The sequence below is a fragment of the Vibrio sp. 3-2(1) genome, from assembly GCF_963887575.1.
GTDB lineage: Bacteria > Pseudomonadota > Gammaproteobacteria > Enterobacterales > Vibrionaceae > Vibrio > Vibrio anguillarum.
Genome location: NZ_CAWPGB010000044.1, coordinates 1 through 57,671 on the forward strand (window position 1 = coordinate 1; position 57,671 = coordinate 57,671).

General features: G+C 43.5%; 53 protein-coding genes and 1 tRNA gene (1 of these 54 running past the window's edge). 23 read left to right on the top strand and 31 right to left on the bottom strand.

Features of this window, described 5'->3' with window-relative positions; all coding sequences use genetic code 11:
- Positions 1–256 precede the first annotated feature (256 nt).
- From AACQ79_RS13100 to AACQ79_RS13140, 9 genes are all read right to left on the bottom strand, one after another.
- Positions 257–412: a YoaH family protein gene (locus AACQ79_RS13100; RefSeq protein ID WP_013867794.1), complete on the bottom strand. Its 156-nt coding sequence runs from the start codon at positions 410–412 to the stop codon at positions 257–259.
- Positions 413–457: 45 nt separating this feature from the next.
- Positions 458–1,648: a conjugal transfer protein TraF gene (locus AACQ79_RS13105; RefSeq protein ID WP_094163305.1), complete on the bottom strand. Its 1,191-nt coding sequence runs from the start codon at positions 1,646–1,648 to the stop codon at positions 458–460.
- 60 nt (positions 1,649–1,708) lie between these two features.
- On the bottom strand, positions 1,709–2,593 hold the full coding sequence (locus AACQ79_RS13110) for a DUF2861 family protein (RefSeq protein ID WP_094183049.1): 885 nt from the start codon (positions 2,591–2,593) through the stop codon (positions 1,709–1,711).
- A complete protein-coding gene (gene vxrB, locus AACQ79_RS13115) occupies positions 2,590–3,249 on the bottom strand; it encodes a response regulator transcription factor VxrB (RefSeq protein ID WP_013867797.1) in 660 nt (219 codons plus the stop codon). The genes AACQ79_RS13110 and vxrB overlap by 4 nt, the downstream gene beginning before the upstream one ends.
- Positions 3,224–4,678, bottom strand: coding sequence for a sensor histidine kinase VxrA (vxrA, locus tag AACQ79_RS13120; protein WP_096036987.1), 1,455 nt, complete (start codon positions 4,676–4,678; stop codon positions 3,224–3,226). Before vxrA ends, vxrB begins: the two co-directional genes overlap by 26 nt.
- A 151-nt stretch (positions 4,679–4,829) precedes the next feature.
- Positions 4,830–6,206 (bottom strand): Re/Si-specific NAD(P)(+) transhydrogenase subunit beta, encoded by a 1,377-nt coding sequence (gene pntB, locus AACQ79_RS13125; protein WP_017046914.1) that lies wholly within the window; start codon positions 6,204–6,206, stop codon positions 4,830–4,832.
- Between the two features lie 11 nt (positions 6,207–6,217).
- Complete coding sequence (locus tag AACQ79_RS13130; RefSeq protein ID WP_088733374.1) at positions 6,218–7,768, bottom strand: Re/Si-specific NAD(P)(+) transhydrogenase subunit alpha; 1,551 nt, start codon at positions 7,766–7,768, stop codon at positions 6,218–6,220.
- A gap of 289 nt (positions 7,769–8,057) precedes the next feature.
- Positions 8,058–8,342 (bottom strand): HlyU family transcriptional regulator, encoded by a 285-nt coding sequence (locus AACQ79_RS13135; protein WP_026027783.1) that lies wholly within the window; start codon positions 8,340–8,342, stop codon positions 8,058–8,060.
- 10 nt (positions 8,343–8,352) lie between these two features.
- Positions 8,353–8,721, bottom strand: coding sequence for a late competence development ComFB family protein (locus AACQ79_RS13140; RefSeq protein WP_013867802.1), 369 nt, complete (start codon positions 8,719–8,721; stop codon positions 8,353–8,355).
- A 114-nt stretch (positions 8,722–8,835) separates the two neighbouring features.
- On the opposite strand from AACQ79_RS13140, the gene AACQ79_RS13145 reads away from it, so the two are divergent.
- Both AACQ79_RS13145 and AACQ79_RS13150 read left to right on the top strand, forming a co-directional pair.
- Positions 8,836–10,200, top strand: coding sequence for a GGDEF domain-containing protein (locus tag AACQ79_RS13145; RefSeq protein ID WP_013867803.1), 1,365 nt, complete (start codon positions 8,836–8,838; stop codon positions 10,198–10,200).
- Positions 10,201–10,375: 175 nt separating this feature from the next.
- Positions 10,376–10,588, top strand: a complete 213-nt coding sequence (locus tag AACQ79_RS13150; protein ID WP_013867804.1) for a cold-shock protein — start codon at positions 10,376–10,378, stop codon at positions 10,586–10,588.
- A gap of 80 nt (positions 10,589–10,668) precedes the next feature.
- On the opposite strand, the gene AACQ79_RS13155 is transcribed toward AACQ79_RS13150, so the two are convergent.
- Positions 10,669–10,743: transfer RNA gene (locus AACQ79_RS13155), tRNA-Gly, on the bottom strand.
- Between the two features lie 163 nt (positions 10,744–10,906).
- Positions 10,907–12,904 (bottom strand): methyl-accepting chemotaxis protein, encoded by a 1,998-nt coding sequence (locus AACQ79_RS13160; protein WP_249339200.1) that lies wholly within the window; start codon positions 12,902–12,904, stop codon positions 10,907–10,909.
- A 247-nt stretch (positions 12,905–13,151) separates the two neighbouring features.
- Between AACQ79_RS13160 and AACQ79_RS13165 the strand changes: the two genes are divergently transcribed.
- Positions 13,152–15,503, top strand: coding sequence for a fatty acid cis/trans isomerase (locus tag AACQ79_RS13165; RefSeq protein ID WP_170899200.1), 2,352 nt, complete (start codon positions 13,152–13,154; stop codon positions 15,501–15,503).
- 35 nt (positions 15,504–15,538) lie between these two features.
- Positions 15,539–15,727 (top strand): hypothetical protein, encoded by a 189-nt coding sequence (locus AACQ79_RS13170; protein ID WP_013867807.1) that lies wholly within the window; start codon positions 15,539–15,541, stop codon positions 15,725–15,727.
- 59 nt (positions 15,728–15,786) lie between these two features.
- Here the strand turns inward: AACQ79_RS13170 and AACQ79_RS13175 are convergent, their stop codons facing one another.
- Positions 15,787–16,236, bottom strand: coding sequence for an RNA-binding S4 domain-containing protein (locus tag AACQ79_RS13175; protein ID WP_212756386.1), 450 nt, complete (start codon positions 16,234–16,236; stop codon positions 15,787–15,789).
- A 122-nt stretch (positions 16,237–16,358) separates the two neighbouring features.
- Positions 16,359–17,027: a glutathione S-transferase family protein gene (locus tag AACQ79_RS13180; RefSeq protein WP_170899201.1), complete on the bottom strand. Its 669-nt coding sequence runs from the start codon at positions 17,025–17,027 to the stop codon at positions 16,359–16,361.
- Positions 17,028–17,192: 165 nt separating this feature from the next.
- On the opposite strand from AACQ79_RS13180, the gene AACQ79_RS13185 reads away from it, so the two are divergent.
- Together AACQ79_RS13185 and AACQ79_RS13190 are read left to right on the top strand one after the other, a co-directional pair.
- On the top strand, positions 17,193–17,588 hold the full coding sequence (locus tag AACQ79_RS13185; protein ID WP_017042825.1) for a PPC domain-containing DNA-binding protein: 396 nt from the start codon (positions 17,193–17,195) through the stop codon (positions 17,586–17,588).
- 267 nt (positions 17,589–17,855) lie between these two features.
- A complete protein-coding gene (locus tag AACQ79_RS13190; RefSeq protein ID WP_013867813.1) occupies positions 17,856–19,460 on the top strand; it encodes an ABC-F family ATPase in 1,605 nt (534 codons plus the stop codon).
- A gap of 152 nt (positions 19,461–19,612) precedes the next feature.
- Here the strand turns inward: AACQ79_RS13190 and AACQ79_RS13195 are convergent, their stop codons facing one another.
- The 4 genes from AACQ79_RS13195 to AACQ79_RS13210 form a co-directional block, all read right to left on the bottom strand.
- A complete protein-coding gene (locus tag AACQ79_RS13195; protein ID WP_047691139.1) occupies positions 19,613–21,301 on the bottom strand; it encodes an SgrR family transcriptional regulator in 1,689 nt (562 codons plus the stop codon).
- A 79-nt stretch (positions 21,302–21,380) separates the two neighbouring features.
- A complete protein-coding gene (locus tag AACQ79_RS13200; RefSeq protein ID WP_164996829.1) occupies positions 21,381–21,614 on the bottom strand; it encodes a DUF3389 domain-containing protein in 234 nt (77 codons plus the stop codon).
- 1 nt (position 21,615) lies between these two features.
- Entirely contained in the window at positions 21,616–22,068 is a 453-nt protein-coding gene (locus tag AACQ79_RS13205) for a hotdog fold thioesterase (RefSeq protein ID WP_029388466.1), read from the bottom strand.
- 271 nt (positions 22,069–22,339) lie between these two features.
- A complete protein-coding gene (locus AACQ79_RS13210) occupies positions 22,340–23,368 on the bottom strand; it encodes a site-2 protease family protein (protein WP_212756391.1) in 1,029 nt (342 codons plus the stop codon).
- Between the two features lie 257 nt (positions 23,369–23,625).
- Between AACQ79_RS13210 and AACQ79_RS13215 the strand changes: the two genes are divergently transcribed.
- A complete protein-coding gene (locus tag AACQ79_RS13215; RefSeq protein ID WP_026027787.1) occupies positions 23,626–24,192 on the top strand; it encodes a PhnA domain-containing protein in 567 nt (188 codons plus the stop codon).
- Between the two features lie 150 nt (positions 24,193–24,342).
- Here AACQ79_RS13215 and AACQ79_RS13220 read toward each other — a convergent pair whose 3' ends face one another.
- From AACQ79_RS13220 to AACQ79_RS13230, 3 genes are all read right to left on the bottom strand, one after another.
- A complete protein-coding gene (locus tag AACQ79_RS13220) occupies positions 24,343–24,534 on the bottom strand; it encodes a hypothetical protein (protein WP_017042819.1) in 192 nt (63 codons plus the stop codon).
- Positions 24,535–24,857: 323 nt separating this feature from the next.
- Positions 24,858–25,808, bottom strand: a complete 951-nt coding sequence (locus tag AACQ79_RS13225) for a TerC/Alx family metal homeostasis membrane protein (RefSeq protein WP_170899202.1) — start codon at positions 25,806–25,808, stop codon at positions 24,858–24,860.
- A 498-nt stretch (positions 25,809–26,306) separates the two neighbouring features.
- Positions 26,307–28,046 (bottom strand): bifunctional metallophosphatase/5'-nucleotidase, encoded by a 1,740-nt coding sequence (locus tag AACQ79_RS13230; RefSeq protein WP_129533062.1) that lies wholly within the window; start codon positions 28,044–28,046, stop codon positions 26,307–26,309.
- Between the two features lie 259 nt (positions 28,047–28,305).
- Between AACQ79_RS13230 and AACQ79_RS13235 the strand changes: the two genes are divergently transcribed.
- Positions 28,306–29,937 (top strand): ATP-dependent endonuclease, encoded by a 1,632-nt coding sequence (locus AACQ79_RS13235; RefSeq protein WP_094127244.1) that lies wholly within the window; start codon positions 28,306–28,308, stop codon positions 29,935–29,937.
- A 162-nt stretch (positions 29,938–30,099) separates the two neighbouring features.
- Here the strand turns inward: AACQ79_RS13235 and AACQ79_RS13240 are convergent, their stop codons facing one another.
- Both AACQ79_RS13240 and AACQ79_RS13245 read right to left on the bottom strand, forming a co-directional pair.
- The gene (locus tag AACQ79_RS13240; RefSeq protein ID WP_170899203.1) at positions 30,100–30,606 is read right to left on the bottom strand and encodes a DUF1097 domain-containing protein; all 507 of its coding nucleotides are present in this window, start codon (positions 30,604–30,606) and stop codon (positions 30,100–30,102) included.
- A gap of 328 nt (positions 30,607–30,934) precedes the next feature.
- A complete protein-coding gene (locus tag AACQ79_RS13245) occupies positions 30,935–31,840 on the bottom strand; it encodes a LysR substrate-binding domain-containing protein (RefSeq protein WP_013867825.1) in 906 nt (301 codons plus the stop codon).
- 239 nt (positions 31,841–32,079) lie between these two features.
- Between AACQ79_RS13245 and focA the strand changes: the two genes are divergently transcribed.
- Positions 32,080–33,531 carry a formate transporter FocA gene (gene focA, locus AACQ79_RS13250; protein WP_094164968.1) on the top strand — a complete coding sequence of 484 codons (1,452 nt, stop codon included), beginning with the start codon at positions 32,080–32,082 and terminating at the stop codon, positions 33,529–33,531.
- 107 nt (positions 33,532–33,638) lie between these two features.
- On the opposite strand, the gene AACQ79_RS13255 is transcribed toward focA, so the two are convergent.
- Positions 33,639–34,511 carry a YdcF family protein gene (locus AACQ79_RS13255; protein WP_170899204.1) on the bottom strand — a complete coding sequence of 291 codons (873 nt, stop codon included), beginning with the start codon at positions 34,509–34,511 and terminating at the stop codon, positions 33,639–33,641.
- A 305-nt stretch (positions 34,512–34,816) separates the two neighbouring features.
- Here AACQ79_RS13255 and AACQ79_RS13260 point away from each other — a divergent pair, with 305 nt between their 5' ends.
- Positions 34,817–36,301, top strand: a complete 1,485-nt coding sequence (locus AACQ79_RS13260; protein ID WP_170899205.1) for a peptide MFS transporter — start codon at positions 34,817–34,819, stop codon at positions 36,299–36,301.
- Between the two features lie 187 nt (positions 36,302–36,488).
- Entirely contained in the window at positions 36,489–37,280 is a 792-nt protein-coding gene (locus tag AACQ79_RS13265) for a siderophore-interacting protein (RefSeq protein ID WP_170899206.1), read from the top strand.
- A 111-nt stretch (positions 37,281–37,391) separates the two neighbouring features.
- Here AACQ79_RS13265 and phnR read toward each other — a convergent pair whose 3' ends face one another.
- Entirely contained in the window at positions 37,392–38,102 is a 711-nt protein-coding gene (gene phnR, locus AACQ79_RS13270) for a phosphonate utilization transcriptional regulator PhnR (RefSeq protein ID WP_170899207.1), read from the bottom strand.
- A 173-nt stretch (positions 38,103–38,275) separates the two neighbouring features.
- Between phnR and rnk the strand changes: the two genes are divergently transcribed.
- Entirely contained in the window at positions 38,276–38,683 is a 408-nt protein-coding gene (gene rnk / locus AACQ79_RS13275; protein ID WP_026027712.1) for a nucleoside diphosphate kinase regulator, read from the top strand.
- A gap of 68 nt (positions 38,684–38,751) precedes the next feature.
- On the opposite strand, the gene yjjG is transcribed toward rnk, so the two are convergent.
- On the bottom strand, positions 38,752–39,426 hold the full coding sequence (yjjG, locus tag AACQ79_RS13280; protein ID WP_017045536.1) for a pyrimidine 5'-nucleotidase: 675 nt from the start codon (positions 39,424–39,426) through the stop codon (positions 38,752–38,754).
- 158 nt (positions 39,427–39,584) lie between these two features.
- Complete coding sequence (locus AACQ79_RS13285) at positions 39,585–41,204, bottom strand: NAD(P)/FAD-dependent oxidoreductase (RefSeq protein ID WP_010318512.1); 1,620 nt, start codon at positions 41,202–41,204, stop codon at positions 39,585–39,587.
- Between the two features lie 213 nt (positions 41,205–41,417).
- Between AACQ79_RS13285 and fdxA the strand changes: the two genes are divergently transcribed.
- Positions 41,418–41,741, top strand: coding sequence for a ferredoxin FdxA (gene fdxA / locus AACQ79_RS13290; RefSeq protein WP_010318513.1), 324 nt, complete (start codon positions 41,418–41,420; stop codon positions 41,739–41,741).
- 127 nt (positions 41,742–41,868) lie between these two features.
- Here the strand turns inward: fdxA and AACQ79_RS13295 are convergent, their stop codons facing one another.
- Complete coding sequence (locus AACQ79_RS13295; RefSeq protein ID WP_170899208.1) at positions 41,869–42,603, bottom strand: RNA methyltransferase; 735 nt, start codon at positions 42,601–42,603, stop codon at positions 41,869–41,871.
- A gap of 132 nt (positions 42,604–42,735) precedes the next feature.
- Between AACQ79_RS13295 and AACQ79_RS13300 the strand changes: the two genes are divergently transcribed.
- From AACQ79_RS13300 to msrB, 3 genes are all read left to right on the top strand, one after another.
- On the top strand, positions 42,736–42,879 hold the full coding sequence (locus AACQ79_RS13300; RefSeq protein WP_017045534.1) for a hypothetical protein: 144 nt from the start codon (positions 42,736–42,738) through the stop codon (positions 42,877–42,879).
- A gap of 118 nt (positions 42,880–42,997) precedes the next feature.
- A complete protein-coding gene (locus tag AACQ79_RS13305) occupies positions 42,998–44,746 on the top strand; it encodes a formate--tetrahydrofolate ligase (protein WP_170899209.1) in 1,749 nt (582 codons plus the stop codon).
- A gap of 145 nt (positions 44,747–44,891) precedes the next feature.
- Complete coding sequence (msrB, locus tag AACQ79_RS13310) at positions 44,892–46,025, top strand: peptide-methionine (R)-S-oxide reductase MsrB (RefSeq protein ID WP_013867837.1); 1,134 nt, start codon at positions 44,892–44,894, stop codon at positions 46,023–46,025.
- Positions 46,026–46,139: 114 nt separating this feature from the next.
- Here msrB and folE read toward each other — a convergent pair whose 3' ends face one another.
- The gene (gene folE / locus AACQ79_RS13315) at positions 46,140–46,793 is read right to left on the bottom strand and encodes a GTP cyclohydrolase I FolE (RefSeq protein ID WP_013867838.1); all 654 of its coding nucleotides are present in this window, start codon (positions 46,791–46,793) and stop codon (positions 46,140–46,142) included.
- Between the two features lie 152 nt (positions 46,794–46,945).
- Here folE and moeA point away from each other — a divergent pair, with 152 nt between their 5' ends.
- Genes moeA through AACQ79_RS13330 form a run of 3 tightly spaced genes read left to right on the top strand, consistent with a single transcriptional unit; the run spans position 46,946 to position 49,859 of the window.
- Entirely contained in the window at positions 46,946–48,181 is a 1,236-nt protein-coding gene (moeA, locus tag AACQ79_RS13320; RefSeq protein WP_017046934.1) for a molybdopterin molybdotransferase MoeA, read from the top strand.
- Positions 48,182–48,189: 8 nt separating this feature from the next.
- Complete coding sequence (gene moeB, locus AACQ79_RS13325) at positions 48,190–48,939, top strand: molybdopterin-synthase adenylyltransferase MoeB (protein WP_096037093.1); 750 nt, start codon at positions 48,190–48,192, stop codon at positions 48,937–48,939.
- Between the two features lie 35 nt (positions 48,940–48,974).
- Positions 48,975–49,859, top strand: a complete 885-nt coding sequence (locus AACQ79_RS13330; RefSeq protein ID WP_170899210.1) for a sulfurtransferase — start codon at positions 48,975–48,977, stop codon at positions 49,857–49,859.
- 55 nt (positions 49,860–49,914) lie between these two features.
- Here AACQ79_RS13330 and AACQ79_RS13335 read toward each other — a convergent pair whose 3' ends face one another.
- Positions 49,915–51,195: a glycoside hydrolase family 18 protein gene (locus AACQ79_RS13335; RefSeq protein ID WP_441351189.1), complete on the bottom strand. Its 1,281-nt coding sequence runs from the start codon at positions 51,193–51,195 to the stop codon at positions 49,915–49,917.
- Positions 51,196–51,357: 162 nt separating this feature from the next.
- A complete protein-coding gene (locus AACQ79_RS13340; RefSeq protein ID WP_013867843.1) occupies positions 51,358–52,350 on the bottom strand; it encodes a sugar-binding transcriptional regulator in 993 nt (330 codons plus the stop codon).
- Between the two features lie 455 nt (positions 52,351–52,805).
- On the opposite strand from AACQ79_RS13340, the gene tal reads away from it, so the two are divergent.
- Both tal and tkt read left to right on the top strand, forming a co-directional pair.
- Complete coding sequence (tal, locus tag AACQ79_RS13345) at positions 52,806–53,756, top strand: transaldolase (protein ID WP_026027792.1); 951 nt, start codon at positions 52,806–52,808, stop codon at positions 53,754–53,756.
- Positions 53,757–53,831: 75 nt separating this feature from the next.
- The gene (gene tkt / locus AACQ79_RS13350; protein WP_170899281.1) at positions 53,832–55,826 is read left to right on the top strand and encodes a transketolase; all 1,995 of its coding nucleotides are present in this window, start codon (positions 53,832–53,834) and stop codon (positions 55,824–55,826) included.
- 113 nt (positions 55,827–55,939) lie between these two features.
- Here the strand turns inward: tkt and AACQ79_RS13355 are convergent, their stop codons facing one another.
- A complete protein-coding gene (locus AACQ79_RS13355) occupies positions 55,940–56,557 on the bottom strand; it encodes an OmpA family protein (RefSeq protein ID WP_170899211.1) in 618 nt (205 codons plus the stop codon).
- Between the two features lie 154 nt (positions 56,558–56,711).
- Here AACQ79_RS13355 and AACQ79_RS13360 point away from each other — a divergent pair, with 154 nt between their 5' ends.
- Together AACQ79_RS13360 and AACQ79_RS13365 are read left to right on the top strand one after the other, a co-directional pair.
- A complete protein-coding gene (locus AACQ79_RS13360; RefSeq protein WP_105976952.1) occupies positions 56,712–57,338 on the top strand; it encodes a thiol:disulfide interchange protein DsbA/DsbL in 627 nt (208 codons plus the stop codon).
- A gap of 19 nt (positions 57,339–57,357) precedes the next feature.
- Positions 57,358–57,671 carry the 5' portion of an FKBP-type peptidyl-prolyl cis-trans isomerase gene (locus AACQ79_RS13365; protein WP_064626184.1) on the top strand. Its footprint extends 160 nt past the window's final position, so 314 of the gene's 474 nt are visible here — the first part of the coding sequence; it begins with the start codon at positions 57,358–57,360; its stop codon lies beyond the right edge, outside the window.

Consider the following 57,671-nt stretch of genomic DNA (forward strand, 5'->3'; position numbering starts at 1 on the left):
GCTACATTATCGGATATTACTGCCAACTCAGGCCACATCAGTATAACGGTGGTCTAACTCCCAATGAATCAGAACGATTATATTGGGAAAACTCTAAAACCGTGGCCAATTTTAGTTGACCACTACAGGGTTATATAACTGACTTATAGCTGTAAGCTTTACGGAACCCTCAGCCTAGCTGGGGGTTTTCTCGATACAAAAAAGCGTCCACTAATGAGTGAACGCTCTTATGCAATGGAAATAGTTAGGTTGAGAATTAATTCGTTTTATCTGCAGATTTTTCTGCTCTAATTTGGGATGCAACGATTTTTATGGCTTCTGCGGTACTGATACCTTGAGCCATTAGTTGTTGAATTTTCTCAACAGCTTCTTGCTGTTCTTGGTGAGATAAAGTTGGAATATCATCAAACATTTAAAAAGGCTCCGGTTGATTAGGAGCCTGACTATAGAGATCGAGCTAATAACTAGCAAGGAAATTTATGTAAGCTCCCATCGCATTATCGTTTGTATAGCTAGCTCCAATGTCCAGTTGGAAGAGATTGAGAGGTGAGATCCCTACCCCTGCTGTGATTGTTCCATCAACATTATCGTATGCTAAGTTCTTCTTATATCCTGCTCTTAATTTTAACTGACGCATTATATCGATTTCACCACCTACTCGAATCATCTGTGTATTGTCATTAAAATTAGTGTAGCGCTCTTCTTCATTAAGATCATAATCCACGCTTAATGTGGCATAGTCTGCAACAATGCCTACGCCTACTGTATAAAGTGGCCTCATTTGGTATGCGTAGCCAATATTGATGTCTCGTGTTTTACCGAATTGGCTCTTAAGACTCTTAGTGTAAGATTGAGTTTGAATGTCTCTCTTGACTAAATTGGTTGCGGAAAATCCAACTCTTAAAGGCCCATAAAACCACAATGCGCCGGCATCAAGGTTGAACATGGTTTCACCTTGGCCATTATCTCGTGCATCTTTGATATCGTAATCGGTTACGCTTGCTGAATATACATAGGTGTAGATGCGTTGAAGTTTAGGTGTTACACCAAAGGCAATATGTTGGCCTAAAAATGTTTGGTACTTGGCTAGCGAGAAACCCACTTCTGTTACCCCAACGGAAACAGCGTTCACTGCGCTGAGCTCTGCGTTTTCGACAGTTTGTAGCTCAGGAGTTAATGACGCAGTATTTTCGCCGCTATAAATATCAGGAGTGACAAATGTTTCGGTATAGGCTTTGGCGAATAAATTAGCCGCTATAAATTGGTTAGGAATGGCAAAGGCGACAACACCGCCAATTTCGGCTTTTAGTTTATCATTTTGTAAATTATCTAAACTTTTCTGCAGCTGTTCAGTATTTGTGTAATCTTTTTTTTCTATGAAGCTTGAAATGCTGTCTAAATCATCGACCATGTGGTCTTCATCATTATAAGAAATCCCGAAACTGGGAACGATCATACCTAGGTCATCGTTACGACGATAAATAGCCACAAGTGCAGGGTTATAAAATGGAGCAGTGAGAAAGTTCGCAGATACAACCCCTACACCACCCATCGCATCCCCTCGCGCCTCTATTGCATAATTGGCTGCGAAGCTGAAAGAGGGTGTAAGTACGACTGCAAGTGGGAGTATTTTAATGAAATTTTTCATAATGTTATAAACGTGTCGTTTCCTTTGTGTCTATAACGGCACATTGTCTATTATCTTTAATTATTCATCTACTGAAACATCGTAGGTTTTACTGATTACTTGAGATTGCTCAATGATAATCGGCCCTTGCCAACGTTGTTGAGTCATTGATACCGCTAGTACATAACGGTCTGCAGCTAAATTAGTGATTTCAAGTTCATTAGGATACTCAGACTCGTAGCGTTGACTCCATATTTCAGAGTATTTTCCATCGATATAATCATACAGCGATACATTGAGTTCAGGTAAAGGACAATATGGATTAAGTAGCGCTTTTTTTTCAATTTGCCATTGATCTTTTGAAGCCCAACGTACAATTTGCTTTGCTTTGGGTTCACCAAGCACAATCCATGCGCTCCAAGATTGCTGATCTTTGGCTGTTATATCAAGACGGTATAAACCCATTGTAACTTTACTATTGAGATTATAACGCTTTAAGTAATGTGCCTTTCCAGTGACGCTGTCACTCGAAGTGGTCGTTAACAAGCTATCGGTTGATAAACTTTTATCAACCCACTGCGCCAGCCTGATATCAGCAAGTGGTTTTTCAGCGTCCACTTCTATATCAACATGAAATGCATCTCTTCCTGGGCTCTGGATCTCTTGCCTATTAATGGTGATTGATTTAAGCCATTCAGGGAGTGGTTTTTTGTCTAAACTTTTACCGCAATCAACGGTTAATGATTGTAATAATAATTCATTGAGATGGCTCTGAATGTTTTTGTTATGTTCAAGCTGCCACACTTCGACAAGTGAGTTAAACATTGCTTCTAAATTATTATTTAAAAGATTCTGATGCGCTTGGGTAAGCGGTGTGATTTGATCAAACCACTCAACATTTTGTGCTTTGGTAGGAATAGTCACAAATGCTATGCCTACCAATAGTAAACGAGATTTCTGCATCACGCTTTCATCTTGTATCCAACACCGCGTAAGGTTTCAATCTCTAAGCCTGGAAGTTTTTGGCGCAATTGCAACACGTGGGTATCTACGGTTCTTGTCGTTGGAAAGTGGTTATAACCCCATACATGATCAAGCAATTCGTCACGCGTAAACACTCTCCCGAGATTGCTTGCTAAAAATAAGAGTAAGTCAAATTCAGTACGCGTTAAGGTAATTGAATCTTCTTTAAAAAAAACTTCTCTTGTGGCTTTATCAATAACAAGATTGGGTGTAACCACTTTCGTGTCATCCTGCCCTTCTGATTCTGGTGAACGAAGTTGGGCTCGAATTCGTGCAAATAATTCAGCCTCGGCAAAAGGCTTGGTTAAGTAATCATTTGCCCCCGCGTCCAATCCGGCCACTTTGTCTTTGACCGTAACAAGTGCGGTTAAAAGAATTACTGGCAACTCTTTTATTTTACGCCATTCTGGCAAATGCTGAACAGAATCGCCATCGGGTAATTGGCGATCGAGGATGACTAAGTCTGCACTGTCCCAATGCTGTTTAACATCTGCAATAGTTTCTGCATGTAAACAGTCATACCCTGCTTGTTCAAGGCTTACTAATAAGCCATCGGCAAGGTTTTTATCATCTTCAACGAGAAGCAATGTCTGTTTCACAGGGGATCTCCAATATAAATGTGGTTGGCGGTCCTGCGAGTGTCATCTTACCACCCATCCGACCTACCATTGATTCTACAATAGTCAAACCTAAACCTAAGCCACTTTTGCTGACAAAAGGTTTACGTAAATTTCTCCAATCTCGATGATTTAACAGACCTTGATCTGTAACTTTGATCGTGATTGAATTTTGTTTAGTTGTTACCTCTAACGTAACTGGAGCAACACCGTATTTTACTGCGTTTCTAATTAAGTTATCGATGCATGTCCCAAGCCAATAAACATTCAGTTTAGCTGCAATATCTTTGTTTATAACAAGATCTATGCTTTCACGAAACTCTTCTTCCACTTTGTATTGTAACCATTCTTCAACGGAAGGTACCCAGTCTGTTGCAAGCGGCCTGCTCTCTGACTGTAAATAATCCTTACTGGCTTCGGCCAGTTGCCGTAAACGTCTGGAATCTTCGCATAGCCGTCTAAACTCATCGTAAACAGTTGATGGTAACCTTTCAAATTCGCGCCTAAATCCTTCAACGGTTAGCGATAGACTTGCAATGGGTGTTCTGAGCTCGTGAGTAAGAATCTGCAGCACCAACATACGACTTTTCATTTCCTGTCGTTTTGAATTCCAACGATAAAGGGACCAGCCTAATACAAGTATTATGTTAGCTAGGACAAGAATTACCATACTTATCCGTAACACGTTGGAATGATCTTCAACATTCCAACAAATGTTGCCTCTTTGAATAAAACAGGTCGAATTTTCCGAGGCAATGCTATAGCTGAGTCCTGCTTTACTCGCGTTGTCTAACCATACGTCTTCGTTAAAAACGTAATACATATCCCCTTTTCTCAGCCAAAGATCGCTGTTCTCTACAAACATGGTTGCACCTGATATGAGTGCTAAGATCGTATCTTCATTCATGTTTTGGATGCGGCCAAGCAAAGAATCCACACTTGCTTTGGTGCGCTCTCGTATGTGCATATATTGTTGCAACTCTACAAATTTCTCAGGGTATTTTTTCACATAACGAGCCGCATATGTCCCACCTCCTGGGTGAATCAAAGCGCTTCTCGCAAACCATTTCGACGGTAATTGAGATCCTTTACAGATAGCTCTCGTGAAGACTAATGGCTCTGTTATGAGTGGGCTCAGCGGCAACTTACCTGTACAGCTTTGAGATAATTTGTATAACAACTGTAGATCTTTTAAAGGGTATTCAGCCGTTTGCGGTAACATTGATTCGGGAGTCAATAAGCGAGTTGGATAATCAACCTGCAAAGTACGGATATCATAACTTACATCAGCGGTACTATAATCAAAAAGCGACGCAAAAAGGTCGATGCGTTCTGGCAACGAATCGGCATAGGTTTGAATAGGTATTAAAACTAAAATAGCCCAAAAGTAGGTCTTAATCGCTTTAAACAAGTTTTATTTTCATTAATGGTTTAGATTAAAAACTATATAACATTATTAACTAATAATACATTGCACGTGTTATATCCATGTCAATAATGATTGCTCAAAAACAGAAGAAGCCAGCATTTTGCTGGCTTCTTCATTATCCTAATCGTAGATGCTATAACGCTTTTGAGATGGCGTCTACACTCTCTTTTGCATCACCAAAAAGCATATAGGTATTATCTTTAAAGAAAAGAGGGTTTTGTACACCTGCGTAGCCAGTATTCATTGAACGCTTGAATACAATGACATTTTGCGCTTTCCATACTTCCAACACTGGCATTCCGGCGATCGGACTGTTCGGATCTTCTAATGCTGCTGGGTTTACTGTGTCATTTGCACCGATCACCAAAACCGTATCCGTTTCAGTAAAATCATCGTTTATTTCGTCCATTTCTAACACAATGTCATAAGGCACTTTTGCTTCAGCAAGCAGTACGTTCATATGGCCAGGCAAACGTCCCGCTACTGGGTGAATACCAAAGCGAACTTTAATGCCTTGTGCACGTAACTTCTCCGTGATTTCGTGAACAGGATACTGTGCTTGAGCTACTGCCATGCCATACCCTGGAGTGATGATCACTGACTTAGAGTTTTTCAGCATTTCGGCTACTTCTTCAGCGTTTATTTCACGGTGTTCACCGTACTCAACGTCTGCGCTGATAGCCACATCTTGACCAAAGCCCCCGGCAATCACACTAACAAAAGAGCGGTTCATCGCTTTACACATAATGTAAGAAAGAATGGCACCTGAAGAACCAACCAGTGCTCCGGTTACGATCAGCAAATCATTCGCTAACATAAAGCCAGCCGCTGCCGCTGCCCAACCTGAATAGGAGTTAAGCATCGATACCACAACGGGCATGTCTGCACCACCAATCGAAGCCACCAAATGGTAGCCAAACGCGAACGCTATCAGAGTCATAATAATCAATGCAAACATGCTGCCACCATTATTAACAAAGTAAATCATTAATAATGTGGAGACAACAATGGCCGCGAGGTTGAGCTTATGCTTATGAGGGAGATTGAGCGACGACGACGAAATGATTCCACGCAGTTTACCAAAGGCGACGATAGATCCTGTAAAGGTGACGGCACCAATAAATACCCCAATGAACACTTCAACCAAATGAATCACGTGTTCAGCGTGATCGAGTACAATTGGCGCATCGATATAGCTGTTATAACCCACTAATACCGCAGCCATGCCCACAAAACTGTGGAGAATAGCCACAAGTTCGGGCATTTCGGTCATTTCTACTTTTTTAGCATAATGAATACCGATACCGCCCCCAATTACCATCGCCAGCAATACCCAAGCTAAGCCCTGCGCATCTGGACGAAAAATAGTGGCGATGAGTGCAATAGCCATACCCGCTATACCATAGTAGTTACCAGCTCTTGCTGATTCCTGCTTTGATAATCCAGCAAGGCTCATGATGAAGAAGATAGCAGCAATAATATATGCGGCTTGTACTAATCCTGCAGACATATATTACTCCCTTAGTCTTTACGGAACATTTCAAGCATACGTTTGGTGACTGTAAAACCACCAAAGATGTTAATGCTTGCAATTAAAACAGCGATAAACGCGAGGAAAGTGACCACACCACTCCCTTGACCTATCTGCAATAAAGCTCCGACCACAATAATGCCGGAAATTGCATTGGTAACGGACATCAAAGGAGTATGTAAAGCATGAGTAACATTCCAAACGACGTAGTAACCCACAACACACGCTAAAACAAAAACGGTGAAATGGCTTAAGAAAGCCGCAGGTGCGACCGATGCGATCCAAGCAAAAGCGCCAACGGCAGCAACTAAGCCAGTAATTTTTTTCGTCGCAGAAACGGGTTCTTGTTTTTTGGGTTCAGGTCTAGTTGGTGCGGTCTTGACTTGCGGTTGAGCAGAGACTTGGATCGGTGGTGCTGGCCACGTTATTTCGCCTTCTTTCACGACCGTCACACCACGTAAAACAACGTCTTCAAAGTCAATATTGATGGACCCATTTTTTTCCTTGCATAACAATTTCAGCAAGTTAACGATGTTTGTTGAATATAATTGAGAGGATTGTGTTGGTAAGCGGCCAACCATATCAGTATAACCGACCACTTTCACACCATTGGCGGTTGTAATCACCTGATCGGCAACCGTGTATTCACAGTTCCCCCCGTTTGCAGCTGCAAGATCGACGATCACGCTACCAGCGCTCATACTGTCGACCATCTCTTTGGTGATCAGCTTAGGGGCTGGACGTCCAGGGATCAAAGCCGTCGTGATAATGATGTCGACATCTTTAGCTTGCGCTGCATACAGTTCAGCGGCCTTTTTATTAAAGTCGTCAGACATCTCTTTGGCGTAACCATCGCCTGAACCAGCCGTTTCTTGGAAATCGACTTCCAAAAACTCTGCACCCATTGATTGAACTTGTTCTTTTACTTCTGGGCGAACATCAAAAGCTCGTACAATTGCCCCCAAACTTCCTGCGGCACCGATAGCAGCGAGGCCAGCAACGCCAGCTCCAGCAACCAGTACTTTTGCCGGCGGGACTTTGCCCGCTGCGGTAATTTGCCCTGTAAAGAAGCGGCCAAATTCATGTGCAGCTTCAACAACAGCGCGGTAGCCAGCAATGTTAGCCATTGATGACAAAGCGTCTAAAGCTTGTGCTCTGGATATTCTCGGCACTGAGTCCATCGCCAGCACGTTGATTTTTTTACTTGATAACTGTTCCATCAATTCTGGGTTTTGTGCAGGCCAGATAAAACTGATTAGGCTTGCCCCTTCTTTGATCAAAGCAACCTCATCAATCGATTGTTTTTCATCAACAATCGGCGCATTGACCTTCAAGATAATGTCTGAATTCCAAACATCTTGTGTCGAAACAATCGTGGCACCAGCCGCCTCAAAAGCCGCATCATCAAAACTGGCTAAAACCCCAGCTTGAGTTTCAATGGAGACGTCGAAGCCTAGTTTGATTAATTGCGCTACCGAACTCGGTGAAGCTGCAACCCGTGTTTCACCCGTAAGGGTCTCTTTTGGTACACCAATTTGCATAGTTATTCCTTGACTATTGGCACAATGATTATTCTGTTTTTATCTAACCACCAGCATAACTGCAAGCAGTTTGTAATAAAAATACAAAATGCTATTACATATAAGGTTAAGTAATGAGTGATTGTCATAGGTGAAAGACAAAAACACAACGACATCCAAACAAAGCAGAGGTCGAACCACTTATCACAAAGCTCTATAAAAACAGGATATTAGCCATGTATTTTACTCAATGAATAAGGGTATCGACTAATGAGGATATTCATTATGATTTTTATCAAGTTGGACGATGTTAGGAAAAGATTTTCTCGCCCATCTGATCGATGAGCATTTTTGCTTTTTTAAGCATAAGCTCATCAGCGTCGCTTTTACTAGCTACGACATCGGAGCGGATAAAACGGTGAGTACATATTTCACCATTAACATCTTTACTAATTTTACCAGCGACACGATATTGCCCTGATTCAGACATTGCATCTTGGTAAATTAAAAAACCTTTATATTCAATGGGATCTAAAAGCTTCATTTTTGAGTCATTGCCTGACCCTTGATTAAATAAACGAGAAAAAAATCCCACAAGAACTCCTTTAAGACTTGTTTGTTTCAATAATCGGCTTCTCGAACCACTCTAGTTCTAAGTTATCGTCAAAGCGCAATTGGCCTAGAATGATAGGAATATCATCTTCTCTGTGTCTACGTCGATCATTAACGATCATGCTTTCCGCCGATTCAACGGCAACTTGTGCATTCTCTTTAAGTATGACCAATTTTTCTTCAGGTAGCGCAGAGAGAAAATCTATGTCGTATCGAATATAGATCGGTCTCAATTGAGCAAGGGATAAGCAAGCAAGATCGGCAAGCTGCTCATTATCATAGTGATTTACATACTTATCTTCAGCCAATACGCGTCCGACAAGTGTTTCCATGTAATTATGTACATCAACACTGATTTGCATCCTTACACTCCTTCCTCTTCGTACTAATCAAAATATTTAGATAGAACTTAGCAGTAACAACTTAGCGTACCTTGGTGATTTTATACAACTTTTAGATGCGTTGTCGTCTAAACTTTGTTCAAGTGCTCGCTTTCATTTAGTAAGTCTAGCAAAAAGCTTGGCAATCTATTAAATAAAAGTATGCTATGGGCCTTATTATCAATTTTAATTTTAAATGCCACAAAGGTCATATTTGTATTATTAATGCCGACAAGTTTTGTATCATCTCATTGGTTTCGATTCTTATTCCCAATAGGGTTGCTAATAGCCATTATGTTGGGGATGGAAAACGTCATTCTGATCACTAGCGCCAATATTGGCTTCGCTAGTAACCTGCCTTATATTCTTTTCACGGTAGCAATCGCATTAGGACACATTTTTAAGCAAGGGCGTTTGGCTATGATCTCGACAGCGATGATGGTGGCCTACGCAATCATCCAGTGGCGCTTACAGATGCCCCTTTCTACGGGAACAACCTTGCTAGAGCTTTCGTTATTAAGTTTGTTATTACCCGTTTTGTGTTTAGTACCTTATGCATTAGGAAGTAATGCTACTGTATTGAGTAAAACTTATGGCTTATACATCGCTATTTTGCTGCTGTTAATGTTTTGGGCCGTTGTTACTTTGATGTACGTCAGTGATGGCGGATTTGAGAATTTTAGCCAGGTTTTGTTAGTAACTATACCGAAAATATCGAAATTGCCATTTTTGTTGGTGATGTACCTCTTGGCATTAATTGGGGTCTCCGCAATATTTGTGCTCACGCGAAACCAGATCTTAGACACCAGCATTTACGCCAGTATTTTACTCTCCTCCGTCACCTTTATTTTTTTCCACGTGAGTTATATCTCAAGCACACTTTTCTCTCTAGCCGGGGTTTTATTGATCTTATATCTAATTTCGGCGGGCCATAAAATGGCGTTTATTGATCGCTTAACGGGTATCCCAGGTCGCCACGCCTTAGATCTTGACATCAAATACTTAGGCAAAAAATATGCGATAGCGATGCTAGATATAGACCATTTTAAGCAGTTCAATGATCGCTATGGTCATGACACTGGTGATGATGTGCTTAAGTTGATTGCTAGCCGTTTATTGCTGACTCAAGGAAACGCACGTGTTTATCGCTACGGTGGTGAAGAGTTTACCATCCTATTTAAAGGAAAAAATGCACAGCAAGCTGCAATCTACTTAGATTTGCTTCGCAAAGATATTGAACAGTACCAAATGGTCATTAGGAACGCAGAAGACAGACCAAAAGACGATAAGCTCGGTTCCAAGAAGCGTGAGCAGAAAACACCATCAAATCTTGTCTCTATTACGGTTAGTATTGGCGTTGCTGATAGCTACGCCTCAGAAAAACCTGAAGCAGTGTTAAAAATTGCGGATCAAGCGCTCTATAAAGCTAAACAAAATGGCAGAAATAGAGTTGAAGTATGAACAGTTACCTTGATTTAATGCATCACATTTTGGTATAGAAATCGCAAAATTTGATATTCAACAAAGCGTACATCACATTCACAGAAACTTCATTAGATTGTGCAAAATACTTTGGTTAAGTTATTCATGTTGCAACTGTTTCGCAACGTCAAAACAACATAGCAAGAGTAAGATTATGAGTGAAAAAGTAAACGGAATTGTAAAGTGGTTCAACCAAGATAAAGGTTTTGGCTTTATTACCCCAGATAATGGCAGCAAAGATGTATTTGTACATTTTTCCGCTATTACAGGTGAAGGGCGCCGCAACTTAGTCGATGGACAAAAGGTGAGTTTTGTAATCACTGATGGTCAAAAAGGGCCACAAGCAGAGAGCGTCAGTCCCGTTTAAATTTTTAAAAAGAACGACTCTAATCCACTCTTTCTAGGGTGGATTTTTTGTTTCTAGTAGACTGGATAAATACGAGAATATGGAGCGGGCAGCGGGAATCGAACCCGCATCATCAGCTTGGAAGGCTGAGGTAATAGCCATTATACGATGCCCGCGCACCGAATTGACGCTGTCACTATGCCACAGTTAGCAAAAAAGAAAACCCATTTTTTATCAAAACCCGTTCAAGCGAACAGTAAATAAACAAAGTAAATTCAATTGGTTGAGATTTGTGTGCTTTTGGTTATTTTTAACTCAATTGAATATCTACTCTTGCGTTTAAATTTTGAACTTTTCCATTTCTTGATTGAGTACAGTGACATTATCTTTTACTTGCGCTGACGTTTGGTTTGAGATTTGGCTAATACTTGCCACACTTTCCACCGAATTGACAACTTCTTGCATGAATTGAGTCATTTGGTGTGTTGATTGTTGTTGCAGATCGGCCGCCGAGGATAACTGGTGCATTTCCTTATCTAACGCCGTTATTTTTCCTTGTACGTCCATCATTTTGTTGAAGGCGTGGATGGTCTGCGCCGCACCTTCATTGGCAAGGTTCTGACTCATGTTAATTTCATTGACCACAGCCGCAGTCGCTGACTGTATGGCGTTTATAATAGTGTTAATTTCTGTGGTTGATTGAGTGGTTCGAGTCGCCAGCAGCCTAACTTCATCCGCTACCACAGCAAAGCCTCGTCCATATTCTCCGGCTCTTGCGGCCTCAATCGCCGCATTTAAGGCCAGAAGGTTAGTTTGTTCCGCTAATCCCTCTATTACTTCGGTCACACGCCCAATCGATTCGCTTTCTCGACTAAGATCGAGCACCAATTGCGTTGCCTTTTGTATGGTTTGATCAAGCTTATCAATACTTTTTCTATTTTGTTCTAGCGCCGAGGCTCCCTCTTTGAGCTCATTTTGTGATAACAAAAGAGATTGCGTAGATTGTTCAGCTTTTTCTGCGGTCGCCATAGAATACTGCGCCACATCGCTCAAACGTACTGTAACCTGCTCAATACTTGCTCGCTGCTGCTGTACTTGCTGCCGAGTGTTTGAGTTATAGTTCAGAAGCTCATCCATGTTTTGACTGACCTGTTGCGCTTTGGTACTGACTCCCTGAACGATCGTTCGCAGTGAGTTGTTCATATTGTTTATCGCGGCGGTAAGCTGAGATAGCTCGTCGCTACCTTCACACAAAAGTGCTGGTTGAGAGACATCTCCTGCCGCAATGATTTCGGCTCTCTTTCCGATTCGACTCACTCTGCGGCCGATATTCTTACCTAAGTAATTGGAAAGCAAAACAGCAACTGAAACAGTCACGGCAATCATGATAAATAACACGTTAATCACATTACTAATGCTACGACTCATCCTTTCGCCACTTTGCTCTGCTTTTGATTGTTGAGTGGCGATAACATCTTCAAGACGGCTAGTCATTTTATCTACGGCAGGCATAAGTTGTGTGGCCATTTTTTGGTTGACGCCGTTCCATTGCTCCGATTGGCGTATTGCAATCACCTGCTGTGCGAGTGGGAAATAAAGCTGCTGCATCTCATTAAATAATGACCACAGACTCTGTTCATCATCCGATAGCAAAGAGGACTTTTCCACAATTTCAGCAACAGATTGGTTGTGAGAGTTAATCAGGTCTTGATATTTTTCGAGATGTTCAGGCTTCGCATACAGTAAGAAATCTCGCAACGATGCCAGTGCATTAGCTAACGAATTATAGCTGTCAGCATACAATTTAAAGAGACGTTTCCGCTCCCCTCCTTCTTTGTTAGTCGACTCGTCGTTAATCAGCCCTTGTAACTGGTCAAGGGCAACTTCTGCTATGGGGGCGGCCTCGTTAATGAATAATGTGTGGGCAGGTAAATTATCCTCACTTTGGCTCAGTAATACGATGCCTTGGATATGCGCTTTGATTGCAGCCCATTCGCTTATGATCGCGGTGTATTGCTCATTGAGAATCAGCGTTTCTAACACCGGTACCGTTTTATCCATCTGTCCAATGATAGTTTCAAGTTTTGTCAGTTGCGTTGCACCCACTGCACTTTGAGAACCCACCAATAAATAGGCGCGTAATGTTGAAATAACCTCTTGCATCGACTGCTGAATATTTCGGCTAGTATTCACGGTTGGCAGATCCGTTTGTAGCAATGAATTGGTGTGAGTTTCGACTTGCGTAATACTGCGATAGGTAAAAAAGGTCGAAATGATAAGAAGCACCACCAGCAATAAAAAACTTAATTGCAACTTCCCTGATATCGAGAGTTTCATCCTTTGACTCCTCAAAATTTTCTTCGTTTAACTATAGCGGGTTCAATGGGTTTATTAAATGCGTATAGCCAATGCGAGTCTACCGTATACTCGTCTTATAACCCTAAATTGAGCATTGTGCGTTCAGTTGTGGCGTTTATTCCACTCGGGCGATTTATCATCCCTAATGCGCTATTTTCATCGTTTTGTGGTGCATTTTGTTAATCTTTGCTTTAATTGGGACAAATATTCCTAAATTTCTCATGTTATGTCTTTTCATCGACTTATTATTCTTAGCACCGTGTTTTTTTCAGGATGTGCAATGTATGCGGGCTTGAACTATGACCAACTGTTTGGTGAAGCAAGCGTTCAGTCAAGACAATCGCCAGTAGATTCAAAAGAAGCCTCTTTCTTTTTAAATGATGTTAAACCCATCATCGATCAGCGCTGCGTGGTCTGTCACGCCTGTTATGATGCGCCCTGCCAGCTAAAAATGTCTTCAGTTGAAGGGATTGATCGTGGAGCCAGTAAAGCGTTGGTTTATCATGGTACGCGCCTGACGGCGTCGGCTCCTACCCGTTTGTTTGAAGATGCACAATACACAGAGCAGTGGCGAGATTTTGGTTTTCATCCTGTGCTGAACGAGAGATCTCAAACGCCAACCGCGAATCTAGAAGCAGGATTAGTCGCGAAATTATTAATGCAAAAAGAGGAACATCCGTTACCAGAACAAGATCAGCTAAAAGGTTTTGATTTTTCGATAGATCGCGAACAAGTTTGTCCAACAATTGAAGAGTACGGACAGTACAAACAAGATCACCCAACGTGGGGAATGCCTTATGGCATGCCAAATCTTAGCCCTCTTGAATACAATACGCTACTCACGTGGCTCAGAGATGGCGCAATCATGAATGGCCATATTCCGCTCACTTCTGATCAGGAGAAATCGGTTGCGCAATACGAAAACTTTTTAAATAAAGATACAGCAAAGAATCAGTTAATGGCTCGTTATATCTACGAGCATCTTTTTCTTTCTCACCTTTATTTTTCTGAACTTGCTGGTCAGCCTAGATTTTTCACTTTGATACGTTCGACAACGCCCCCGGGCGAGCCTGTTAACCGAATTGCGACAAGGCGTCCTTACGATAATCCTGGTGTAGAACGCGTCTACTACCGTTTGATCCCTGAGCAAGGCAGTATCGTAGATAAAACTCATTTACCCTATGCGTTGAATAAAAAACGTCTTGATGATTGGCAGGCATGGTTCATTCAACCTAATTATCAAGTCTCGGTTTTGCCTAGCTATGATATTGAAGTTGCCGCCAATCCGATGACGGCATTTGATGCCCTTCCGGTTAAAGCACGCTTTCGATTTATGTTAGACAATGCTCAAAACACCATCATGGCTTTCATCAAAGGGCCAGTGTGTCGTGGTCAGCTAGCCCTGAATGTTATTAACGACCATTTTTGGGTGTTCTTTCTAGACCCAGAGAAAGCTGATTTACCCGAAGTGAATCAATTTTATCGCTCGCAAACCGCGAATCTAAAACTGCCAAGCGAGTTGGAAAGTAACACGTTGCCTATTACTCATTGGGTCCGTTATGCGCATCAGCAAGCACGTTATTTGAAGGCAAAGTCTGAATTTACTAATCAGTGGTTCAAAAATGGCGAGAACTTAACCACGGATGTACTGTGGATGGGTGATGGCTATAACCCGAATGCGGCACTGACTATTTTTAGGCATTTCGATAGTGCATCGGTAGTGCAAGGTTTAGTGGGAGAAAAACCCAAAACAGCATGGGTGTTAGACTATGCCCTACTAGAAAGAATCCATTATTTACTGGTGGCGGGTTTTGATGTTTACGGCAATTTCGGCCACCAGCTCATTACTCGCATGTTTATGGATTTTCTGCGTCTTGAAGGTGAAAGTAATTTTGTCTCTCTGCTGCCTAAAGAGATAAGGCACCAAGAGCAGTCAAGTTGGTATCAAAATCAAAGCACTCAACTTAGTGACTTTTTGCAACGTAACGTTGCCCCTTTTGATCAACCGACCAGTATTGTTTACCACACGCAAGATCCAAAATCTGAGTTGTTTGATCTTTTGAAGTCTGAGCTTCAACCTGTGTTATCAAATCGTTATTCGATAATTGACACTGGTTTTTCAAAGCGCAGTGAACAGATGTTAAATAGCATTAATAAGATCAAAGGCGAAGGGTTGCTGGCTGTGCCACAAATTATGATGTTGATGATCACGGCTGAAAACGGAGAGGATCAACTGTTTACTTTGTTACACAATAACGCCCATCTCAATATTTCAAGTCTATTTGATGAACAAAGCAACCGTGACCCAGCGAATGATGATTTGACTCTAGTGAGAGGTGTCATTGGCAGTTACCCTTCTGCTTATTTGTCACTGCATGAACACGAGATCGCAGAATTGGTGATGCTATTGAGTAAAATGCAAAATGAGCAGGACTACGTTAAGTTGCTCGATAGGTTCGCCATTCGCCGCAGTTCTTCGAAGTTTTGGCCGTTCAGCGATAAAGTTCATGCATGGTATCGAAAAAATCAACCTGTCGAATCTGGTTTACTTGACTACAATAGATTTGAAAACAGATAAAAGTCACCTTTAATGGGTGAGATGAGAGGTGCCAAATGACCATACGCGACAGCATTGAAGCACTAGAACAACAAATTTATGTAGCCTGTTCTGAAGGTGACTATGAGACAGTCAATCAGTTAGAACATCAGTTGGAAGTGTTACTGTATAAGGCACAACACCCTTTTGATGATGATCCTAATGGGTTAAATAGCGGTTCGACGACAAATGACGAATGGCGCTGAATAAAAGACGGGAGCCATATCGCTCCCGTCTATTTATCAGATCATTAAAAAACAGAAAATTAGAAAAAATCTATTGAGTTACGGCCACTTTCAGCATCTTTGCTTTTAGGTGCATCGGAGTTCTCTTTCTTTGTGGTCGTCGGCTTATTTCTAGCCGGTTTGGTTTTTGACGCCTTTTGCTTCGGCTTAGGCATATTTGTTGCTGTCACTACCGACGTCACATCAGTTTCAGGTACTTCAGTCACGGGTTGATCACACAATACAACGTAGTACTCCTGGTTAAATTCAAGAAAATCCCCATTGTACATTTTACGTCGTTTTCGAGTTTCAAGTTCTCCATTGACTGCCACGTAACCATCGCTAATCAGGAATTTTGCTTGCCCGCCACCATCCACTAGGTTAGCAATCTTTAGCACCTTATAAAGCTCAATAGGTTGCGATGAAACTTCAATACCAATCGCCTCTATTTCAATTTCTTCGTTTTCTAATGTGTCTTTATCGTTAATCATTACGTTTTTCTTATCACGAATTTTCACGCAGTGTAATGCTAAATGCACAAATTAGGAACCACAGTTAAATACTTCAACTGAACTGATAAGCCCACCGTTTTGTCATACACACATCACTCAGGTTACCTTGTCACCATTTTCTGAATGCGTTCCGCTCGCTGTTCATCGCTTTCTTGACTTGGTGGTGGCACGGTAAGCCCCTTAATCACTGCAGGGCGTTGCGCGATTTCCGCCAACCAACGTTGTAGGTGCTCGAGCCCGTCAATATTAATGCCACTCCATTCGTAAATTCTCACCCATGGCCATGTTGCGATATCGGCGATGGTGTATTCATCACCCGCAAGATAACGGTGATGCTCTAATTGGCTATCCATGACTTCAAATAGACGTCGCCCTTCTTTTTGGTAACGATCAATGGCAGGTTGTATTTTTTCTGGAAAGTAACGAAAGAAGACATTAGCTTGTCCCATCATCGGCCCTACGCCTCCCATTTGAAACATTAACCATTGGATCACTTGAGAGCGGGCTTTCGGATCTACGGGCAGAAATTTTCCCGTTTTTTCTGCCAAGTAAAGCAAAATTGCCCCAGATTCAAATACTGGAAAATCATCGTTATCTTTATCTACAATTGCGGGAATACGTCCATTCGGATTGATGGCCGTAAACTCAGGCTCTTTTTGCTGATTGGTTGAAAGATCAAAAGCGTTGACCTTGTATGGCAACCCCATTTCTTCTAATGCAATGGAGATTTTCTGACCATTCGGCGTTACGGCGGTATACAGTTCAATCATTCTTAGGCTCCTCGGTGAAATGATGGACGTTGCTCAACGGATTTAAGCAAATAGCAAAATTGCCACTTTGTGTATCAACAAGGATATATAAGCAGTAATCTCTTTAGACGTAAACTCTCATGTACGATAAACTAAACATAACCATAATTTTATAACGAATTCTCTATGATAAAAGTGACAGTGTCTCGCTTAATAAAAGGCCACGACTTAAAGCAATCCATTGCCGCGTTGATAAAGCAAGAGAACATACAAGCGGGTAACATCGCTTCTTGTGTCGGGTGCCTATCTGAAGTGCGCATCCGCCTCGCTGATGGCTCTTCAGAGCTACACCTTGTTGATGCATTTGAAATTGTCTCTTTGATAGGCACGCTAACCGCATCTCATCAACACTTGCACATTGCGGTTGCAGATAAAACAGGCAAAGTGATCGGTGGTCATCTTTTAGATGGTTGTCTTGTCAATACTACCGCAGAGCTGATTTTACATTCCTATCCTGACTTAGTGTTTGAGCGAGAATTTGATAATCAAACGGGCTACAGTGAGCTGGTGGCACCTTGTTAAAATCCCTTTAATAATAAAAGTGAATGTGCATATACTAGTCTGCATTCTGTAAAATGTGGTGAAGCGTGTTTTTTATTCACCCATTTCTCCCCAATAACGATAGGCAATTCGACGTTGAGCAATTTCCGTCTGTGAGCTATCTCTCACATCTGTTCTTTTTGTAATAACTCTGTATAATTCGCCGCCTATTTAACCATTGTTTATGTTCTGTTGATTTGGCGTCTGCACATCACTGATTCGCTAAACTGAATACCTAGGAAAACTCTCTTGATCTCTACCGCAAATATCACCATGCAATTTGGCGCTGAGCCTTTATTTGAAAACATTTCTGCAAAATTCGGTAACGGCAATCGCTACGGTTTGATTGGCGCTAACGGCTGTGGTAAATCGACGTTCATGAAGATCTTGAGTGGCGCGTTAACTCCCAGCTCAGGCAACGTCTCCATTACACCAGGGCTAAAATTGGGTGTGCTGAGCCAAGATCAGTTTGCGTTCGAACAATACACGGTAATTGATGCCGTGATTATGGGTGACCGTAAACTATGGGAGATCAAGCAAGAGCGTGACCGCATTTATTCATTAGCCGAGATGAGCGAAGCCGACGGCATGAAAGTCGCCGAGCTTGAGAGCGAATACGCTGAAATGGATGGTTACACCGCCGAAAGTCGCGCGGGTGATATTTTGTTAAAAGCGGGAATTGAGGAATCGTTTCATTTTGGCTTGATGCAACAAGTGGCTCCTGGTTGGAAACTGCGCGTTTTGTTGGCGCAAGCCTTGTTTGCTAACCCAGATATTTTGCTGCTCGATGAGCCAACCAACAACTTAGACATCCACACCATTGGTTGGTTGGCTGAAGAACTTAATCAGCGTAAATGCACCATGATTATTATTTCCCATGACCGTCACTTTTTGAACTCAGTGTGTACCCATATGGCTGATATTGATTACGGTGAACTGCGTATTTATCCGGGTAATTATGAGTATTTTCTTGAAGCGTCAAGCTTGATTCGAGAGCAGTTACTCTCTGGCAACGCGAAAAAAGCGGCCGAGATCAACGAACTGCAAGACTTCGTTAACCGCTTTGGTGCCAATGCTTCAAAAGCAAAACAGGCTAGCTCACGCGCAAAAAAAATGGACAAGATCAAGCTTGATGAAGTGAAATCCTCAAGCCGCATCAGTCCTTCGATTGATTTTGGTGAAGGAAAGAAACTGCATCGTCTTGCACTTGAACTACAAAATCTCGGCCACGCTTTTGACGATGAACAGCTCTTCAACGGTGGTAATCTGCTGCTTGAGGCGGGCTCACGTTTGGCGGTAATTGGTGAAAACGGCGTCGGTAAAACAACCTTTCTACGCTGCTTAGTCAAAGAGCTTCAGGCCAACCAAGGTGTGGTGAAGTGGTCTGAGAATGCCTCAATTGGCTATTGCCCTCAAGACAGTACTGTCGATTTTGATAACGATCTGACTATCTTTGATTGGATCTCGCAGTGGCGCACCGTAAAACATGATGATTTGATGGTGCGTGCCATTCTTGGCCGACTACTCTTTACAGCCGATGATGTGAATAAGAAAGCAAGAAACTGCTCGGGTGGTGAGAAGAACCGTCTGCTATTTGGCAAACTAATGATGCAAGATATCAACGTGCTGATCATGGACGAGCCAACCAACCACATGGATATGGAAGCGATTGAGGCGCTCAATAACGCGCTAAAGTCCTACACGGGGACACTGATTTTTGTTAGCCACGATCGCGAGTTTGTCTCTTCGCTGGCCACTTCGATCATTGATGTGAAAAACAAACAGTTGGTCTACTTCCAAGGAACGTACGATGAATACTTGGCTCATCAACAGAAGTTGTTAGCTGCGGCGTAATCAAACCAACGTCATAATTCTTGATACTTGTTGCCGCCAGAAATGACGGCAACAACGGATAATTTAGATTCTGCTGTTTACTCTTAGCTTATTTTATCGACCACAAGCCGCCTACTTGTAACTCCAAGTTGTTTGGGTATCACTGTAATTTGTTATAACTCTGGTTTAACCCAAACATTGCTAAAATCAAACCAGCCTAACGCGTTGCATTTCGCGTTTTGTAATGCACCACATTGATCTTTGCTTATCCCTAACCAACAGTGGAACATCGGGATAACTTGCTGTTTTTCTATCAAAGATTTGCCAATCTCTTTGGCCGGAAATATGGCATTTGGATCGGCGCGCCATTCATCCACTAACTGGCACCAATACGAAAAATCTTCAGCGCGGCTTAAATGCTCGATATCACTGTAATCAAGTAACCATCCTGCTAACGCATCTTCTCTATGGTTGGCAATTCCCATCGGTTTGACCCAAACATCGACAGCATCGGTGTCTTCAACCGTCAAATCATATTTAACAAGCTCCACCGAAATCCCATCTTCTTTTAACAGCTGTTGTATTGTTTTCACTAAGCTTGGAAACATGGGGTGCTGAGCATGATATGCAATGGTGATCAAACGCTCGCCCGGCGGTGTAGCGGCAACATCTCCCGATGACTGATGATACCAGCCCGGTTTCAGGCCATAAGCAGGTAACACCCCCAACTCGACCACTTTGTCTTCTGGTAATTGACGAAATAGGTTGAGAGTACTGAGCTTATTGGTAAGGTAGCTAGCCCAATTGACATCTGCGGCGACGCCATTTTTTCGATTGAGTAACAAGTAAGTACAGCCGGGATCAAGATCCACGTCTTCTGTAAATGAACCTCGCTTTGTTTTTATCGGATGCGATAAGCTAGGAAAAACCATCGAAGAATGTACTTCGTCAATCACCCACACTTCGACCCGGTCTAACAAAGGCCTAAATCCAAAATATCCATCAAACGCTTGCAAAACTAAGCGTTTTTCATCATTTAAAATGACTTTGTAAGGGCCAGTACCAATCGGCATTAAATCAAAATTATCACTACGATTGGACTCTGGTAGTAAAATCTTGGCACATGACTCAGATAAAAGAAGCGGTAAGCGACTATCCGCTTTTTGTAAAAAGATATCGATAACCCAATTGGAGGGCGAGCTGATCCTATCAAGATGAGAGAATAAATTCAGAAATCGCAATTCCCACAAACTTTGGATAACACCGTCGGTGGTAAGCAAATCACCATTGTGGAAACGAACCCCTGGGCGAAGATAAAAACGCCAATGTGTTGCTGTCACCGATTCCCATGTATGTGCGAGATCTGGCTGCAGCTGTTCATACTCATCTAGCCGCGTTAATCCACTAAAAATTTGCATTACGATATGTTGCTCAGATCGACGCATGGATTTTAGCGGGTTTAGCATTGAAAGCGGGCGATAATAAGGCAACCGTATGACTTGCAGACCTTCTTGATGCTGAACACCAAGATAGCTTTGGATCACTTGCGTCAGTTTCGCAGCATCTTGATCCAGTACCGAAAATGCATGGCCAATTTTACCTTCATCTAAGTATCGACGCGCAAGGTTTTCACTGACATCACTGCGACTACGTTTAAAAATGAGATCGGATAATTTTCCACGCCCCGCCGCAGGACGCCATTCTATCCAGCCTTCATCCTCCATTTTATTTAGAACAATACGCGCATTACGGCGTGTGCAGAAAAGGATCTCGGTGATCTCTTCTAGCTGGACACCAACATCTTGGCCGTTAAAGTGCTCAAATAAGGATTCAAATTGAACGCGAAGTCGTGGGCTACTCATAAAGAGGAAATCTCAGTTTATAAAAAACAGAGATAGTTTCCTCATTTTATATTGGTTATGCAATAGTCTTAATCACTGTTTAAAGAATATTACAGCCGAGTTGTTGAGAAAGTTGCTGAATTTGCTCTTCGCTGTCTAACTTAATCGACCATTTACTTTCTGAGCAATTTACAGAGATGACATTCGCCCCTCTCCCAATGAGCTGAACAGCATCGGCTTGGGCTTGTAGCGTGATGGCCAGATCACCCAATACTCGTACCACTAATTCATGGGGTGTTACGATGATTTTTCCACCTGAAAATTCAATCACCATTTTATAAATCAACCTTGATAGCTTGAGAACGGTTACGAATTTTTTGTACTGCGACCGTCAAACGGCTGGTGCACACCAAACGTTCGCGCTCATCAGTGATATTGATTTGCCATACTTGCGTTGAAATACCAAGATGGATAGGTGTCGCTGTTCCTATAACTATCCCCTCTCGCATGGCGCGAACATGATTAGCATTAATGTCTAACCCTACACAATAGTGTTCTTGATCCACACTGAAATTCGCGGCAACTGAACCTAGGGTTTCCGCAAGTACCACCGAGGCGCCACCATGCAGCATACCAAGCGGCTGATGGGTAAAGTGACAAACAGGCATGGTCGCAGACAAAGAGTGATCAGTATAATCGGTATAAATAATATTGAGATGCTCTATCAAGGTGTTTTTGGAGGTGGCGTTTAACGTTATTAAATCGATAGGCTTCTTCCAAATATCCATGCTTTTTTGTCTCATTCATCGTAAAAGAGATTCATTCTATACTTAAACAGTAGCAACTTGCAGCGAGTAATCAGTCAGTTCCAGCGATTGAGATCCTGCCAACTACACATTTTCGAGACAGATCCGATCGCTCATAAATATTAACTGCAGTGTTGTCATTAGCAGTTTATCGGCGCTAGGAAGCCTCTTCATACAAAGATGTCATTTAAGCGCTTAAAGATGAGCACAAAAAGTGCTCTGATACATGGCTTACAAGTGCCAACGTACCGACTCAAGTACCTAAAATGCGTAATGGCAGTTGTAGCAGCTCATCCCCTGCCGTTGCAAAACCCCAAATAATAGCGATAAGCGCAGCCACTAAACTGACATACCAAAGTGAAGCTACAATTTGTCCATATCGATTCAGAGGTAGCAAATGACTTTGATGACGCTGCTTCCATTCCATTACAATTTCAATGCTGCCCATAATCAATAAAAAGCCGAACAGGGTTAATCCAAGCCAATAGCTCAAAATGACACCAGCGATCGCCGCAAGAGCACACAACGCAATCCCCAAAGTGCTGTTCATAGAAAAGCTGATGCTTTTTAACACGTGACCACCATCAAGCGGCAATATAGGCAATAGATTGAAGAGATTGAGAAAGGCATTAAAAACAGCAAGGCCGGCAAAAAATATCTCTCCTGTGATCCAGTACACGACAACCAGCACAACCGAGAGCAGCAAACCAAAAAATGGCCCCATAATTGAGATCACTACATCTTGCCAACGTGTATTGATTTTTTCATCACTTAATGCCAAGCCACCAAGAAATGGAATGAGATAAATGCCTTTAGTCTTCATACCAAAATACTTCATCGCTTTGATATGGCCAAATTCATGGAACACCAAACAGGCAATAAGCGCCATAGCAAACTGGAAGGAAAATAACCACGAATAAGCTGCAATACTTGCTGACGCCAGAACAACTTTAATCAGCTTGGCACTTTTCAGTGCTTTCATGCCAAGCGAGACTAGACCAATAAGGCTAAAACGTCGCTCCGGCTTTGGCGGGCTATATGGTGTTTGTTTTTCAATGTCTTTTTCTGAACGCTCACCTTGCGTGACAATGTCACCATTAACTAATGCTTGATAACTCAGTTTAAAAGGTTGCCAACTCAGCTCGACATTTAGTTCACATTGGATCGGCGTTTCACCACTTAACAACTGAAATCTATGGGTCGTTGTCGCCTCGATATTCCCTGTCGCATCGCATTGCGCGACCAGTTGATTATCCCAATAGAGTTGCTGCCAGCCTGACATTGAACCTTCGAGACGAAGTGATTTTCCTAAAAATGGAGCGGAAAGGATTTCCACAGTGATACCTACATACAAACATAAAAACGGCGTTCATTATGCCTTTGAGCAATAACAGCGTAAAGCACGATGCCCATTTTCTTACTATTGAAGATGACTTAGTTCAATTCCCTCACGAATACCAAGCTTTTTGCCATCTCCCCTTTTAATTCCAGTCGTAACGTGGATAATACGCGCTTACATATTTTTACAAGGTGGGTACTATGTCTACTGAAGCAACTTTACTTGAACGCAGCCAATCAAAATGTGAGCTTTGTTCATCAGAATCTCCATTAGCTCCATTTGTGGTAGCGCCACACACTATGGTTACTGTTGACCATGCCGTTATGTTGTGTGATGTCTGCAAAGGCCAAATTGAGAACCCAGAAACAGTAGATGTGAACCATTGGCGTTGTTTGAACGACAGCATGTGGAGCCAAGAACAACCCGTTCAAGTTCTGGCGTGGCGTCAACTTAAGCGCCTTGCGGCCACTGAGGGTTGGGCTCAAGACCTACTTGATATGATGTATCTTGAAGAAGAAGCTGCAAAATGGGCTGAAATTGGTATGGATGATGATGCAGAAAAGCCTCGTGATGTGAATGGCGTAGAACTGAAAAAAGGCGACGACGTAACCATCATTAAAGATCTCCCTATCAAAGGCTCAAGCCAAGTCATTAAACAGGGTACTGTGGTTCGCGGTATCAGTTTAAGCGACGATCCTAAGTTGATCTCTGGTAAAGCTAATGGCCAATCTATGTATATCATTGCTGAATACTGTCGCAAAAAATAATAGCCATTGACGAATAAAACAAAGGCGCAACTTAGTTTGCGCCTTTGTTTTTCGGAAACCGTTGTTTTCATGAGCAGTGAAACTAGTAAATTTTAAATACAAAAAAGCCGACTATTTAATCCGTCGGCTTTTACATCTCTACACATTGAATTAACGGTATAAACCGATATCTTTCTGCATGTGACCAGACAAATTATTCGCGTAGTAGCTGCGAGGTTCGCTGTGGTCGACAAACAGAATATCAACTAAATGTGCAATCAATCCTTTGAAGTTAACCGCGTAGGTTTTTTTATCCATAGAGGTAGGTGCTGTAATCGTACCCATATTCATTGCTTGTGCCATGATAGCCTCTCTGTTAATTCGGTAACTTACTTTGTTGAAATGAATTCTAGGTGATATTTTTTTGGTTAAAAAATGACAAATTTTCCACATTCAAATTAGTTATTCTAATGAAACAACCCCATAACAATGCATGCCTTTATTATCCACGATAATCGACTACTTATTCACATTAAGTTTGATTTGGTGAATTTAAATCGCAATGAAAAACAAAAACACCGGTTATTTACAAAATTTTCACATTAATATTTTTATCGTCGGTTAGATAAAGGATAAATAAAAGAGAGAGGTAAGTATTGTCAAACACTTACCTCCGTTTACTTATATTATGACTTATGAGTAGCAGGTAATGGACTTCTCTGCTTATAGACAGAAGCCAACACCGCAATAATCATAGTGACTAACAGTACACCCAGTGAGACTGGTGTCGGAATTTCCCACGCAGAACCGACTAGCATCATCTTAATACCAATGAAGATCATGATGAAGGAAAGCGCTGGTTTTAGATAAATAAACTTATCCATCATCCCTTGCAACACAAAGTACAAAGACCGCAAACCAAGTAACGCAAACACGTTCGCTGCTAACACTAAAAAGGGTTCGCGGGTCACGGCAAAAATAGCCGGAATTGAATCTAATGCGAACATGACATCCATAAAAGCAATCACGCCAATCACAATCATCATTGGAGTCACAAACCATTGCTTATTGCGGCTCACAACCAAAGCATTCCCTTCGTAATGATCCGTCACATTGAACCAACGTCGAATCAGTTTCTCCGGCATTGGGTTTAGCTGTTCATCGCCTTTCTCACGCGCAAGTTGAATACCGGTCCACATAAGAAATAATGCAAACACATAAAGTAACCAATGATATTGTTCAAGCAGCTGCGCACCAATCACAATCATCACCGCTCGTAAACACAAAGCGCCGATCACTCCCCACAATAGAGCCCGCGGGCGTAAATGCTCTGGGACGGCGTATTGATGAAAAATAATCGCAAAGACGAATAAGTTATCAACACTTAACGATTTTTCTAACAAGTAACCAGTAATAAACGAGATCGTCGCCTTTTCGGCACTGTATGAACTGGTTGGTGCGTAACTATCCCAAAAAAAATAGATACTCGCGGCGAATGCAAACGCCAGCATAAACCAAATCACGCTCCAAACGGCCGCTTTAGTGATCGTGACTTTACCACCACGGGTTTGCCAAATATCGATAACAACAAGAAATAGAGCCAGAATTGCAAAGCTGAGATAGGTTGTTGGGGTCATATATCCTCCAAAGGCGGAAGGATAAGATGGGATTAACCGATCGAAACCTTCCGCAAACAAAAACCGCTGTTCATAATGAACAGAGCTGAATGCGTTGGTCTCGTCGAAATAAGCATTCCGTTTTTAACAGAAGGCTATTTATACTTACCGGATAAGCATGCGCTTAACGAGCTGACGATAAGTAAACAAAGGCGACTACTCCCCAATCAGCGCGGATTTTATGCCTATTGGATGCAAAGGTCCATAGCCGTGATCAAAAAAAGGAGCCATTTATGCTCCTTTTTAGCTTAGATTTTTATACGCCTGCCAATGGTAATAAATACACCAATACAGACCATGCACTGACCCAAGCAACGACGACAGCAGCATCTAACCAATCTCTAATCCACATTATACTTTCCCCTTTCACATCTTCATGCACCTTCATCGGGTTGAAGATGCGTTAAGACTGAAAGTTAAAAAGCAAAGTCTATGCCAGTAAATTTATGTCAAACCGAGTTACTGATAATGATGTTGGGGTTGAGTTCCTGCGTGGTTAAGTATTTCAGGTTTTTCCGTCAGCAGTTCAATAAACGCATCGGCCATTGACACATTCGAAACAAAACCTTCTCCCTTCATTTTCAGTATCGCATCATACCCCTCTTTGCCTTTCATGGTATAGGCCGAAGAGGTCCCACAATAATAACGATTAAGATCAATTGGTTGCCAACCTTTTTGCTCATCAAATAACAACACATTTGTGATGCGTTGTCCTACAGGCCGATCGGCGGCATAAGTAAACGAGAGATTGTGGGTGTAAGGATAACTGCCAGAACCTGTGCCGTCGACCCCATTGCCCAGCGCATTATTAATCGCCCCTTCAAGCATCTCAATTAAGGTTTCTCCCTGCACTCGGTAGACACCAATAGGAACGGCAAATGGCAATAAATTTCCGGCAATGTCTGCCACCGAAACTTGTCCGGCGTTGAGCGAGTTTCTGACTCCACCAGCGTTATGTATTGCAAACTGCACGGGGTGCCCTCTTTGCCGCATGGCATAGACGAATGATTGAGCCACCAAAGGAGCCAACTCACTCGGCCCAGTTTCATCAGGAATTCTGACGTGTCTTAAGAAACGATCAGCATGTGCGATAATATTTTGTTGCAGCTGACGTACTCGCGGCATGTATTTATCGATCAATATTCCTTGGACCTGCGGATCTTTCTTACACACCACCACATTAGGGTGCTGGCTTAAAAATTCGCACGCCGCTAAATGGGTGTTATCGGTGCCCGCTTCGCTCATGCTGGCATCAAGAAACAGTCGACGGCCCAGTAACAGTTCATTACGACCCTGAAATTTGTCCACTTTGCCATCGGCTGAAAAGTCGATATAACAATGACCTAAGCTCAAAGAATGATAACCGGATTGGACGACATAAGTGTCATTAATTCTTAAACCATACTCATCATCTTTCATCAGCCCTAGTGCACTAAAATCACCTTGTAATCGGTGGCTATGCCCGCCGACGACAACACTAATACCTTCCACTTGCTGTGCGAGCTCAATGTCCGCTTCATAACCTAAATGGCTAAGTAGAATAATTTTGTTGATCCCTTTAGCGCGAATTTCAGCAACCGTATTTTTCGCCGTCTGGATAGCGTTAATAAATGGAGTATCGAGATCTGGGTTGGCAATATCAGCCATTTTATCGAGTGACAAGCCGAAAATTGCAATCGTTTCATCACCAGCCTGTTTTTCTATCCAGCGAGCGTATTTACCTTGAGGTTGATAACTTATCACTTGCGGGCTACCGGCTATTGGAAAAGGCTTATTCGATCTTTCATTGGAAAGATCCCAATTGCCAGCTAGCAATGGAAATTGAATACGTTTAACAAAATGGGCAACGGGTTCATTACCCATATCCAGTTCGTGATTGCCTAATGCCATCGCATCAAGATTCAATGCGTTGAGCATGTCCGCATTGGCTTTACCTTTAAATAGCGAGAAATAGAGCGTGCCTTGGAAACAATCCCCAGCGTGTAAAAATACAAAGGCTCGCTTCATACGCACCGCATCTTCTTTCAATTGCTGAACTCGTGTTGCAATTCGTGCAAAGCCGCCAGCGCTTACATACGGTGTTAAAGTCTGCTGTTGGATGTGGAGAGTCAATTGCAGCGATGTCGGTTCAAAATATGAGTGAGTGTCATTAATGTGTGCCAGCATAATTGATGCTGGTCTATTCTTTTTATGCATCATTTATCTTTCTCTTCTTTTTCCACTCTATCCTAGCTGAAGAATCATGACAGAATCGTGACTTTTATGAAACGAGTTTGAAAATATAATTACGCTAAGTCAACCTCATCACGCTTTGTAGCCTTTGTCTCATTCGGCTGCCCCTACATAAACACTTGATATGTGAGCCAGCAGCCTACTTATCTGCATAATTTCCATTATGCTTAAAGAAAAACAGACTCAGCGAGAAGCTAACTTGTTGAGTTATAAAAGGAGTCTGCCTATGCATCTAGAGCGAATTGAAATTTCCGGATTCAGAGGAATCAAACGTTTATCGCTCGCTTTTGATGAACTCACCACATTGATCGGTGAAAATACTTGGGGTAAGTCCTCATTGTTGGACGCCTTATCAGTAGTGCTACCAGCCAACGGTGTACCTTATCAATTTGAAATGCAAGATTTCCACGTCGATTACTCTATCGCTCATCCTCAAACTCAGCATTTACAAATTGTCTTAAGCTTTGTTTCTACAGACAAAAATGAATCTCGATCCGGCCGTTATCGTAAGCTGAGGCCGATTTGGGTTGAAGATGAAACGGGTACGAAACGGATATTCTATCGCATCAGTGCCACTCGTGAGCGATATGATATTACCACTCGCTACCTGTTTTTAGACCTCGAAGGCAATCCACTACCGCTGCATCATTCCGAAAAATTAGCGCAAGAGCTGATGAGCTTACACCCAGTGATCCGTTTGAAAGATTCACGGCGTTTCGAGCGACCTTTCGTCAATGGTAACGGTAAAAATTCTCGCGCCGAAAAACGCATTGATAATACCTGTCGTCGTTTACTGGCCATTCCTGGACATGTCAACAAAGGCGAGATGAGAAGTAGCCTTAACTCAATGAATGTATTAGTTGATCACTATTTTTCATTCAAAAGTCAGACACGTAAAAACCCAAGACAGCAACGTGACAGCTTAGTCTATTCCAGCCCAACCGCCGATAAAAACATAAGCCAATTTGTTGAAGAGACTAAAAATAAGCAAACTCGTTTGCTGTTGATGGGCTTACTCAATGCTTATCTGCAAGCCAAAGGCCCAACAGACCTACGACGTTGCGCTAGGCCGCTGCTGATTATCGAAGATCCCGAAGGTCGATTGCACCCTACTCATCTGGCGCGCGCTTGGAGTTTACTTCAACTATTACCCATGCAAAAAATTCTCACAACGAACAGTGGTGATCTGCTTGGCTCTGTTCCCCTTCATTCGATTCGGCGTTTGGTGCGTACTTCTGACCGTACCATTGCAAATTCGATGGTCTCCCGTGGATTGAGTAAGGACGAACTACGACGTATCGGTTTTCATATCCGTTTTCATCGCTCAGGAGTGCTTTTTGCTCGCTGCTGGTTGTTGGTTGAAGGAGAAACTGAGGTGTGGCTGTTTAGTGAGCTGGCTCGCCAGTGTGGCTATAATCTAGCCGCCGAAGGAGTACAAATTGTCGAATTTGCTCAGTCTGGTCTGAAGTCCTTAATTAAAGTGGCGAAAGCGTTTGGCATTGATTGGCATGTCGTGACTGATGGCGATCCCGCTGGCAAAAAATATTCGTCAACGGTACGCGGTATGCTAACAGGTGATCAAGAACGGCATCGCCTGACCGAACTTCCCGATCGAGATATCGAACATTTTCTGTACTCTCATGGCTTTGAACATTTCTTCAAAGATTTGATTAAAATACCTTACGATCATCCAATCCCTGCGAAAAAAGTGGTCACACGTGTGCTGAAAAAACACGCGAAACCTGATTTGGCGCTTGCCATCGTTTCCCATTGTGAACAACAAGGTGTGGACTTTATTCCTGTACTGCTGCGCTGGACACTAAAACGCGTGATTACGATGGCCAATGGCCACACGTAAAAAAGGCACACATGATTGTGTGCCTCGTATCATTTCCATTTCGCTATATGTGACTAATCTTATATTGAATGGGTATATCAACAATTTTGATGAATCGATACGGATCAATTGGGGGTAACCTTTACCAATGCAGATTTCACCAGCATTAGTCTTAAACATAAATTAACAAGTTGAGGATTTAGAATGCGTTTCAACAGTTGCGCTGTCGCTCAGCGCTGGCTGGTTAGATCGTTGATGCAACCACATACCACTTGTTTTCATCGCAAAGCCAAAAATGCCACCTAATAGAAGTGATGGAACAACCAGTTGCCAATCACCACCAGCAGCAAAAGTGGCACAAGCGCCAATAAAGGTTCCAGGGATATAACCAAGCCACGCTTTCGACGCTTGAATGCACATTAAAAATGCCACTACCGCAGTGACAACGTAACCCAAAATATCCAAGCTCACCAAGCTGGATGAATGAATAATGACCATTGACCAAAAAACGCCACTGATATTAGTTATCAAACTTTCTGCAAGACCTTTAATACCCTCGGTTGGAGAGGCAAAATAACTCGTACATCCTAAAAAGCCAGCCCATGATAGTAAGCCTAACGAAACGGCTATCCAGCCCCAAACACCAGAAAGAATGCCTGTCGTTAGTGAAATTGCAAATAGTGTGCTCATAGCGCCCTCATTTAGCCGCTATCTGCCTGTCATTTAACAAGCCGTTGCTATAGCGACATCAATAAATCAAGTGCCGATATTAAAAGCTTCAACCACAGATAACTAGTGACCTAAGTCATGAAATAAATGCAATGACTGCACTTATTTCATTGAAATGTTGACGCAAACGATAAATCAACATATTTGAAGTGCTTTTTAATCGAGCATGAGCGTTAGATTGGGTGATGAGGGTGTGTGGCATGATGCTAAATGCGAACACTCAACAGCTTCACTTATCACACCCCATATTGAGAAGTAACAAAGTAAATCATAACCAAGATTAACAAGCTTAAAGTACGCTTGGTCGTCCTTTCATCATGCGCAGTCCTTCACGCTTAATGCACTCGACCAACGGGTTTTCAGCCATATCTGCTCGCCAAATAAACGACAAGGTTCTTTCCATATTCAGATCAGGCACATTGAGCGCTACCAGTTGGCCATTCTCAATAAAGCGTTCTACATCGAGGTAAGGTAAACAAGTTAAGTACGGACCATTCGCAACCATACTGCGTAGCACAGGAACATGTTCGTACTCTCGCCACACATCTAAATCGGAAATAAGATGGTGAATCGAGCTATCAAAAATATTGCGAGTGCCAGAACCGTGCTCTCTTAACACCCATTTGGCTTGTTCAAGCTGTGCAAGACTCACCGTTTTACATTTGGCAAAAGGATGATGAGCCGAAGCTATCACTGTTAGGTGATCTCGACACCACACTTCTTGGGAAATACGGTTATCATCGCATCGACCTTCAATGATACCAAGATCATATTTGTAGTCGAGGATGCCATCGATCACCCCTTTGGTGCTTTTCACACCAAGCTCAATACGCATCTCTGGGAAATCGTTATCAAGAATGCTGATAAGGTCTGGAACGAGGTGCTCGGCAGGGGTCTGGCTGGCCCCCATACTGATTTCACCGCTAAGCAAGTGCTGATCATAAAAGCCCATTTCGATCTGCTGAGCATCTTGTAATAAACGCTTCGCTTTCGGCCTAAGCCACATTCCCCAATGAGTCAATGCCATCTGCTTTCCTTGTCTTTCGAACAAAGGGCGACCTAACATTTTTTCCAATTGTGCTAGCGACATACTGGTCGCGGACTGAGTTAACGCTAATTTATCCGCAGCTTGACTGACGCTGCCACTATCGGCAACAGCATCGAAAACTGCTAATTGTTTGAGTGAATACCGCACTGCTTTTCCTATTTAGCTTTCATCTACTGCGCGCCACACCTTTAATTTCAAGGGAGTTAATATGCGCAAACGGTTTCATTCTACTCTTTCATTTATTCATATCAATTCATTTGATGAGTAATCTAAAAATTATCAATTTTACTACTTCATGACCCGTTCGTTAGTCTGTATGGGAAGCAAGGCATGACGCTTTGTTTGAACTTGGGAGGTAATTATGAAATTGAGCTTTGGGAGCGTGTATGTCTGCAGCCTACTCTGAAAATAAACAGCTGTTCTCACCGATTGAGATGATGGCAGAAGCCGAGAAATTTGCATTAAGCAAAGCCAAGAAAAGTAGCGGTATGACACTGAGCCTTGCCATTATGGCTGGTGCTTTTATCGGCTTAGCATTTTTGTTCTACATCACTGTCACGACAGGCAGTGCTAACGCAGGTTGGGGGCTCAGTCGGTTAGCGGGTGGTTTAGCCTTTAGCATGGGGCTGATTTTAATCGTGATTTGTGGCGGTGAACTGTTCACCAGTTCCGTATTGTCGAGCATTTCTTGGGCCAATAAACAAATCAGCTTTAGCAAAATGTTATCCATTTGGGGCAAGGTTTATATCGGTAACTTCATTGGTGCCATGTTCTTACTGCTTTTGGTTACTGGGGCTGGTCTCTATCAGTTGGATGATGGTCAATGGGGGTTGAATGCGCTGAACATCGCGCAGCACAAACTGCACCATACACCTGTTCAAGCATTTTCTCTTGGGGTGCTATGTAACTTACTGGTTTGTCTTGCTATTTGGTTAACGTTTAGCTCTGCCAATGCAATGACCAAAGCCGCAATGACAATTTTGCCTGTGGCGATGTTCGTCTCTAGCGGCTTTGAGCACTGCGTAGCCAACATGTTTATGGTCCCTTTAGGCATTGTGATTCAAAACTTTGCACCAGAGAGCTTCTGGCAGCAGATCGGTATCAGTGCCACTCATTACGCAGATTTGAATATTCATCAATTTGTGGTGGCAAACCTTATCCCAGTGACTTTGGGCAATATTGTCGGCGGTGCTGTGTTGGTTGGTCTCGCCAACTGGTCTATTTTCCGCCGTCCACAACTTAAAGCCGCAAACATTAGCACTATTACGGAAACAGCAACAATTACGTCAGTGAAGGAAACGAAAATGAATAAAGCAATTACAGTTAAAGACATTATGAACACCCAACCTGTAACTCTAGGCGTGGAAATGCCAACCGCAGTAGCGATTGATATGTTGCTGGATAACCAGCTCGATAGTGCACCTGTGGTTGATGTGGCTGGTCGTTTGGTCGGGTTTTTCTCAGCTCACGATGTCATGGTGGATTTATGGTGCCAAGACTACCTCCCTACCGAAGGGCAAAAAGTGGTGGATCTTATGAGCCGCGATGTTATCGCCATCGATGCATCTGACCGTCTGATTGATATCGCCGAATTTTTATGTATCGATAAAGAACAGTTATACCCTACCACTAGCATGGGTATTGCTACTCGTTTTAGCTCACTCTCTTTAGAAGAGCGCGCAAAAAGCATGAAAGTGAACAAACCACAAAATCTACCCGTCCTTGAAGATGGCAAGTTTGTCGGTATGCTAACTCGTAACCATGTACTGGCAGCGTTGCGCCCGATTTATGGCGAGCGTTTAAGCGTGGTCAAAGAGCGTACGTTAGAAACTGCTTAATACGTTGTTTTGTTCAAAACGGTTTTTGGTCAGGAAATAAGTCGCTTGACTAAAAAGCAAAGACCCCGCATTGCGGGGTCTCTTTGATTCATCTATTTCGCTTGTTACTATCCCTGACGCCACCATCGTCCGACGCACGGGTTTTCAGGATCAAGATATCGATTCAATAACGTTAAGTTGCTGTCGAACAAAATGAGATAAGGTTGAATCTCACTAACACTTAACGCCCCCTTTGTGGCATTAATACACTGCATCAATAAATCCGTAAGACAGCGAACAAAAACCCACTTTGGGTTGTCTGCGATTTTATGGTTGATCGCTAAAATAGCCTCACATGCTATTTGGTAAGGAATGGCTCTCACTTGCGTAAGATCGCGTAAAAATGAGCCCGCCACGACACCTTCAAGATAGACACGGTAAGTTGTTAGTTGATCGACCAATAGAAACAGTTCCGCGGCTAAATGCGTATAAGGGTATTTCACCGCTAGGTGATCGTGCAGATCCGGTGAAATAGCCAGCGTGATCTCCATCATTTCACAGCGTTGTTTAAGCACTCGCAGTAACCCTTGCTCATCCATTAATTGCTGAATTTCAAAAATACGCTGCAAGTGATAGTCGTTAGAAATGAAAGTGACTGGTAGTATTTTTTGCGTGTCAATGTCACCGTTTTTTTGCAGCTCTAACGCGACGTTTTCGATATTTTCCACTGTGCTGGTCGAGTGTTCTTCCAGCAAAATGCGGTTATTCAAAAGTGACACATTGAGCCGAGTAAGCTCCGATTGAAGGTAATGATACATAGCCTTCGCTTCAGAAATCTGTTGCCCTAGCGTGAGCCCACCACATAAGGCAATGACACTATGATCGATGTCATGACGTTGTAACGCCTTAACAAGGCCATCAACACGGCTACGCCCTTCTAATGTTAATTGCTGATCAACAAGTCGTTTACCTAATACGATATAAAGATGCTCGGCTACCATCGTTATTTTTCTCTCTCCATTCCAGCCACCATAAAACTTGTGTCATAGCAATCGACATCAAGAAAGCAGCAGTATTAAAACGTATGGTTTGGTAACACGTAAATACTCCTACATGTGCATAGTGCTTGAGTCAAAAAATAAAATAAACAATCACTTTTTAAACATTACTCAAACGATAGCCACGCATTAGAAATGCTCGTGTATAAAGTAAGGTTTCTGCGATAATTGTTTCAATTTATTTATAACTACCGATGATAAAATCCACAGGAATAAACTCTAAAAATCCACTACATGGAGAGATTAATATGTGGAATAAACTCAATAAATCAATGATGTTCTGCCAAATGATGTTTGGCTTATCATTTTACGGGGTAATGGTTATCCTAACCCGTTTTTTTCTAGAAGATTTGGATTATAACGAAGCTGATACCATGATGGTGGTAGGAGCATTTTCATCCATTGGCCCCCTTTTTGCGATCGCTGGTGGTTTTATTGCCGATAAGTTCCTTGGCGCTTATCGTTCATTAACCATTGCCTACGGCGCTTTTGCTCTTGGTTACACACTACTGGTGCTGGGTGCCTCAACAACCAACGTCGCGATGGCATTAGCAGGCATCGCTTTAGCGAGCTACGCACGCGGATTAATGTCTCCTTCTTACCCCAGTTTATATAAACGCACTTTTAGCTCTCAAGAACATTTTGAAAACTGTTACCCTGTCAATTATTCGGTAAACAATGTGGGAGCACTACTTGGCCAATATTTATTCCCGATGTTTGTTTTAGTGATCGGTTTTCACGGTAGCTTTATGCTCTCAGCCATTTTGGCAGCGTTCGCCTTTGCCACTTTAATTGTGTTTAATAAATCATTAGTGAATGCTGCAGCTGAGATTGATCAAGCTCCCGTAAGCGTGAAAAACTGGCTCGCCTTTTGTGCAGTATCGTGCGCGATGGTTGGGCTAGTTTTCTTCATGTTTTCTAATATGGACATCGGTCAAAACATCGTTTATGCCATTGGTGCGGCTGCCATTTTTTACTTCATCTTTTTGATGTTTAAAGCGAATCGATCCGATACCTTGAAAATGGGCACTATTCTTATCATGACGGTGCTCACCACCTGTTTCTTTGTCTATTACGGGCAAATGATGACCTCCATGACCATGGTAACCATTAATACGATGCGTGGTGACTTATTTGGATTAATTCCAATCGCTCCTGAAGCATCAATGGCGATGAACCCACTGTGGTGCATTGTTGCTGGGCCAGTCATTGCTATGACTTTCTCTTCACTGGAAAAGCGAGGCATTAATTTTTCAACAGCCACTAAAATTGGCTTTGCATTCATCTTTACCGCCATTGCATTTGGCATTTTAACCATGGCAGTCATGAATATTGGTGTTGATGTTGTCATCAGACCAGAAGTCTTTTTGATGATCCACTTCTTCCAAGCTTTTGCGGAAGTCATTGTTGGTAGTTTAGTAGTGGCCTTCATTTTGTCAGTGGCTCCCAAGCACATCGAAAACTTTTCGGTTAGCCTCTTTTCAGTCGCCATCGCCTTAAGCGGCATTGTGGGTGCGGTGTTCTCAACCTCCATCGCATTAGAAAAAGGTCAAGTGATCAGTCAGCATATCGTCCAAAGCGTTTATGGCGACTACTTTAAAATGCTCACGATCTTAGCCGTAGTGATGGTAGCAGTGGCCATCGTCGCTTCATTGGTTGTTCGAAAAATGCTTGAAGCATCAAAAATGAACGAACGGGATGAACTTGCAGAAGTTGCACCTAACGAAGTTTAAACATCAGCAAAATGTGAGCATTATTAAGCCTCATACCATTATGCGTATGGGGCTTTTTATCTGCAAAGTTACATATTCCCATCTCTTCAAAGTAAAATAACGTAAATGATAGTTATTATCATTGAATCAATTGAGCACTCAGTTTAAGGTTATACCTACAAAAGACAAAACGGTAATCTAGAGAATAATGAAAAAAGAAACAGAACCTAAACGCTCTTTCTATCCACTCACGGTTGTGGGTAGTCAGCAGATTTCGCCTTCCCTGCAACGCGTTACGTTACAGGGTGACTCAATTGAGCATTTTACACTTGAAAACGAAGGCGATTATATCAAGCTGCTGTTTAGTGAAGATGGTGGCACTGATTTGTCACGGTTAACCCCTGATCAGCGCCCAATAATGCGCACTTATACCATTCGAAGCTTTGATGCGACCAGCAACCGCATTGAAATCGATTTTGTACGGCATGAGGCGGAAGATAAGCAGTGTGGATTTGCAGTCAGATGGGCGATGCATACGGCCATTGGCGATACGATTTCAATCGCTGGCCCAGGTAAAGCTCAAGGGTTGAATCCCAATGGGAAATGGTTTTTCTTAGCCGCTGACATGACCGCGATCCCTGCCCTTGCAGCTCAATTAAAACGCTTACCGTGTGATGCAAAAGGTTATGCAGTAATTGAAATTGAGCATGTGGATGACAAACAGGCACTACAGGCTCCGGAGAACATAGAGATCTCTTGGGTCGTGAAAGACAGCAGCACCAATTTGGCGGCTTCGGTTATCGAGAAAAATTGGCTGGGTGAGAATGGCTCGGTATGGTGTGCGTGTGAATTTGATACCATGCGCGCGCTAAGAGAGTATTTTCGCAATGAAAAAGAGATAGCCAAAGACTATATTTATATCAGCAGCTACTGGAAACGTGGCGTCAGTGAAGATGGGCATAAACAGCTCAAACAAACGGATGCACAAACTCAGTCATAAACAGCAATAACACAGTAAAAAGGTGACTTAATAGAGGTCGCCTTTTTCATTGAATGCGCTCAATTTTCAACGAACATAGCTTTAACAAACCTAGCTTTAACGGACATAGCCTCAGCGGGCCACAGTGAGCTTGGCTAACGACTCAATACAAATCGCGTCATGTCGCCAGTATTCGATACCACAATCGATCAGTTCACCCTGTTGATTATAATTAATGCGCTCAACGACCATCGCCGGAGTGCCTGATGTAGCGCGTAGCGCTTGCGCCATATGACCAAGCAAAGAGCTAGTGGTAATTCGATAACGGACTGTTTGATACTCCATGGCAAAATGGTCGCGATAAATATCCGTCAGTGATTGAGACAAATCGAAAGTCAGCAAGTTGGGAAACAATTCAGGGCGCACGTAATTCGTCACATAGACCACGGGGCGATCTTCTAAATAACGCACACGATCAATTTGGTAAACATCCGAAAACGGCTTCAATCCCAATAAGAGCGATGCTTGTTTATTGGCTAATAGCGCTTTTGCCATCATCAGTTCCGTTTTTGGTACTCGGTTTTGTGCTAAAGCCATGTTGGTGAAATTCAGAGTTTGGGTTGGGTCGTAACGTATCGGCTCGGGAGAAATAAACCAACCTCGCCGATCTTCTCGGTAGATCTTGCCATCCGCTTCCAACAGAGACAAAGCCTCACGCAGGGTAACGCGTGTGGTATTAAACGACTCTGCAAGTTTTCGTTCAGAAGGTAATTTTTGACGAGGGGCAAGCATGCCAGCATCGATTTGTTCAACAATCACATCTTTAATTTTTACGTACTGCACAACATCCACTCCCAGCCTAAATACGTGCATGCCAAATTCATAACAAACTGATACCGTATTATTTGCATTCTATGTCGAACAAGATTAATGTCATAGCCTGAATCGCAATAACATTGACGTTAATTTTTATACCGCCTAGCTTTTGGGCGGTATTTCTTTTTGGAGTATTAAAAATGTCAAACTTAGCACCTGTCTTAGTTTCAAGCCTTGATATGGACAGAATATCCGCATTACTGGATGGCATGCCTAAACTAACGCCAGAGTTAGAAAAGCTCGAGGCTGAGTTGGATAGAGCCACCATTGTCGCCCCACAAGAGATGCCAAATAATGTGGTGAGCATGAATTCGACCGTACGCTTCAAGTTTATCGACAGTGATGAAGTGATAGAAAAAAATCTTGTGTATCCGCATGAAGTGAAAAGCAGTCAAGATATCTCTGTTTTTGCCCCAGTAGGCAGTGCATTGTTGGGCCTAGCTGTTGGTCAACAGCTAAGTTGGCCAATGCCAGGTGGTAGAGAAAGAGTGATTGAGATTCTTGATGTAGTTTATCAACCTGAGCGTGACGGTGAATTCAACCGCTAACGAATCGCTTTGTTGGTGTGGAGGTCGATATCATCACTCCACACCCCAAGCCACATCATTGTAAATAATTATGCGACCAAAATATCTTTAAGCTCGTGCAATGAACGCACATGATAGTGTGGCTCAATACCCTCAACAGCACTTGCGCCAGTAGAGTTTAGCCAACAGGTCTCAATACCAAAATTCAAGCCACCTAGAATATCGGAATGCGGGTTATCTCCTACCATCAATACACGATTTTTAGCAGGGTTTCCCATTTTGTCTAACGCGTAGGCAAAAATCCCGTGATCGGGTTTCGCTACACCAACCTCTTCTGAAATAATCACGTGGTCAAAGTATTCACTCATCCCCGTTCTTTGCAAACGAATCGCTTGAAGTTCGGTAAAACCATTAGTAATGATGCCAAGTTTCGCTCGACCTGTAAGGGCATCCAATAACTCTTTTGCTCCTGGTAGTGGAGTGCAGATATCAGCCATGGCTTCAAGAAATGCGCTGTTTAATTCCGTGGTTGTCGTCGCGAGCTTTTCTGCCCACTCTGCAAAACGAGTATGCTTCAACTGCGCCGCCGTGATATCACCATTTTGGTAATCGACCCACAGTGGTTTATTAACTTCTTGGTACTGCGCAAAATCTTGTTCAGTAAACAACACTCCTTTGCGCTCAAACATCAGCTGCATACCTTTGAAAGCATCAAAATGAAACAAGGTCTCGTCAGCGTCAAATAAAATCCAGTCGTACTTCATGATCTCTCCTCATAATGTTCGGGCTAGTTTAGATTGTTTTTAGTTAAATGATAATCTCTATCAGAAGAAACTTTTAAAATTCAATGTGATAACGAATCTAATCGTCCCTGTAATAAAAAAGGCTCCAATGAGCCTTTTCTTATGCTTAATATTGCAAATTATGATGCTTTTTCAGCTTCGTTAACCATAGAAAGCGCCAATGCTTCAGCCGCTTTAATACCATCAATGCCTGCTGATAAAATCCCGCCCGCATAACCTGCACCTTCACCTGCCGGATAAAAGCCTTTCAGGTTGATGCTTTGGAAATCTTTACCCCGTTTAATGCAAATAGGTGATGACGTGCGAGTTTCTACTCCAGTTAACAAACCATCATCAGAGGCAAATCCTTTGATCTGCTTATCAAACGCTGGGATCGCTTCACGAATGGCTTCAATGGCAAAATCAGGCAACGCTTTTGAAATATCTGTCAACTTGATGCCGGGTGTAAAAGAGGGTTCGACATCGCCTAACGCACTCGGATCACGACCTTGTAAAAAGTCACCAATTTTTTGTGCTGGCGCATCGTAGTTTTCGCCGCCAAGTTGATAAGCTCGTGATTCAAGTTCACGTTGGAAGCGCACGCCCGCCAGCGGATCACCGGGATAATCACGTTCAGGATCAATACCCACCACAATCGCACTGTTAGCATTACGTTCTGCGCGAGAATATTGGCTCATGCCATTGGTCACAACGCGCCCCTCTTCAGAAGTAGCCGCCACTACCGTGCCACCGGGGCACATGCAGAAGCTATAAACAGTGCGGCCATTCTTACAGTGGTGAACCAATTTGTAGTCCGCCGCGCCAAGAATGGGGTTACCCGCATTCGAACCAAAACGCGCTTCATCAATCATTGATTGTTTATGTTCAATACGGAACCCTACTGAAAAGGGTTTGGCTTCCATATAAACGCCACGTTCATGCAACATTTCAAAGGTATCACGTGCGCTATGACCGACCGCAAGGACAACATGACGCGTTTTAATTTCTTCACCATTTGACAGCGTAAGCCCGGTAATTTGCCCTTCTTCGATGTGAATGTCATCAACACGAGTACTAAAACGAATTTCACCGCCTAATTCGATGATTTTGGCACGCATTTTTTCAATCATGGTCACCAATTTGAACGTGCCAATGTGCGGTTTGCTCACGTACATGATTTCAGCAGGTGCGCCCGCAGCGACAAATTCTGTAGTGACCTTACGACCATAGAAGTTAGGATCTTTCACTTGGCTATAGAGTTTTCCATCAGAAAAAGTTCCTGCTCCACCTTCGCCAAACTGCACGTTAGATTCAGTATTCAATGTACGTTTACGCCAAAAACCAAAGGTATCTTTGGTGCGTTCGCGCACTTCTTTACCACGCTCGACAATGATTGGGTTAAACCCCATTTGAGCAAGAATCAGTCCTGCGAATAGACCACAAGGGCCAAAGCCTATCACCACTGGGCGCTCAGTAAGATTCGCTGGCGCTTGAGCAACGAATTTGTACTCCATATCCGGCGTCACTTTCACATGCGGATCATCAGCAAACTGAGCAAGCAACTCTGTTTCATTCTCCACGCTCACATCTAGCGTGTAAATCAGCATGATTTTCGTTTTCTTACGAGCATCGTAGCCACGTTTAAACATATTGAATGAAAGAACTTGTTCATCAGCAATACCAAGTTTTTCAGTAATAGCAGCAAAAATTGCCCCTTCCTCGTGGTCCAAAGGAAGTTTAATTTCGGTTAAACGTATCATGTCGGTGTCTCGTTTTAGTCGGTGTCTTAGCCAAAGCCGCAAGCGGCCCGCTCACAATGGCGCGCATTTTACGGGAAATAGCGTTATCTGTCATACTAAATCCCGAATTCATCACACGTTACGCTAGATATTCATAGCGTTGGATGTTGAAATTTAACTTGGGATGCGTATTATCCCCATTCTTCATTTTTGACTAACTAAGAGCTGATCATCATGGCGTTTGTCGTAACGGATAATTGCATCCAATGTAAATTTACTGACTGTGTCGCGGTATGCCCTGCAGATGCCTTTCACGAAGGCCCCAATTTTATGGTGATCAACCCCATTGAATGCATTGATTGCGGTTTATGTGTTCCTGAATGTGCAGCTCAAGCTATCTTTCAAGAAGATGAACTCCCAGAAGATCAGAAGATTTACATCGAACTCAATGCTGAGCTTGCCGATATATGGCCGGTGCAAACCGAAGTCAAACCAGCCATGGATGATGCTGAAAAATGGAATGGCGTGCCAAACAAACTGGGGATGTTAGAGAAGTAGTCTTTTCTTTTTATAACTAGCGTTATAAAAAAAGCGCAAACACGGCATCCGTTATCACGCTTTTTGACGACAATCCAAAGCAACAACTTTTAAGCTTTACTTATTGACCGAGTGATCTTGGTTTGATCTAGTGATGTTGGCGGCGCAGGTTATCCAAAATAATACCCGTAGCCATTGCTACGTTAAGTGACTCTGCTCCCCCGAAGGCGGGAATGGTGATTTTGTCGGTGACATATTGAGCCGCTTCGGCACGAATACCATGCGATTCACTGCCCATCAATAAAATCCCTTCTGCTGCAAATTTCGTATGATGTACGCTCTCACCTTCTAAAAAAGCCCCATAAACAGGTAGATTTGAACTCTGTAAATAAGCACTCAAATCCACTTGGCTCACCGTAACACGCCCAAAGCTACCCATGGTGGCACTGATGGTCTTGGGATTGTATGGATCGGCGCAATCGTGGCTAGCGACAATGTGTTTAATGCCATACCAATCAGCAACACGGATAATCGTCCCTAAATTACCGGGGTCAGAAACACCATCGAGAGCGATCATCAATCCTTTTGCTTCAGGCACCGTCACTTCGGGGATCTCAACGACGGCGATTGCCGCATTATTGCTCACCAAAGTGCTGGCTTTGGTTAAGTCATCTAATGTGGCCTCAATGCATTCAAAAACACTAAGCTCAACGCGGTTTTGTGCGATAAACTCCGCAGTGGCAAAAACCTGCTTTACCGTCAGTTGGCTGTTAATCAATTCCAACACGTTCTTTTCGCCTTGCACTAAAAACAGGCCATGAACCTTGCGCTGTTTCTTTTGGCCTAAAGCACGAAGTAGTTTCAGTTGGTTTTTTGAAATCATAAAATATCCGCAGTGAGGTAAGGTTGGCCTAGTAAAAACGCCGCATTATAGAGTAAAGGCCGTCAGAGCTAAAGCAGTGTAAGTCGAGTTTCAATACCATATGTTCAGTTACTAACAAACAAGGAAATCCATATGAAACGTTTTCTTCCCTCTTCCGTTATGTTAACCCCCTTTGTCGTCAAGCATTATGATCAACAAGATAGTGATCAACTTGAAGATGAGCATCATAAAGAGCCCAACGACAATGACACAAAAGAGAACGAAGAATCGAGCTAAAAGCTCAGGCATTAGTTTATAATCCACTCATTAAATAACTTTACAACCCATTTTTTGACGTTATTATCGCGACGCAAACGTTTTCCCAACCCGTACAATACTAAATAATGAGGGTTTTATGCTGCCTGATATTGAAATTTGCCGCGCCACTTCATTAACCTCCATAGAGGCTATCGCTAACAAAGCAGGATTCACCGCCAGCGAATTCCACAGCCAAGGCCGCTTTAAGGCGAAAATTTCATTAAGTTGCCTTGAACGTTTGCAAACACAAACGGTTGGGAAGTTAATCCTTGTGACTGCTATTACCCCAACGCCATTAGGGGAAGGAAAAACCGTCACGACCATCGGCCTATCACAAGGAATGGCAAAATTGGGTCATTCGGTGATGGCATGTATTCGTCAACCCTCAATGGGACCAATCTTTGGTGTTAAGGGCGGAGCCGCTGGCGGCGGTTATTCACAAGTGGCACCAATGGAAGAGCTCAATTTGCATCTCACTGGCGATATCCACGCCGTCACAGCCGCGCATAACCTAGCGGCAGCGGCGATAGATGCCCGGATCTATCACGAACAGCGCCTTGGTTATGACGATTTCGAGCAACGCACCGCAATGAAAGCACTGCGTATCGACTCGAATAATGTGGTTTGGAAGCGAGTGATGGATCACAACGATCGCGCACTGCGCATGGTTACCGTTGGCCGAAATGAAACGGATAAATCAATCAATGGCTTCGAACGTGAAGACGGTTTTGATATTTCAGCGGCTTCTGAGCTGATGGCGATTCTTGCCTTAGCCAAAAACTTAAACGATCTGCGCCAGCGGATTGGGCGGATTGTCGTCGCCTATAGCCACCATGGTACACCGATTACCACCGAAGATTTACAAGTCGCTGGGGCGATGGCTGTCAGTATGAAAGAGGCGATTGAACCTACATTAATGCAAACGTTAGAAGGCGTACCGACACTGATTCACGCCGGGCCTTTTGCCAATATCGCGCACGGTAACTCTTCTATTATCGCTGATGACATCGCCACAAGGTTAGCCGAATTTACTGTAACAGAAGGCGGCTTTGGCTCTGATATGGGATTTGAAAAGGCGTGCAATATTAAAGCAGCGACATCTGGGAAAGCGCCAGATTGCGCCGTTATCGTCACCACACTTCGCGGCTTAAAAGCGAACTCTGGTCTGTATGAATTGCGTCCCGGCCAGCCAGTTCCCGACACTCTATTTCAGCCAGACCATGCCGCGTTGGTGTCCGGTTTTGAAAATCTCAAATGGCATATTGAAAATGTGAGTAAGTATGGAATACCCGCCGTGGTTGCCATTAACCGCTTTCCACAAGACAGACAAGAAGAGCTTGAGCAGCTCGCAATGATGATTCACGCACTACCCTACCAGGTAGAGGTTGCACTGAGTGAAGGTTTTGCTCTTGGAGGCGAAGGGACGACTGAGCTTGCTTCCAAAGTCATTAAGCAGTGTCAAAAAGTGAGTACGTTCACACCGTTATACCAAGCACAGCAGACGATCGAAGATAAGATCAACGCCGTGGCGAAAAAGGGCTATGGCGCGGCAAGCGTCACTTTTAGTGATAAAGCACGACGTCAAATGCACAACATGCAAGAGCAAGGTTACGGGAAGCTTGCTGTCTGTTTGGCGAAGACGCCACTTTCAATTTCAACCAACGCTGCGATTAAAGGCGCACCAAAAGGTTTTGATGTACCGATCCGCGAATTAAAGCTCTGTGCGGGTGCTGGCTTTATCTATGCGCTATGCGGCAACGTGATGACCATGCCGGGCCTTCCTGAAAAACCCGCCTTCATGTATTTAGACATTGATTCTAAAGGAAATATCATCGGCCTAACCTGATATTATTGTTCGAAATTAACCTTTCTGAGCGCAAATCTTCGGGCTCAGAAAGGCTTTCTTCACGCTATTTGTTTTCTTTCTCTGTAATTTTTTGCGCTTTTCACCGTTCTTTACCAGTATCAATAAAAAATAAGTAAGGTCGGTTATGAAACGTTTTACTCCCTTTATATTCTCAATAGCGCTTATTGTGCCTATTCTGTTTTCGCTATTTAGCCAAGCAGAAACTCAGCCTAAAACCATGCCCAGCATTGGTAATCAGCAAATCGCGACATTAGCTGGGGGCTGTTTTTGGTGTACAGAATCTGATCTTGAAAAACTCAACGGTGTCATTAGCGTTGTCTCTGGTTATGCGGGTGGCAGCCTTGAAAATCCAACCTATAAACAAGTCTCATCAGGAAAATCGGGCCACATTGAAGTGATTCAAGTGACCTTTGATCCGCAAGTTGTCAGCTACGAAAATGTATTGGATCATTTTTTCCGCCACATTGATCCGACGGATGATCAAGGTTCGTTTGTTGATAGAGGCCCACAGTATCGGCCTGCCATTTTTTATCACAACAGTGAACAAAAGCAGACCGCGCAGCGTTTTATGCAAGAAATCGATGCGCTAGGGATCTTCAAAAAGCCGCTCAAAACAGAGCTGATTCAATATAGCCAATTTTGGCCTGCTGAAGAGTACCACCAAGACTTTTATAAAAAGAGCAAAGTACGTTACACCTACTACCGTCATGCTTCCGGACGTGACCAATATCTTGATACCATCTTCGGTAAAGATCGTAATGAGCATCCAAAAACCTTACGTCAATTGATCGAAGCGCAAAAAATGCAAAATAACGTTAAGGTATACACCAAACCTTCTAATGAAAAGATACGCGCCAAATTGACTGATTTGCAATATTACGTGACGCAAGAAGAAGGTACTGAACGCGCATTTAACAATGAGTATTGGGATAACAAAGCCGATGGTATTTATGTCGATGTAGTCAGCGGAGAGCCATTATTCTCTTCTACCGACAAATACCGTTCTGGTACAGGCTGGCCCAGTTTTACTCGGCCAATTAATGAAGCGTATATTGCGACCAAAAGCGATTCTCGGCTTTTTTATACCAGAACCGAAGTGCGCAGCCGTTTTGCAGATTCTCACCTAGGTCATGTCTTTGAGGATGGACCAGCACCAACTGGCTTACGCTACTGCATGAACTCTGCCGCGATGCGATTTGTACCAAAAGAGGCGATGCAAGCTGAAGGCTATGGCGAGTACTTGGTTCTGTTTAAATAAAATTTGGTTCTGTTTCAATAAGGCGTGCGTGGTAAAACGAAAAAGCCCTCGGCTTCACTTGCGAGGGCTTTTTTAGTTGATCAACGTTAATCGATGGACTCAACTGAGATTCGATTAATGTAAACCATGGAAAAATTCGGCGCGGGTGGCAGGGTTAGATTTAAAAATACCGCCTAATGCTGTGGTGGTCGTTTCACTGGTCGCATCCATAACACCACGTGACTTAACGCAGTAATGAGTGGCATCAATAGTGACTGCGACATCGTCTGAACCGAGTAAGGTTTGCAAAGCCACCAGAATCTGCTGTGTCATTCGCTCTTGAACTTGGGGGCGCTGAGCAAAAAAACGTACAATACGGTTAATCTTAGAAAGACCAATTATCTTGCCTCTTGGGATATACGCCACCGCGGCTTTACCATCGATAGTCACTAGGTGATGCTCACAGGTACTGGTTACGGTAATCTCTTTTACGCGCACCATTTCACTGACGTTCATCTTGTTTTCGATCACAGTAATTTTGGGGAAGTTTTGATAATCAAGGCCAGAAAACACTTCATCCACATACATTTTCGCAATTCGATGGGGCGTCTCTTCTAAACTGTCGTCGGTCAGGTCAAGACCGAGTAGTGTGAGGATCTCACGCATATGGTGTTCGATTTTTTCTTTCTTTTCTTCACGAGTAACCTCATTTGGACGCATAGGCGTTTCCAAACCTCGGCTCTCTAGCGCATCTTTGACCAACTTTGCTGATTCGCTAAGACCTAGCATTCCGATTCCTCTTACTTTTTACCCCTTTCGGATGGCAGACAAGGATACTCGGAATTTTGAATAATTACATCCATATTTTAAGGATGGTCATTATTGCCCGTAAGCAATGTATGATAAAGTCCTCGCAAAGAAAAAAGCTATAGGAACCGACCATGGGCTGTTGTGATTCACCGGGCTTAATGCCTATCGAACAAGCGTTAGAGACAATGCTAGCGAATATCAAACCCATCCAAACGACGCTGAAACTACCGCTAGCCGACGCGTTAGGCTATGTGTTGGCTGAAGAGTTACTCTCACCCATTTTTGTGCCGCCTTTCGATAACTCAGCGATGGATGGATACGCTATTCGATTAGCTGATCTGCAACAGTCAACCACCCTGCCGCTGGCTGGCAAATCTTTTGCCGGTCTTCCATTTGAAGGGCCGTGGCCAGCCAACAGTTGCGTGAGAATTATGACTGGCGCGAAAATTCCAGCTGGTTGCGACGCGGTGATCATGCAAGAGCAAACGACCGAAAACGAAAATGGTATCTGCTTTCTACAGCCGAATGCAAAGCCTCAGCAAAATATTCGCCCCACTGGTGATGACATCAAACAAGGCGATGTAGTGCTACATAAAGGGGCTCGCTTGACTTCGCGTGATATCCCAATGATTGCCACACTCGGCATCAGCCATGTGACCGTTTTTCGTAAACCCAAAGTGGCCTTTTTCTCAACTGGAGATGAGCTAAAACCACTCGGTGAACCTCTTGCTGAGGGGCAAATCTATGACAGCAATCGTTATGGCATTAAACCATTAATTGAGAATTTTGGTTGTGAAGCGATTGATCTTGGGATCATTGCTGATTGCCCTGCCACTTTAAAAGCTACCTTTGATAAAGCTCAACATTTGGCCGATGTGGTTATTACTTCTGGCGGCGTAAGTGTAGGCGAAGCTGACTATACCAAAGATATTTTGCAAGAACTCGGAGAAATCGGTTTTTGGAAACTGGCAATAAAACCGGGCAAACCGTTTGCATTTGGAACATTAGATCATGCTTGGTTCTGTGGCTTACCTGGCAACCCCGTTTCAGCCGTATTAACCCTATACGTCTTGGTGCAACCTATGCTGGCTAAATTGGCTGGACACACTCAGTGGAAAGCACCGGAGTCCATTCCAGCCATCACTAAAAATGCCTTTAAAAAATCACCGGGTCGTACTGACTACCAACGCGGTATTTACACAATTGAAAATGGCCAGTTTGTTGTTGAAACTACCGGAAACCAAAGTTCGGGGGCATTTCGTTCGATGAGCCTCGCCAACTGTTTTGTGGTGTTAGAGCAAGATCGTGGCCGAGTGGAGGTGGGCGAAACCGTCAATATCCAACTTTTTAATCCCAGCTTGTACTAAGGATCACTATGGAGATCCTATCTGATCAAGAGCTACTGCGCTACAACCGACAAATCATTCTCAAACAGTTTGATTTTGAAGGACAAGAAGCACTTAAACAAAGCTCTATTTTAATTCTTGGCGCAGGAGGATTGGGCTGCGCTGCAAGCCAATACCTTGCCACGGCAGGTGTTGGTTCACTCACGCTCATCGATGATGATGTGGTTGAGCTCTCTAATTTACAGCGCCAAGTGCTGCACAGCGATGCCGATATTGGACGTAAAAAAGTGGACTCAGCGGCAGAGTCACTGCGTATGCTTAACCCGTATTTAACGGTAAATACCGTTGATCAACGCCTTGAAGATGCACAATTGAAAGCATTAATTGAACAGCATTCTTTGGTGCTGGATGCATCAGATAACCTTGATACTCGTAACCAATTGAATAAACTCTGCTTTCAAACTAAAACACCACTGGTATCTGGTGCTGCGATTCGTATGGAAGGGCAAGTCAGCGTGTTTATGTATCAACACCCAGACGAGCCCTGTTACCAATGTTTAAGCGCTCTTTTTGGTAGTAACGTACTCACTTGCGTCGAAGCGGGCGTAATGGCTCCTGTCGTCGGGATTGTTGGCGCGGTACAAGCGATGGAAGCGATCAAAGTGATCGCTCAATATGGGCAGGTAAAACAAGGCAAAATTTTGATGTTGGACGCTCTTACAATGACGTGGAGAGAAATGAACTTGATCAAACTCGCTCACTGCCAGACTTGCCAGTAAATAGTAAATAGTAAATAAAAGACAAAGACTCAATAATGTCTTTCTCGTTCGTCCACCGCATCAGCCCACACAATAGGAGAGTTAAACTCATGTCACCACTCGTCTCCCCCCAATGGCTAGCACAAAAGTTAGGCGACCCGCGCACCGTTGTTCTTGATTGCAGTATTGAATTCCAAATTCCCAGTAAAACTGAGAAAGATACTCTGCATAACATTCCCGGCGCTCGCCGCTTTGATTATGATGGTGAATTTTGTGACCAACAATCGCCACTACCTCATATGATGCCTAGTGAAGAGCGCTTTAATCAATTAGCACAATCGATCGGTTTAAACCACGATTCGATCGTCGTTGTCTATGACAATAGCGGGACGTTTGCATCACCGAGGGCATGGTGGATGCTCAAAGCGATGGGACATGCGTCGGTATACGTTCTTGATGGTGGATTAACCGAATGGAAACGCCAAGGTTTACCCGTTGTAAAAGAGTACACACACGCCTTTAAACACGGAAACTTCCGTGGCACGCTCGATCCTCGCTATTTTGTGAACGCAGACTATGTGCTTGCACAAATAGAGAACCCAGAGAGCTTAACTGTTGATGCACGTTCACAAGCCCGTTTTTTGGGTCAAGTGAAAGAACCAAGAGAAGGCGTACGTAGCGGCCATATTCCTCACTCTATTTGCTTACCTTTTACAGAGTTGATGAATGGGCATAAGCTTAAATCACCGCAAGATCTACAACCTATTATTCAAGCAACGCTGACTGCTGGAAAAGAGCAATACATTTTCAGTTGTGGCTCAGGCGTAACCGCCTGCATTGTGCTGCTGGCTGCGCAAATTTGCGGCTACGAAAAACTGTGCGTTTACGATGGTTCGTGGACAGAATGGGGGCAGCGCACTGAGCTGCCTATTGAGCTTTAGTCTCTGAATCAAATCCCCACCATTGTGGGGATTTGATCATGTTTTACAAAGCGTGCTATTTCAACTCATCAGCCATTGCTTTGATCAATTCACCTGAAGGATCACCTGAAAGTTCCCATGTAAAAATTCCCCCTAGCTTCGCTGATTTTGCCCATTTGGCTTTGGCGCGCACTGAACGTTCATCTTCATACGAGATAAATACTTTCTTTTCTGCATTCCATAAATATGGTGCTTGCGATTCTTGATCGTAACCATATTGATACCCTTGTGCCGCGCGATAATTTTTCATCAAATCCCAGAACATGAAATAGCCATTTTCACCGGTCCCAAACGGCGCTCCCTGCTCAGACACAAGATCAGCCGTAGGCAAACCACCCTCATAATCTTGAGTGCCTTGCCAACCACGTCCATAAAACGCCGCGCCAATAACCAATTTCTCGCTTGGTATACCCAATTCGATCATTTGATTGATAAACACATCGGCTCCCATTCCCCACCAACTGCGATCCGTCGCATGTAAATTGGTTAAATGGCCCGTTTGCGTTCCCCAACCACCCAGAAAATCATAAGTCATCGCAAACATATTGGTTAAATAAGGGGATACGGCGGGCCAATCTATCTGAGCCGCTTTCGCTCCAACACCAACAGCAGTAGAAAGTTCATAGTGGCGAGCCGTCTTTTTACTCAACGCATCCAAATCAGCACGTAATGTTTTCATCAGCTCGGTATAGGCCTGTTTTTCTGCTTCTTTTTGTTCGTCGGTTAATTTCGTATCCGGATTCCAAGGCGAAGTAGTTAAACCGCCACCACCCGGATATTCCCAATCGATATCGATACCGTCAAAAAAGGCGTACTGCTCTATAAGTTCAACCGCTGTTTTGGAAAAATGCTTGATCGTAGCAGGATCTTTTATCATTGCGTGGAACGGTTCAGACATTGTCCAGCCGCCAAATGAAGGCAGAATCTTAAGCGTCGGATAGTCTTTCTTCATTTGTGCAAGTTGAGCGAAGTGACCTTTGTAAGGAACTGGTACATTGACTGCGCCAAACTCTTTTTCTAGTGCGGATTTAGTATCAACAACAATCGCACTAAATGGTGCTTTTCCTTCACATTGCTTAGCGATTTGCTTTTGTACGGTTTCACTGGCTCCAGAATGGGGGCCACACATACTCAAAAAGGCGTAAATAACATGAGTCAAGTTCTCTGCTGGAATATCTTTAACTGTGTAGGGGTTTTGCTCATTTTCATATTGCCAATCAGCAAAGTAGCCCGCCACGACGGGTTTGGTTGTCTCTGCGGTGGCGTTAAATGACGCAACAACGAGAAGGGCGATCATCAACTTGTTCATAAGTTTCTCCTTGGGTTTGCGTCAATACAGCAGAGAAATATATTTTAAGTTTCAAAATAATCAGCCAATGCGAGCCAAACTCAGATCTTAAAATCACGTTACAGTTATTGCAGATTAATTTATGAGCCTAAATTCACTAACCTGAATCCACTAACCAATGACGGTTTGTATCTGCTCATCTAAATTCAATACCGTTAACGCGTTGCTTACGCTGGTGGCAATCACATCAATTGCGCCGGTGCGTAGCGCCCCAAGCAGCGCTAAAGGTTTGCTGTTTTCAGCCGCGATAGCGATCACCTCAGCAATCGGTCGAAATTCGTCAATCCCTAAGCCAATCACACGATCGCTCATCACCGTATTGGCAGCTTTACCGTGGATATCAAAAAAATCATAACCAGCGAAATCCCCTACCACACCTTGCTGTAAACGCGACTGCACCACTTCATCGGCGGTAAACCAACCGAGGTCGACCATGTAGCTGTTTTCACTCATATCCCCAATACCCACTAACGCAATGTCTGCCTTACGTGCTAAATCTAAGGTTTGTTTGACGGTTGCATTTTGCATAAACGCTAATTTTTGTTCGCGATTTTCAGCATAGGCAGGCGCATAAAGCGTTTCAGAGCTTCCACCGTATTTTTTGGCCAGTTGCCGACAGATATGATCCGCATTAAACATCCCACCTCTTGGGTGAATGCCACCAATACTACAGACAAACTTACACTCTCGCGGTGTGATCACGCCAATATGATGCGCCACGGCCGATACATTTCGGCCTTGACCAACGGTCACAACCATGCCGTTTTTTAGCGTACTGGTCAGGTAATTGGAAACCAACCCCGCCACTTGTTGGCGCTGCAACTCTTCGCTAGGTTGGTCAAGTGCAACCAGCGCACGTTTTACGCCAAAGCGTTCAATCAGTCGCTGCTCAATTTTGGCGCTAAAAACAGGGTGATATTTCACCGTAATTTCGACAATCCCTTCATCGCGTGCCTGTTTAAGCATTCGCCCTACTTTGGCTCGTGAAAGAGAAAACTTTTTCGAGATCTCTTCTTGAGTTGCACCATCTTGGTAATAAGCCACTGAAATTTCAGTTAATAAGTCAGTATTTTCGATAGAAATGTCTTGATTGGGAGTGGTCATACGGGATCTCATGGTCAATATTGTGCGCAGAATAACGACAATTGAGCATTTGCTCATTGACCTAGCATAGGTTAAGCCCCATTTACTTTGCAACATTTGCTCACGGAAATTACATTTTCTCACTCTAATCAATGCGCAGTAACGTTCGCTTTCAACCCTTGATAAATCTAAGCAAACGATTATTTACCAGCACTCAGATTAATTCACAAAAAAATAGTTGATTGATATCACTATAACCCCAGAACGGCGATTGACTTTCCCAGTGGATAAGATAAATATGGCTACATCATTTACTCAACGATCGAGCAAATGTTCAGAGCAAATGTTCGGTCGCTGAAAATAATTGAGTTAGCTTCTCTGGCATGTGTAAGACATGGCTATGTGATTGCTAACCCGCTTGCAAATGCCCAGTAAACTCAAAATCTGGCTTGGCCCAAAGAAATAGGATGATCGATATGAGCAATAAATTAGAGCAACTTCGTAAAATGACGACTGTTGTTGCTGACACTGGTGAAATTGACGCAATCAAAAAATACCAACCAGAAGATGCGACCACTAACCCATCTCTCATTCTTAAAGCGGCTCAAATTGCAGAATACGCGCCACTGATTGATGCTTCTATCGCATACGCAAAAACACAGAGCTCAGACAAGGCTCAACAAGTTCAAGATACTTGTGACATGCTTGCTGTCAATATCGGTAAAGAGATCCTAAAAACGATTCCGGGCCGTATTTCTACCGAGGTCGATGCTCGCCTCTCTTATGATATGGAAGGTAGCGTGACAAAAGCGCGCCAACTGATCAAAATGTACAACGATGCTGGCATTACTAACGACCGTATTTTGATCAAGCTGGCTTCAACCTGGGAAGGTATTCGCGCAGCAGAGATCCTTGAAAAAGAAGGCATCAACTGTAACCTGACTCTATTATTCTCCTTTGCTCAAGCACGCGCGTGTGCAGAAGCAGGCGTATTCCTTATTTCTCCATTCGTCGGCCGTATTATGGATTGGTATAAAGCCAAAGAAGGCCGTGATTTTGCACCGCAAGAAGATCCTGGTGTATTGTCCGTGACTGCTATTTACAATTACTACAAAGAACATGGCTACAAGACAGTCGTGATGGGCGCAAGCTTCCGTAATATCGGTGAAATTTTAGAGTTAGCAGGCTGTGATCGTTTGACTATTGCCCCTTCTTTACTGGCAGAACTCGAAGCAGCTGAAGGTGAAGTGGTTGAAAAACTGGTTGACTCTCAAGGTAACAAAGAACGCCCTGCAGCAATGACCCATGCAGAGTTCCTATGGGAACATAACCAAGACCCAATGGCCGTAGAAAAATTAGCGGAAGGCATCCGTAACTTTGCCATTGACCAAGGCAAACTTGAAGTCATGATTGCAGCCAAGTTGTAATCCACTTACGAATTAAAATTTGGGGAACGATTAACGTTCCCCTTTCCTTTCTAACTCTATTATTTGTCGGTAATTATTATGGAACGTAAACAATTAGCCAATGCCATCCGTGCTCTTAGTATGGACGGTGTTCAACAAGCTAACTCTGGTCACCCTGGTGCACCGATGGGTATGGCGGATATCGCTGAAGTGCTTTGGCGTAGCCACTTAAACCATAACCCACAAAACCCACAATGGGCTGACCGCGACCGTTTTGTGCTGTCAAACGGCCACGGCTCAATGCTGATTTACTCTTTATTGCACCTGAGCGGTTACGCGCTGTCGATTGATGATTTGAAAAACTTCCGTCAATTGCACTCAAAAACACCAGGTCACCCAGAATACGGTTACGCGCCGGGCATTGAAACCACCACGGGCCCACTAGGCCAAGGTATTACCAATGCGGTCGGCATGGCGATGGCTGAAAAAGCACTGGCGGCGCAGTTCAACAAACCGGGTCACGACATCGTTGACCACTTCACTTATGTGTTCATGGGTGATGGTTGTTTGATGGAAGGCATCTCGCACGAGGCGTGTTCTCTGGCGGGCACTCTGGGCCTTGGCAAACTGATTGCGTTTTGGGATGACAACGGCATCTCTATCGATGGTCATGTGGAAGGCTGGTTCTCTGATGACACGCCAAAACGTTTTGAAGCGTACGGCTGGCATGTTATTGCTGCGGTTGATGGCCATAACGCTGAAGCGATTAATGCCGCGATTGAGGCTGCGAAAGCTGACCCTCGTCCAACCTTGATTTGCACCAAAACCATCATCGGTTTTGGCTCGCCAAACAAAGCGGGCTCACACGACTGTCACGGTGCCCCTTTAGGCGCTGAAGAAATCAAAGCAGCGCGTGAATTCCTGGGTTGGCCGCATGCACCTTTCCACATCCCTGCCGACATTTACGCGCAGTGGGATGCCAAAGAAGCTGGCCAAGCGAAAGAAACCGATTGGAACGCCAAGTTTGAAGCCTACGCCGCCGCTTACCCAGCCGAAGCCGTTGAGTTTAAACGCCGCGTAAATGGCGAGTTGCCAGCAGAATGGGAAGCGAAAGCGAGTCAAATTATTGCTGACCTTCAAGCTAACCCAGCCAATATTGCGTCACGCAAAGCGTCACAAAATGCGCTGGAAGCGTTTGGTAAAATGCTGCCAGAATTTATGGGCGGCTCGGCGGACTTGGCACCGTCTAACCTCACCATGTGGTCGGGCTCTCAATCGCTCACGGCGGAAGATTTCTCGGGTAACTACATTCACTATGGTGTGCGTGAATTCGGTATGACTGCCATCATGAATGGTATCGCGCTGCACGGTGGCTTCGTTCCTTACGGCGCAACCTTCCTGATGTTTATGGAATACGCCCGTAATGCAATGCGAATGGCCGCGCTGATGAAGATTCAGAACATTCAAGTGTACACGCACGACTCTATCGGGTTGGGTGAAGATGGTCCAACCCATCAACCGGTTGAGCAAATCGCATCTCTGCGTCTAACACCAAACATGAGCACATGGCGTCCATGTGACCAAGTGGAATCAGCCGTCGCATGGAAGTTGGCGATTGAGCGTAAAGATGGCCCATCAGCGCTGATTTTCTCTCGTCAAAACCTCGCGCAGCAGCCACGCAGCGAAACGCAAGTTGCCGATATCGCGAAAGGTGGTTACATCCTGAAAGAGTGTGCAGGCCAGCCTGAGCTGATCCTGATTGCCACTGGCTCAGAAGTTGAACTGGCGGTGAAAGCCGCAGAGCAACTTACAGCCGAAGGTAAGAAAGTGCGCGTAGTTTCGATGCCATCCACCGATGCGTTTGATAAGCAAGATGCTGCCTACCGTGAAGCAGTTCTGCCATCGGCAGTCACCAAGCGTATCGCGATTGAAGCAGGTATCGCGGATTTCTGGTACAAGTACGTTGGTTTTGGCGGCAAGATCATCGGTATGACGACGTTTGGCGAGTCAGCACCGGCGGATCAACTGTTCAAAATGTTCGGTTTTACAGCTGAAAACGTGGTGAAACAAGCGCAAGAGCTGCTTGCTTAAGTCGTTTAATTTTTAATGCAAAAGCCCAGCGAGTCATTCGCTGGGCTTTTTTGATCTTGTCGCGTGTGAAAAGAGATACATCACTTAAAAGGCACGCCACCAAAAGGCATAACTTAATTATTGGAAACAATAAATAACACTTCCACACGACGGTTACATGCTTTACCTGCATTGGTTTTATTCGTACAAGCCGGAACGTATTCACCATATCCACGGGTAAAAATAGAGTCCATCGCCACATTACTTTTCACTAAAGTGCTTTTTACCGCTTTAGCACGGCGTTCAGACAAACCATCATTAAAGGTTGGCGCTCCAGTACTGTCCGTATGGCCATCAATCACAATATCAATGCCGGGTTCTGAGGCTAAATAACGCCCCATCATAGTAAGCCAGTCACCAGAGCCAGAGGAGACGGTGGACGAGCCCGTTTCAAATTTCACCGTATCTTTCAATTTAACCATAATGTGGTTACCCGGGAGAACCTCGTAATCAACGCCATTCTTCAATAAAAAACTTTGCAAAGAATCATAGCTACTCACGCGCTGCTGTCCCATCGGGCCTTGAACACCTGTTGAAGCAATCTTCGGCGCATAGCCCCATTCAGGGTAGAGCACGTCAAAATCACCTTTTGGCGCTGCATCCAATAGATTGTCGCTAAACATTCGATCTGCGGTGGCTAATGTTCCACACCCCGTTAACAACATCAATAACGGTAAGGCTAAATACTTCATTCAAGCATCACTCCATTCTCTTACTACCTAAACTGTATCGGCCAAGACTGTAAAACTTTATATATATTTGGTAGCAATTTCGTGGTTGTTTCTGTTTTCCTTGTCACGGTAAGCCGTTAGAATTCAAGTATTCTTTTTTAACTCAATACTCGTTATGAAAAAAAACACACGCTATTGGTTGGCTCTCATCACAACACTACTGATTCTAGCAGGCTGCGGTGACAACACTACGCCACAAAAAGGGAAACAATATGATGAGCTTCCCGTAAGTCTTGCAACATACCGCCTGCCAGCCGTCACGGAAGTGTTTTCGCTGACTTGCGGACACTGTCGTTCAATGGAAAAGGTCATCCCAGAGCTAGAGAAAATAACAGGCGAAACATTTGGTAAACTGCATGTCACCTTTAACGAAGGCGCACAGATTGGAGCCATGATTTACTATTCAGCCGTGATGCAACTGGGAGCAATTCCCGATCATGCCATGATGGAACAGCTATTTTCGGTCGTGCAAATGGATGAAGAAGTAACGTTAAGTGAGCGTAAAGAAGCGATTGATTTGGCCTTCAGCCAACGAGGGCTAATCAGCCCGTATTCGTTAGATGATGAGCAGCAAAAACAGTTATTCCAAGAGATTCAGCTCGCTGATGATATTTCAGTGAAAGGCCAAATCAATGCCGTTCCAACCTTTATTGTGAAAGGCAAATATTTAGTCATCACCTCCGGTCATAAAGATGTAGCAGATATCGCGAATACCATCTCATATTTATTGACTCACCCCTAATCCACAAGGCTTTAAAAATATGTCTAAATTTGTATTTCCAATTATTATTTTTTTACTGGCTGGCTTTTTCATCTATCGTACGTGGAATAACCACAAAATTGCCGATGAAAACTTTGCTAAAGGCCAAGCGTTTTTGGCTGAAAATACTCAGCAAGATGGCGTGATAACAACCGAAAGTGGCCTACAATATCTCGTACTCCAACAAGGTACTGGCACCATTCATCCGAAAGCCAACAGTCGTGTAAAAGTGCATTATCACGGTACTTTACTTGACGGTTCGGTGTTTGATAGCTCAGTTGAACGTAACGACCCGATTGTGTTTGGTTTGAAGCA

Bases quoted from the DNA above. Each gene is read 5' to 3' on its own strand.
- AACQ79_RS13100 (WP_013867794.1), bottom strand. From the start codon at position 412: ATGTTTGATGATATTCCAACTTTATCTCACCAAGAACAGCAAGAAGCT.
- AACQ79_RS13105 (WP_094163305.1), bottom strand. From the start codon at position 1,648: ATGAAAAATTTCATTAAAATACTCCCACTTGCAGTCGTACTTACACCC.
- pntB (WP_017046914.1), bottom strand. From the start codon at position 6,206: ATGTCTGCAGGATTAGTACAAGCCGCATATATTATTGCTGCTATCTTC.
- AACQ79_RS13130 (WP_088733374.1), bottom strand. From the start codon at position 7,768: ATGCAAATTGGTGTACCAAAAGAGACCCTTACGGGTGAAACACGGGTT.
- AACQ79_RS13140 (WP_013867802.1), bottom strand. From the start codon at position 8,721: ATGCAAATCAGTGTTGATGTACATAATTACATGGAAACACTTGTCGGA.
- AACQ79_RS13150 (WP_013867804.1), top strand. From the start codon at position 10,376: ATGAGTGAAAAAGTAAACGGAATTGTAAAGTGGTTCAACCAAGATAAA.
- AACQ79_RS13160 (WP_249339200.1), bottom strand. From the start codon at position 12,904: ATGAAACTCTCGATATCAGGGAAGTTGCAATTAAGTTTTTTATTGCTG.
- AACQ79_RS13165 (WP_170899200.1), top strand. From the start codon at position 13,152: ATGTCTTTTCATCGACTTATTATTCTTAGCACCGTGTTTTTTTCAGGA.
- AACQ79_RS13170 (WP_013867807.1), top strand. From the start codon at position 15,539: ATGACCATACGCGACAGCATTGAAGCACTAGAACAACAAATTTATGTA.
- AACQ79_RS13175 (WP_212756386.1), bottom strand. From the start codon at position 16,236: ATGATTAACGATAAAGACACATTAGAAAACGAAGAAATTGAAATAGAG.
- AACQ79_RS13180 (WP_170899201.1), bottom strand. From the start codon at position 17,027: ATGATTGAACTGTATACCGCCGTAACGCCGAATGGTCAGAAAATCTCC.
- AACQ79_RS13185 (WP_017042825.1), top strand. From the start codon at position 17,193: ATGATAAAAGTGACAGTGTCTCGCTTAATAAAAGGCCACGACTTAAAG.
- AACQ79_RS13195 (WP_047691139.1), bottom strand. From the start codon at position 21,301: ATGAGTAGCCCACGACTTCGCGTTCAATTTGAATCCTTATTTGAGCAC.
- AACQ79_RS13200 (WP_164996829.1), bottom strand. From the start codon at position 21,614: ATGGTGATTGAATTTTCAGGTGGAAAAATCATCGTAACACCCCATGAA.
- AACQ79_RS13205 (WP_029388466.1), bottom strand. From the start codon at position 22,068: ATGGATATTTGGAAGAAGCCTATCGATTTAATAACGTTAAACGCCACC.
- AACQ79_RS13210 (WP_212756391.1), bottom strand. From the start codon at position 23,368: ATGTCAGGCTGGCAGCAACTCTATTGGGATAATCAACTGGTCGCGCAA.
- AACQ79_RS13215 (WP_026027787.1), top strand. From the start codon at position 23,626: ATGTCTACTGAAGCAACTTTACTTGAACGCAGCCAATCAAAATGTGAG.
- AACQ79_RS13220 (WP_017042819.1), bottom strand. From the start codon at position 24,534: ATGGCACAAGCAATGAATATGGGTACGATTACAGCACCTACCTCTATG.
- AACQ79_RS13225 (WP_170899202.1), bottom strand. From the start codon at position 25,808: ATGACCCCAACAACCTATCTCAGCTTTGCAATTCTGGCTCTATTTCTT.
- AACQ79_RS13230 (WP_129533062.1), bottom strand. From the start codon at position 28,046: ATGATGCATAAAAAGAATAGACCAGCATCAATTATGCTGGCACACATT.
- AACQ79_RS13235 (WP_094127244.1), top strand. From the start codon at position 28,306: ATGCATCTAGAGCGAATTGAAATTTCCGGATTCAGAGGAATCAAACGT.
- AACQ79_RS13240 (WP_170899203.1), bottom strand. From the start codon at position 30,606: ATGAGCACACTATTTGCAATTTCACTAACGACAGGCATTCTTTCTGGT.
- focA (WP_094164968.1), top strand. From the start codon at position 32,080: ATGTCTGCAGCCTACTCTGAAAATAAACAGCTGTTCTCACCGATTGAG.
- AACQ79_RS13255 (WP_170899204.1), bottom strand. From the start codon at position 34,511: ATGGTAGCCGAGCATCTTTATATCGTATTAGGTAAACGACTTGTTGAT.
- AACQ79_RS13260 (WP_170899205.1), top strand. From the start codon at position 34,817: ATGTGGAATAAACTCAATAAATCAATGATGTTCTGCCAAATGATGTTT.
- AACQ79_RS13265 (WP_170899206.1), top strand. From the start codon at position 36,489: ATGAAAAAAGAAACAGAACCTAAACGCTCTTTCTATCCACTCACGGTT.
- rnk (WP_026027712.1), top strand. From the start codon at position 38,276: ATGTCAAACTTAGCACCTGTCTTAGTTTCAAGCCTTGATATGGACAGA.
- yjjG (WP_017045536.1), bottom strand. From the start codon at position 39,426: ATGAAGTACGACTGGATTTTATTTGACGCTGACGAGACCTTGTTTCAT.
- AACQ79_RS13285 (WP_010318512.1), bottom strand. From the start codon at position 41,204: ATGATACGTTTAACCGAAATTAAACTTCCTTTGGACCACGAGGAAGGG.
- fdxA (WP_010318513.1), top strand. From the start codon at position 41,418: ATGGCGTTTGTCGTAACGGATAATTGCATCCAATGTAAATTTACTGAC.
- AACQ79_RS13295 (WP_170899208.1), bottom strand. From the start codon at position 42,603: ATGATTTCAAAAAACCAACTGAAACTACTTCGTGCTTTAGGCCAAAAG.
- AACQ79_RS13300 (WP_017045534.1), top strand. From the start codon at position 42,736: ATGAAACGTTTTCTTCCCTCTTCCGTTATGTTAACCCCCTTTGTCGTC.
- AACQ79_RS13305 (WP_170899209.1), top strand. From the start codon at position 42,998: ATGCTGCCTGATATTGAAATTTGCCGCGCCACTTCATTAACCTCCATA.
- msrB (WP_013867837.1), top strand. From the start codon at position 44,892: ATGAAACGTTTTACTCCCTTTATATTCTCAATAGCGCTTATTGTGCCT.
- folE (WP_013867838.1), bottom strand. From the start codon at position 46,793: ATGCTAGGTCTTAGCGAATCAGCAAAGTTGGTCAAAGATGCGCTAGAG.
- moeA (WP_017046934.1), top strand. From the start codon at position 46,946: ATGGGCTGTTGTGATTCACCGGGCTTAATGCCTATCGAACAAGCGTTA.
- moeB (WP_096037093.1), top strand. From the start codon at position 48,190: ATGGAGATCCTATCTGATCAAGAGCTACTGCGCTACAACCGACAAATC.
- AACQ79_RS13330 (WP_170899210.1), top strand. From the start codon at position 48,975: ATGTCTTTCTCGTTCGTCCACCGCATCAGCCCACACAATAGGAGAGTT.
- AACQ79_RS13335 (WP_441351189.1), bottom strand. From the start codon at position 51,195: ATGATCGCCCTTCTCGTTGTTGCGTCATTTAACGCCACCGCAGAGACA.
- AACQ79_RS13340 (WP_013867843.1), bottom strand. From the start codon at position 52,350: ATGACCACTCCCAATCAAGACATTTCTATCGAAAATACTGACTTATTA.
- tal (WP_026027792.1), top strand. From the start codon at position 52,806: ATGAGCAATAAATTAGAGCAACTTCGTAAAATGACGACTGTTGTTGCT.
- AACQ79_RS13355 (WP_170899211.1), bottom strand. From the start codon at position 56,557: ATGAAGTATTTAGCCTTACCGTTATTGATGTTGTTAACGGGGTGTGGA.
- AACQ79_RS13360 (WP_105976952.1), top strand. From the start codon at position 56,712: ATGAAAAAAAACACACGCTATTGGTTGGCTCTCATCACAACACTACTG.